54 protein-coding genes are annotated in these 56,614 nt (G+C 66.7%); 22 read left to right on the forward strand and 32 right to left on the reverse strand.

Annotated features, from left to right (window positions below):
- Positions 1-229 precede the first annotated feature (229 nt).
- A complete protein-coding gene (locus RLN94_RS05820; protein ID WP_350126294.1) occupies positions 230-619 on the forward strand; it encodes a hypothetical protein in 390 nt (129 codons plus the stop codon).
- A 6-nt stretch (positions 620-625) separates the two neighbouring features.
- On the opposite strand, the gene RLN94_RS05825 is transcribed toward RLN94_RS05820, so the two are convergent.
- The 10 genes from RLN94_RS05825 to RLN94_RS05870 form a co-directional block, all read right to left on the reverse strand.
- On the reverse strand, positions 626-1,405 hold the full coding sequence (locus tag RLN94_RS05825; RefSeq protein ID WP_350126297.1) for an enoyl-CoA hydratase-related protein: 780 nt from the start codon (positions 1,403-1,405) through the stop codon (positions 626-628).
- Between the two features lie 75 nt (positions 1,406-1,480).
- On the reverse strand, positions 1,481-1,933 hold the full coding sequence (locus RLN94_RS05830) for a cytochrome c-type biogenesis protein (RefSeq protein ID WP_350126300.1): 453 nt from the start codon (positions 1,931-1,933) through the stop codon (positions 1,481-1,483).
- A complete protein-coding gene (locus RLN94_RS05835) occupies positions 1,930-3,897 on the reverse strand; it encodes a heme lyase CcmF/NrfE family subunit (protein WP_350126303.1) in 1,968 nt (655 codons plus the stop codon). Before RLN94_RS05835 ends, RLN94_RS05830 begins: the two co-directional genes overlap by 4 nt.
- Positions 3,898-3,955: 58 nt before the next feature.
- Positions 3,956-4,549: a holin family protein gene (locus RLN94_RS05840; protein WP_350126306.1), complete on the reverse strand. Its 594-nt coding sequence runs from the start codon at positions 4,547-4,549 to the stop codon at positions 3,956-3,958.
- Entirely contained in the window at positions 4,540-5,151 is a 612-nt protein-coding gene (locus tag RLN94_RS05845; protein ID WP_350126309.1) for a holin-associated N-acetylmuramidase, read from the reverse strand. The genes RLN94_RS05840 and RLN94_RS05845 overlap by 10 nt, the downstream gene beginning before the upstream one ends.
- Before the next feature lie 59 nt (positions 5,152-5,210).
- Positions 5,211-5,657 (reverse strand): cytochrome c maturation protein CcmE, encoded by a 447-nt coding sequence (ccmE, locus tag RLN94_RS05850; RefSeq protein ID WP_350126312.1) that lies wholly within the window; start codon positions 5,655-5,657, stop codon positions 5,211-5,213.
- 18 nt (positions 5,658-5,675) lie between these two features.
- Entirely contained in the window at positions 5,676-6,704 is a 1,029-nt protein-coding gene (gene argC, locus RLN94_RS05855) for an N-acetyl-gamma-glutamyl-phosphate reductase (RefSeq protein WP_350126315.1), read from the reverse strand.
- A 96-nt stretch (positions 6,705-6,800) separates the two neighbouring features.
- Complete coding sequence (gene murI / locus RLN94_RS05860) at positions 6,801-7,625, reverse strand: glutamate racemase (RefSeq protein WP_350126318.1); 825 nt, start codon at positions 7,623-7,625, stop codon at positions 6,801-6,803.
- Positions 7,626-7,652: 27 nt separating this feature from the next.
- Positions 7,653-8,516 (reverse strand): lysophospholipid acyltransferase family protein, encoded by an 864-nt coding sequence (locus RLN94_RS05865; RefSeq protein WP_350126321.1) that lies wholly within the window; start codon positions 8,514-8,516, stop codon positions 7,653-7,655.
- An 81-nt stretch (positions 8,517-8,597) separates the two neighbouring features.
- Positions 8,598-12,017 (reverse strand): indolepyruvate ferredoxin oxidoreductase family protein, encoded by a 3,420-nt coding sequence (locus tag RLN94_RS05870; protein WP_350126324.1) that lies wholly within the window; start codon positions 12,015-12,017, stop codon positions 8,598-8,600.
- Between the two features lie 170 nt (positions 12,018-12,187).
- Between RLN94_RS05870 and RLN94_RS05875 the strand changes: the two genes are divergently transcribed.
- Both RLN94_RS05875 and RLN94_RS05880 read left to right on the forward strand, forming a co-directional pair.
- Positions 12,188-13,093, forward strand: a complete 906-nt coding sequence (locus RLN94_RS05875; protein WP_350126327.1) for a LysR family transcriptional regulator — start codon at positions 12,188-12,190, stop codon at positions 13,091-13,093.
- A gap of 205 nt (positions 13,094-13,298) precedes the next feature.
- On the forward strand, positions 13,299-13,766 hold the full coding sequence (locus RLN94_RS05880; protein WP_350126330.1) for a GNAT family N-acetyltransferase: 468 nt from the start codon (positions 13,299-13,301) through the stop codon (positions 13,764-13,766).
- Here the strand turns inward: RLN94_RS05880 and RLN94_RS05885 are convergent.
- Positions 13,759-14,889, reverse strand: coding sequence for a M24 family metallopeptidase (locus RLN94_RS05885; RefSeq protein ID WP_350126333.1), 1,131 nt, complete (start codon positions 14,887-14,889; stop codon positions 13,759-13,761). The genes RLN94_RS05880 and RLN94_RS05885 overlap by 8 nt on opposite strands.
- A complete protein-coding gene (locus tag RLN94_RS05890; protein ID WP_350126336.1) occupies positions 14,886-15,917 on the reverse strand; it encodes a pyridoxal-phosphate dependent enzyme in 1,032 nt (343 codons plus the stop codon). Before RLN94_RS05890 ends, RLN94_RS05885 begins: the two co-directional genes overlap by 4 nt.
- Positions 15,918-16,162: 245 nt before the next feature.
- On the opposite strand from RLN94_RS05890, the gene RLN94_RS05895 reads away from it, so the two are divergent.
- The 7 genes from RLN94_RS05895 (at position 16,163) to grxD (ending at position 21,839) form a co-directional block, all read left to right on the forward strand.
- The gene (locus RLN94_RS05895; protein WP_350126339.1) at positions 16,163-16,726 is read left to right on the forward strand and encodes a hypothetical protein; all 564 of its coding nucleotides are present in this window, start codon (positions 16,163-16,165) and stop codon (positions 16,724-16,726) included.
- A gap of 204 nt (positions 16,727-16,930) precedes the next feature.
- The gene (locus tag RLN94_RS05900; protein WP_350126342.1) at positions 16,931-17,632 is read left to right on the forward strand and encodes a hypothetical protein; all 702 of its coding nucleotides are present in this window, start codon (positions 16,931-16,933) and stop codon (positions 17,630-17,632) included.
- Between the two features lie 139 nt (positions 17,633-17,771).
- Entirely contained in the window at positions 17,772-19,937 is a 2,166-nt protein-coding gene (purL, locus tag RLN94_RS05905; protein ID WP_350158674.1) for a phosphoribosylformylglycinamidine synthase subunit PurL, read from the forward strand.
- Positions 19,938-19,941: 4 nt separating this feature from the next.
- Positions 19,942-20,838 (forward strand): hypothetical protein, encoded by an 897-nt coding sequence (locus RLN94_RS05910; RefSeq protein ID WP_350126349.1) that lies wholly within the window; start codon positions 19,942-19,944, stop codon positions 20,836-20,838.
- Between the two features lie 73 nt (positions 20,839-20,911).
- Entirely contained in the window at positions 20,912-21,154 is a 243-nt protein-coding gene (locus RLN94_RS05915) for a BolA/IbaG family iron-sulfur metabolism protein (protein WP_350126352.1), read from the forward strand.
- A 42-nt stretch (positions 21,155-21,196) separates the two neighbouring features.
- Positions 21,197-21,523 carry a hypothetical protein gene (locus RLN94_RS05920; protein ID WP_350126355.1) on the forward strand — a complete coding sequence of 109 codons (327 nt, stop codon included), beginning with the start codon at positions 21,197-21,199 and terminating at the stop codon, positions 21,521-21,523.
- Positions 21,477-21,839 carry a Grx4 family monothiol glutaredoxin gene (gene grxD, locus RLN94_RS05925; RefSeq protein ID WP_300892545.1) on the forward strand — a complete coding sequence of 121 codons (363 nt, stop codon included), beginning with the start codon at positions 21,477-21,479 and terminating at the stop codon, positions 21,837-21,839. The genes RLN94_RS05920 and grxD overlap by 47 nt, the downstream gene beginning before the upstream one ends.
- A gap of 139 nt (positions 21,840-21,978) precedes the next feature.
- Here grxD and RLN94_RS05930 read toward each other — a convergent pair whose 3' ends face one another.
- The 9 genes from RLN94_RS05930 to RLN94_RS05970 all read right to left on the reverse strand — a co-directional run bounded on the left by RLN94_RS05930 (position 21,979) and on the right by RLN94_RS05970 (position 30,758).
- A complete protein-coding gene (locus RLN94_RS05930) occupies positions 21,979-23,769 on the reverse strand; it encodes a TRAP transporter permease (RefSeq protein WP_350126359.1) in 1,791 nt (596 codons plus the stop codon).
- The gene (locus RLN94_RS05935) at positions 23,766-24,716 is read right to left on the reverse strand and encodes a TAXI family TRAP transporter solute-binding subunit (protein ID WP_350126362.1); all 951 of its coding nucleotides are present in this window, start codon (positions 24,714-24,716) and stop codon (positions 23,766-23,768) included. The genes RLN94_RS05930 and RLN94_RS05935 overlap by 4 nt, the downstream gene beginning before the upstream one ends.
- 141 nt (positions 24,717-24,857) lie before the next feature.
- Positions 24,858-26,189, reverse strand: coding sequence for a type III glutamate--ammonia ligase (gene glnT / locus RLN94_RS05940; protein ID WP_350126365.1), 1,332 nt, complete (start codon positions 26,187-26,189; stop codon positions 24,858-24,860).
- Positions 26,186-26,449, reverse strand: coding sequence for a DUF3303 domain-containing protein (locus RLN94_RS05945; RefSeq protein ID WP_350158672.1), 264 nt, complete (start codon positions 26,447-26,449; stop codon positions 26,186-26,188). Before RLN94_RS05945 ends, glnT begins: the two co-directional genes overlap by 4 nt.
- Entirely contained in the window at positions 26,449-27,792 is a 1,344-nt protein-coding gene (locus RLN94_RS05950; protein ID WP_350126371.1) for an FMN-binding glutamate synthase family protein, read from the reverse strand. Before RLN94_RS05950 ends, RLN94_RS05945 begins: the two co-directional genes overlap by 1 nt.
- Positions 27,793-27,804: 12 nt before the next feature.
- Positions 27,805-28,482, reverse strand: a complete 678-nt coding sequence (locus RLN94_RS05955) for a GXGXG domain-containing protein (protein ID WP_350126374.1) — start codon at positions 28,480-28,482, stop codon at positions 27,805-27,807.
- A gap of 3 nt (positions 28,483-28,485) precedes the next feature.
- A complete protein-coding gene (locus RLN94_RS05960; protein WP_350126377.1) occupies positions 28,486-29,379 on the reverse strand; it encodes a class II glutamine amidotransferase in 894 nt (297 codons plus the stop codon).
- 97 nt (positions 29,380-29,476) lie between these two features.
- Complete coding sequence (locus RLN94_RS05965; RefSeq protein WP_350126380.1) at positions 29,477-30,109, reverse strand: helix-turn-helix domain-containing protein; 633 nt, start codon at positions 30,107-30,109, stop codon at positions 29,477-29,479.
- Between the two features lie 64 nt (positions 30,110-30,173).
- Positions 30,174-30,758 carry an HNH endonuclease gene (locus tag RLN94_RS05970; protein WP_350126383.1) on the reverse strand — a complete coding sequence of 195 codons (585 nt, stop codon included), beginning with the start codon at positions 30,756-30,758 and terminating at the stop codon, positions 30,174-30,176.
- 226 nt (positions 30,759-30,984) lie between these two features.
- On the opposite strand from RLN94_RS05970, the gene RLN94_RS05975 reads away from it, so the two are divergent.
- From RLN94_RS05975 to RLN94_RS05980, 3 genes are all read left to right on the forward strand, one after another.
- Positions 30,985-31,428, forward strand: coding sequence for a VOC family protein (locus RLN94_RS05975; protein ID WP_350126386.1), 444 nt, complete (start codon positions 30,985-30,987; stop codon positions 31,426-31,428).
- Positions 31,429-31,696: 268 nt separating this feature from the next.
- A complete protein-coding gene (locus RLN94_RS22230; protein ID WP_502949407.1) occupies positions 31,697-32,071 on the forward strand; it encodes an immunity protein Imm33 domain-containing protein in 375 nt (124 codons plus the stop codon).
- 245 nt (positions 32,072-32,316) lie between these two features.
- Positions 32,317-34,329, forward strand: a complete 2,013-nt coding sequence (locus RLN94_RS05980; protein WP_350126389.1) for an acyltransferase family protein — start codon at positions 32,317-32,319, stop codon at positions 34,327-34,329.
- A 104-nt stretch (positions 34,330-34,433) separates the two neighbouring features.
- Here the strand turns inward: RLN94_RS05980 and RLN94_RS05985 are convergent, their stop codons facing one another.
- The 3 genes from RLN94_RS05985 to RLN94_RS05995 all read right to left on the reverse strand — a co-directional run bounded on the left by RLN94_RS05985 (position 34,434) and on the right by RLN94_RS05995 (position 38,158).
- Positions 34,434-35,219, reverse strand: a complete 786-nt coding sequence (locus RLN94_RS05985; protein ID WP_350126392.1) for an FAD binding domain-containing protein — start codon at positions 35,217-35,219, stop codon at positions 34,434-34,436.
- 14 nt (positions 35,220-35,233) lie between these two features.
- The gene (locus RLN94_RS05990) at positions 35,234-37,597 is read right to left on the reverse strand and encodes a xanthine dehydrogenase family protein molybdopterin-binding subunit (RefSeq protein ID WP_350126395.1); all 2,364 of its coding nucleotides are present in this window, start codon (positions 37,595-37,597) and stop codon (positions 35,234-35,236) included.
- Between the two features lie 75 nt (positions 37,598-37,672).
- The gene (locus RLN94_RS05995) at positions 37,673-38,158 is read right to left on the reverse strand and encodes a (2Fe-2S)-binding protein (RefSeq protein WP_350126398.1); all 486 of its coding nucleotides are present in this window, start codon (positions 38,156-38,158) and stop codon (positions 37,673-37,675) included.
- A 180-nt stretch (positions 38,159-38,338) separates the two neighbouring features.
- On the opposite strand from RLN94_RS05995, the gene RLN94_RS06000 reads away from it, so the two are divergent.
- Positions 38,339-38,680 carry an ArsR/SmtB family transcription factor gene (locus RLN94_RS06000; RefSeq protein WP_350126401.1) on the forward strand — a complete coding sequence of 114 codons (342 nt, stop codon included), beginning with the start codon at positions 38,339-38,341 and terminating at the stop codon, positions 38,678-38,680.
- Entirely contained in the window at positions 38,677-39,105 is a 429-nt protein-coding gene (locus RLN94_RS06005) for an SRPBCC family protein (RefSeq protein WP_350126404.1), read from the forward strand. Before RLN94_RS06000 ends, RLN94_RS06005 begins: the two co-directional genes overlap by 4 nt.
- Positions 39,106-39,150: 45 nt before the next feature.
- On the opposite strand, the gene RLN94_RS06010 is transcribed toward RLN94_RS06005, so the two are convergent.
- The 6 genes from RLN94_RS06010 to RLN94_RS06035 all read right to left on the reverse strand — a co-directional run bounded on the left by RLN94_RS06010 (position 39,151) and on the right by RLN94_RS06035 (position 46,341).
- Positions 39,151-40,146 carry a molybdopterin-binding protein gene (locus tag RLN94_RS06010; protein ID WP_350126407.1) on the reverse strand — a complete coding sequence of 332 codons (996 nt, stop codon included), beginning with the start codon at positions 40,144-40,146 and terminating at the stop codon, positions 39,151-39,153.
- Positions 40,143-41,108 (reverse strand): XdhC family protein, encoded by a 966-nt coding sequence (locus RLN94_RS06015; RefSeq protein ID WP_350126410.1) that lies wholly within the window; start codon positions 41,106-41,108, stop codon positions 40,143-40,145. Before RLN94_RS06015 ends, RLN94_RS06010 begins: the two co-directional genes overlap by 4 nt.
- Before the next feature lie 425 nt (positions 41,109-41,533).
- Positions 41,534-43,558, reverse strand: coding sequence for an OmpA family protein (locus RLN94_RS06020; protein WP_350126413.1), 2,025 nt, complete (start codon positions 43,556-43,558; stop codon positions 41,534-41,536).
- A 108-nt stretch (positions 43,559-43,666) separates the two neighbouring features.
- Positions 43,667-44,923, reverse strand: coding sequence for a vWA domain-containing protein (locus tag RLN94_RS06025; protein WP_350126416.1), 1,257 nt, complete (start codon positions 44,921-44,923; stop codon positions 43,667-43,669).
- 120 nt (positions 44,924-45,043) lie between these two features.
- Complete coding sequence (locus RLN94_RS06030) at positions 45,044-45,436, reverse strand: ADP-ribosylation/crystallin J1 (RefSeq protein ID WP_350126419.1); 393 nt, start codon at positions 45,434-45,436, stop codon at positions 45,044-45,046.
- Positions 45,433-46,341, reverse strand: a complete 909-nt coding sequence (locus RLN94_RS06035) for an AAA family ATPase (protein WP_350126422.1) — start codon at positions 46,339-46,341, stop codon at positions 45,433-45,435. Before RLN94_RS06035 ends, RLN94_RS06030 begins: the two co-directional genes overlap by 4 nt.
- Before the next feature lie 198 nt (positions 46,342-46,539).
- Between RLN94_RS06035 and RLN94_RS06040 the strand changes: the two genes are divergently transcribed.
- The 4 genes from RLN94_RS06040 to RLN94_RS06055 all read left to right on the forward strand — a co-directional run bounded on the left by RLN94_RS06040 (position 46,540) and on the right by RLN94_RS06055 (position 51,260).
- Positions 46,540-47,697 (forward strand): phosphoadenosine phosphosulfate reductase, encoded by a 1,158-nt coding sequence (locus tag RLN94_RS06040; RefSeq protein ID WP_350126425.1) that lies wholly within the window; start codon positions 46,540-46,542, stop codon positions 47,695-47,697.
- 44 nt (positions 47,698-47,741) lie between these two features.
- Positions 47,742-48,785 (forward strand): dihydroorotase, encoded by a 1,044-nt coding sequence (gene pyrC / locus RLN94_RS06045; RefSeq protein WP_350168678.1) that lies wholly within the window; start codon positions 47,742-47,744, stop codon positions 48,783-48,785.
- 73 nt (positions 48,786-48,858) lie between these two features.
- Positions 48,859-49,533: an orotate phosphoribosyltransferase gene (locus RLN94_RS06050; protein WP_350126431.1), complete on the forward strand. Its 675-nt coding sequence runs from the start codon at positions 48,859-48,861 to the stop codon at positions 49,531-49,533.
- Between the two features lie 233 nt (positions 49,534-49,766).
- Positions 49,767-51,260 carry a replicative DNA helicase gene (locus RLN94_RS06055; RefSeq protein ID WP_350126434.1) on the forward strand — a complete coding sequence of 498 codons (1,494 nt, stop codon included), beginning with the start codon at positions 49,767-49,769 and terminating at the stop codon, positions 51,258-51,260.
- A gap of 33 nt (positions 51,261-51,293) precedes the next feature.
- Here RLN94_RS06055 and RLN94_RS06060 read toward each other — a convergent pair whose 3' ends face one another.
- Both RLN94_RS06060 and RLN94_RS06065 read right to left on the reverse strand, forming a co-directional pair.
- Complete coding sequence (locus RLN94_RS06060) at positions 51,294-52,916, reverse strand: saccharopine dehydrogenase family protein (protein ID WP_350126437.1); 1,623 nt, start codon at positions 52,914-52,916, stop codon at positions 51,294-51,296.
- A complete protein-coding gene (locus tag RLN94_RS06065; protein WP_350126440.1) occupies positions 52,913-53,386 on the reverse strand; it encodes a thiol-disulfide oxidoreductase DCC family protein in 474 nt (157 codons plus the stop codon). The genes RLN94_RS06060 and RLN94_RS06065 overlap by 4 nt, the downstream gene beginning before the upstream one ends.
- Positions 53,387-53,536: 150 nt before the next feature.
- Here RLN94_RS06065 and alr point away from each other — a divergent pair, with 150 nt between their 5' ends.
- Genes alr through RLN94_RS06080 form a run of 3 tightly spaced genes read left to right on the forward strand, consistent with a single transcriptional unit; the run spans position 53,537 to position 56,105 of the window.
- On the forward strand, positions 53,537-54,580 hold the full coding sequence (gene alr / locus RLN94_RS06070; protein WP_350126443.1) for an alanine racemase: 1,044 nt from the start codon (positions 53,537-53,539) through the stop codon (positions 54,578-54,580).
- Between the two features lie 41 nt (positions 54,581-54,621).
- Positions 54,622-55,362: an MlaE family ABC transporter permease gene (locus RLN94_RS06075; protein WP_502949408.1), complete on the forward strand. Its 741-nt coding sequence runs from the start codon at positions 54,622-54,624 to the stop codon at positions 55,360-55,362.
- On the forward strand, positions 55,359-56,105 hold the full coding sequence (locus tag RLN94_RS06080; protein WP_350126449.1) for an ABC transporter ATP-binding protein: 747 nt from the start codon (positions 55,359-55,361) through the stop codon (positions 56,103-56,105). The genes RLN94_RS06075 and RLN94_RS06080 overlap by 4 nt, the downstream gene beginning before the upstream one ends.
- Positions 56,106-56,614: the final 509 nt, after the last annotated feature.

Genomic DNA, 56,614 nt, shown 5'->3' on the forward strand with positions numbered 1-56,614 from the left:
CCTCGATATACTGCTGAAACCGCGCACGAAGCGCCTTCGGCAAAGGTGCTGACATGATCCGATCCTCCCAGGGAGAGGGAAGCACAATCAGCGTCTTCTGGGAATCCCCGGCGATTCAGGTTTTCATAGAAACGCTCTAAAATCCCCGGCATGTAACCGGCGCGGATTCACCAACTGTTTTCCCTCGTTCTGCCATACCCGCCGGGTAATCCAACGGGCGGCAGACATCATGACCTATCGAGCAACGCATATCCCCCCGCACGCCCCGGCGCCCATCCTGCGCCGGCCGGCAGAGGCCACGCCGCGCCCCCGCGCGGCCCAATTCGTGGCGCAGGCCGAACGCGGCACCCTGCCGGGATTCCCCAGAACGTCGCTGGAGCGTGAAAGCTACTGGAGGGAAAGCGAAGGCCCGGTCCGCATCACCGGATTCGACCCGCGCGAGCATGTCCTGTCACTGGAATTCGACGCCGGCGCCCCCATGCCACAGCTCACCGTCGAAACGGACGAAGATCACGCCGTAAGCGCCCTGATGGCAAACGGAAAACCCGTGGCGCTACTGTTCCTCGACGACACCGGCTTCACGCTCGACAACGTCGCCGTCACGCAAACACCCCGCTGACGGGGCTCAGCGCCCCTCGAACTTCGCCGTCCGCTTCTCCTGGAACGCCACCACGCCTTCCTTGAAGTCGCGCGAGTTGCCGCATTCCCCCTGCAGCCGCGCCTCCAGGTCGAGCTGCGCGTCCAGACCGTTCTCCCAGCTCCCCCGGATCGCCTGTTTCAGGTTCCGATAGGCCGCCGTCGGCCCTTTCGCCAGGTGCGCCGCCCGGCCCCGCCAATGCGTATCGAACTCCGCATCCGGCACCGCCTCCCAGATCATGCCCCATTGGTCCGCCTCGCGGGCGCTGATCGGCTCGGCGAACAGCGCTGCCCCCATCGCCTTGGCCGCCCCCATCTGTCGGGGCAGCCAGAACGTGCCCCCGGCATCGGGGATAAGCCCGATCCGTGTGAAGGCCTGCAGGAAATACGCGCTCTCCGTCGCGATCACCACGTCCGCCACCAGCGCAAGGTTCGCCCCCGCCCCCGCCGCCGGTCCGTTCACGGCGGAAATGGTCGGCACCGGGCACTCGCTGATCGCCTTGAGCATCGGCACGTACTCGTCCCGCAGCACACGTTCCAGGTCGAGCGCCGCCGCCGTCCCGCTATCCGACAGATCCTGACCGGAACAGAACGCCTTGCCGTTCCCGGTCAGCACGACCACCCGCGCCTCCTGCCCGGCAAAGCGCACCGCATCGGTAATCTCGGCCCGCATCTGCGTGCTGAGCGCGTTCATCCGGTCCGGCCGGTCCAGCCGCAGCACGGCGATGTCGTCCTCGATCTCGAGCGTGATGGTCTGGTACTGTTTCACGGGGGGTGCGCCTTTCAAAATCTCACGCCAAAGGTCTAGCGCCAAATCACCGCACGGGCCAAGCCCGACGATGCGTCATTCCTTCATGATCTCGCGCAGCCGCGCCTGTTCCTCGTCCGTCAGCCCCGCCTCGGCCTGCGGAGCGGCCTGCGACCGCCGCCGCACGAAGACCACCCCGATCGCCGCCCCCAGCAACAGCATCGCCGGCCCCGCCAGCCATAGCACGAGATTCGACCCGCCGGCCTGCGGCTTCAGCAGAACGTACTCGCCATACCGGTCGACGATATACTCCACGACCTCTTCATCCGTATCCCCCGCCAGCAGCCGCTCCCGCACCAGCACGCGCAAATCCCCGGCCAGTTCCGCGTTGGAATCGTCAATGCTCTCGTTCCGGCACACGACACAGCGCAGACCCTCCGAAATATCCCGAGCCCGCGCCTCCAGCACCGGGTCGTCCAGCATCTCGTCCGGCTGCACCGCGAAAAGCGGCCCCGCCATAAGGCAAAGCAAAAGCACCAGCCGCCTCATTCCGCCGGCACCCCCTGCGCCCGCGTGCGGCGCGCGCCCGCCGCCACGCGATACCGCCGGTCCGACAGCGACAGCGCCCCGCCAATCGCCATCAGGATGGCCCCGCCCCAGATCCAGTTCGCCAGCGGCTTGTAATAGGTCCGCACGGCCCAGCCGCCGCCGGTCTGCGGATCGCCGATCACCACGTAGACATCGCGCAGGAACCCGTTATCCAGCGCCGCCTCGGTCGTCGGCATCCCCGCCACGGGATAGACCCGCTTCTCCGGGTGCATCGTGGCGATCACGTCACCATCCTTCGCCAGCGTGAAATCCCCCATGGTCGAGCGATAGTTCGGCCCCTCGACCTGCCGCACGCCGTCGAGCGTGAGCGTAAAGCCCGCCACCTCGAAGCTGTCGCCCTCCTGCACCACGCGGATATCCTCGACCTCCCACGCGGTCATCGCGGCCACGCCCGCCATCGTCACGCCAAGCCCCGCATGGGCCACCGTCTTGCCCCAGTCGCCCCTCGGCAGCCGCCGCAACCGGCCCAGCCTGTCGCCACCCCGCCCGGTGCGCGACCAGATATCGGTCACCGCCCCGCCGATCAGCCACGCGGCCAGGAACAGCCCGACCGGGCCCACAGCACTCCGCCCGGTCTGCATCGCCCAGGCCAGAACGCCAACAGCCACGGCCAGCACGAAAACCGGCGCCAGCTTTCGCAGCACCCGGCCCACCTGCGCCCGCTTCCATGACAGCATCGCGCCCACCGGCAACAGCAGCCCCAGCGCGATCATGAACGGCGTGAACGCCATGTCGAAGAACGGCGCCCCGACCGACAGCTTCCGGTCAAAGAACATCTCGGCGATCAACGGCCAGATCGTGCCCACGAACACCACGAAGGCCGCAACCCCCAGCAGCAGGTTGTTCACCACCAGCACCGACTCGCGGCTCACCAGCCCGAACACCCCCTTCGACTGCATCACGCCCGCACGCGCCGCGAACAGCGTCAGCCCCAGCATCATGAACACCGCAAGGATCAGCAAAAGGAACACCCCCCGCTCCGGGTCCGACGCAAAGGCATGCACCGAGGTGATCACCCCCGACCGGGTGATGAACGCTCCGATCATCGAGAACCCGAAGGCGATGATCGCCAAAAGGATCGTCCAGCTTTTCAGGCTTTCCCGTTTCTCCACCACCACGGCCGAATGCAGCAGCGCCGCCGCGATCAGCCACGGCATGAAGCTCGCATTCTCCACCGGGTCCCAGAACCAAAACCCGCCCCAGCCCAGCTCGTAATAGGCCCACCAGGAGCCCAGCCCGATGCCGATGGTCAGGAATACCCACGCCGCCAGCGTATAAGGCCGCACCCAGCGGCCCCACGCCGCATCGACCCGCCCCTCGATAAGCGCCGCCACGGCAAAGGAGAAGGTCATCGAAAGCCCGACATAGCCGAGGTAAAGAAACGGCGGATGAAACGCGAGGCCCGGGTCCTGCAACAGCGGGTTGAGGTCGGTCCCGTCGAACGGCGGCACCGCCATGCGCAGGAACGGGTTCGAGGTGAACAGGATGAAGGCAAAGAACGCCGCCCCGATCATCCCCTGCACCGCCAGCACCCGCGCCTTCAGCGTCGGCGGCAGCTCCCGCCCGAACCACGCCGCGAAGAAGCCGAACAGCGTGACGATCAGCACCCACAACAGCATCGAGCCCTCGTGGTTCCCCCACACGCCGGTGATCTTGTACAGCATCGGCTTCAGCGAATGGCTGTTCTGCACCACCAGCTGCAGCGAGAAATCCGAGGTCACGAAGGCCCACATCAGCGCCAGGAACGACCCGGCGGTCAGCAGGAACTGCAACACCGCCGCGGGCTCCGCCGCCGCCATCCAGCCGGCCCAGCCCTTCTGGGCGCCGACAAGCGGAACGAGGGCCTGAAAGCACGCCACGAAGAAGGCGAGGATCAGGGCGAAATGACCAAGCTCGGTAATCATGCGCCCCTTATAGATTTCCGCGCCGCGCGGGCCAATGACAATCGGCGCGCGCGCCGGATCACATTGTCGCGGGGGTCACGTCCCGGCCCCGCCGCCACGCATCCAGCGCCGGGTTCTCCCCGTCGACGACCGTCTCCAGCGCCAGCCCCGCATCATGCCCCGTCGCCGCCGCCCCCGGCGTGCCCGGCTCCAGCCGCCGCAGCGCCGCGATATTGTCCACCACCTGCGGCGTTCGCGCCATGACACCCGCCAGCGAGCGCTGGAAATCCTGCCCCTTGGCCTGGTGCCGCGCGCCGAAATAGAAGCTCACGATCGCCCCCAGCAGCCACCACATCGGCTCGGGCACCAGCGCGATCCCTTGCATCCGCTCGGAAAACCACACCGGGTTGGTCATCGCCGAGACGAACAGCGCCAGCGTGCCAAGCGCCATCGCCGGACGCGGTATCCGGTTCAGCCCGTCGATCACCCGGTCGAACAGCCCCTTCCTCGGATGCTGGAACTCCGCCGCCAGCTGCGCCAGTGCCGCCGACTGGATATCTGCCGCCCGCGCATCCGCCCCGTCGGCATTGACCCGGAACACCTCCGCCGTTTCCGCCACCACGTTGCGCCCGTCCCCGAACAGCAACCGGAACACCTGCCCGATCAGCCCCATGCCGCCACCCTCCGGCCGAACTCGGCCTCCGTCATGTGGTAGCGCGGCGAGATAAACGCCTCCGCCCGCTTGATCCAGCCACCCTTCCCGCCCGAACGCGTTCGCGCATATTTGCGCGACGCCGGCCGCCGGTCAGCCAGCCGGAAGTAATAATTGCGCCGCGCAATCCCGTAAGCATCCGCCAGATGATCCGGCGCCGCGGCATGGGCCGCCTGCGCCGCATCGGCCGTCTGCGGCCCGATCACCCCGTCAACCGCCACGTCATGCCCCATCTGCCGAAGCAGCCGCTGCAGGATCTTCACCGCGTTGCCCCCGGCATTCACGTACATGTCGAACACCGACGCCTGCAGCGACACCGGCAACGACCCGATCCTCGGCCGGCGAAAGTAATGCTCGATGAAGATCGCCTCGGCCTGCCCCCGGCTCAGCGCCCGCACATCCGCCACGCCCACCGCACCATCCCCGGTCAGGTCCAGCCCCAGCCGCCGCATCGTGTGGATCGTCACACCATGCTTCGTCGCACCGCCCGGATCGTCCGGGTCGTTCACGAATCCGCCGCCACGGCCCACGATCTCTTTCGCGATCTCTTCCACGGTCTGCATTGCCAGCCCCTCCGCCACTTGCTCGCGGAAAAGCTGCTCGGGACTGGTTAACGACCGGTTCAGCTACCGTCCGGTTCCTGGTAGACGCCCTGTTCCTTCAGGCTGTCGATCACTTCCTTGGGCATGTAATCCTCGTCATGCTTGGCAAGGATCTCGGTGGCCACGAATACCCCGTTCTCATAGGTGCCGGTGCCGACCATGCCCTCGTTCTCGCCGAACAGGTCCGGCAGCACGCCGGTATAGGTGACAGGCACCGCCGCGCCGCCATCGGTCACGCTGAAACGCACGGTCTCGCCCTCGCCGCGCACAAGGCTGCCTTCCTCCACCAGCCCGCCGATGCGGAACACTTCCGTTGGTCCCGGCGGCTCGGCCACGATCTGGCTGGGCGAGCGGAAGAAATTGATCCCGTCGCGCATGGCATAGCCGATCAGCGCGGTCGACACGATCAACGCCACCGCCGCGATCGCGACAATCTGTATTCTCCGCTTCTTCTTGAGCGATTTCATGGCGCTACCCTCCGAAGCTCACGGAAACAGCGGGGCCAGCATCAGCCCCTCCGTCTCCTCCAGCCCCAGCATCAGGTTGGCGTTCTGAATGGCCTGCCCGCTCGACCCCTTGGTCAGGTTATCGAGCGCCCCCACCACGATGGCCCGGCCCGGAAGCCGGTCGCCCACCACCCCGATATGGCAGAAATTGCTGCCCCTGACATGGTGCGTGCTCGGCGTCTCGCCAAACGGCAGGACTTCGATGAACGGCTCCTCGGCATAGGCCTTCGCCAGCGCCTCATGCACCTGCCCGGCCTCACCCTTCACATAGGCCGTCGCCAGAATCCCCCGGTTCACCGGCACCAGGTGCGGCGTGAACTGGATCCGAACCTCCCGCCCGGCAATCGCCGAGAACTCCTGGTCGAACTCCCCCAGGTGCCGGTGCGTGCCACCCACGGCATAGGCGTTGTACCCCTCCGACAACTCGGCATGCAGAAGGTTCTCCTTCAGGCTCCGGCCCGCCCCCGACACCCCGCATTTCAGGTCGAGAATAATCTCGTCGAGGTCGATCACCTTGCCCGCGATCAGCGGCCGCAGCACGAACTGCCCGGTCGCGGCATTGCACCCCGTCCCGGCCACCAGCCGCGCCTTGGCAATCTTGTCACGGTAGAACTCGGTCAGTCCGTATACCGCCTCTTCCTGCATCTCCACCGCCGCATGGGGGTTGCCGTACCACTTCTCATACGCCTCCGGATCGCGCAGCCGGAAATCCGCCGACAGGTCGACGATCTTCAGGTCCCGCGGCAGGGCACTGATCACCTCCTGGCTGGTCTTGTGCGGCAGCGCGCAAAAGCAAAGGTCGATCCCGGCAAAGTCGATCTCCTCGATCGTCACCAGGTCGGGCAGGTCGAGATGGCGCAGATGCGGAAACACCTGCGCCATGCTCTGGCCGGCCTTGGAATTGGCGGCCAACGCGGCAATCTCCATCGTCGGATGGGTGGCGATCAGCCGGACAAGTTCGGCGCCGGTATATCCGGACGCGCCGAGAATCGCGATGTTCTGGGTCATGGTCAGACCTCGTTCAGGAAAGCTGGAAAGGATGTAAGAGAAAAGCCCGCGCCCCGCAATGCGGCGTCTGGGCCCAGTCCGTGCTCGGTCCGGGGCTCAGGCCATCACCGGCGCGGCCTCGAACGTGATCTTTCGTCGGAGGAACTGCGTCGCCCGGTCCGACACCCGCCGCGCATCGCCCGTGGTCAGGAACCTTGCCGGCAGGTCGTCGCCCCGCATCTCCGGGTGCCGCTCGAGGTAATCGGCAAGGCTCGCCGCAACCAGCTCGGCCTGCGAATACACCTGCACGTTCTCGCCCAGTGCCGCCTGGAACACATCCTCCATCAGCGGGTAATGCGTACACCCCAGCACCGCCGCCTCCGGATGCGGCATCTTCCGCTTCAACGCCTCGACATGGCTCTTCACCAGCGCCTCGGCCAGGATCATGTCGCCCTCTTCGATGGCATCCACCACGCCGCCACAGGCCTGCGTCTCCACGTCCACGCCAATGGCCCGGAACGCCAGCTCCCGCTGAAACGCCCGGCTCGACACCGTCGCCGGCGTCGCGAACAAGGCCACATGCTTCACCGCCACTTCCCGCGGCGGGGAGTTGTCGCCCCAGTTCCGCTCGGTCAGCGCCTCGATCAGCGGCACGAACACGCCCAGAACCCGCTTGCCCTTGGGCACGCCGTCTTCCTGCATCCGGCGCAGCGCGGCGGCCGACGCGGTATTGCAGGCCAGCACCACGAGGTTGCAGCCCATATCCCACAGCGTCTCAACATGCGCCTTGGTCAGGTGATAGACATCATCGGCATCCCGCACCCCGTAAGGCGCATGGGCATTGTCGCCCAGATAGATGAAATTCACGTCAGGCAGCCGCTTGCTGATCGCATCCAGCACGGTCAGGCCGCCCAGCCCGCTGTCGAAAATACCAACCGTCATTCGCCTGCAGCCCTTGCCGGGCGCCCCTCATTCGAACTCGAAGCCCAGATCGTTCGGATTGATCGGCCTCGGGCTAAGCTCATACGTCTTCTGCCGAAGGAACGCCATGAGGGATTTCGAGTCTTTCGCCCGCGCCGCCAGGTCGTCCCGCCCGATCGGGTCGCCCACCACCACCCGCACCGAGGTGTCGACGCGCTTGCTGAATTCCTTGAGCAACAGCCCCATCCGCAAGGTGTAATGCAAGTGGCTGGCAATCTGGAACAACCGGCTCGTGTGCCCGTCGAAGTACACCGGCACCACCGTCGCATTGCTCCGCCCCACCAGCCGCGCGGTAAACGCGCGCCATGACGGGTCGAGCGGCTGGGCAAAGGGCTTGGCCGCGGTCGACACGGTGCCGCCCGGGAAAATCCCGATGGCCCCGCCATTGCCCAGATACTCATGCGCCACCCGCCGCGTCTGCAGGTTCAGCGCCATCGCCTCCTTCGTTTCCTCGAAGTCGATCGGCAGGATGATCCGGTTCAGGTCCTCCGCCTTGCGAAACACCTGGTGCGCCAGAATCCGGAAATCCCTCCGCGTCTGGCTCAGGATACGGCCCATCATCAGACCGTCGAGGATGCCATAGGGATGGTTCGCGATCAGCACCAGCGGCCCCTCGCGCGGAATGTTGGCAAGGCTCCCGCCGATCACGTCCAGCGTCAGCCCATAGCGCTCCACCATGACCTGCCAGAAATCGCGCCCCTCGGCCACTTCCCGTTCATACCCCTCCGCCCGCTTGATCAGCCGGATGCGCCCCGTCAGGTTCTCCATCGTCCGGATCATCGCCCGGCCGCTGCGGGTTTGCGCGGAATATGAATAGCTTATGTCACGGGCAATGTGCCGGTCCTGCCGCATGGTCCCAATCCTGTTCGATTCGCGCGCCTGATCGGCGTTTTAGACGGTTCTGAACAGTCATGGTGAAGCTTTTGTGACAGCTCACTGCGCCGCTTTCGACATCTCCTCGCCGCCCGACCGGATCACCGCCAGAAGCTCCTCGCGCCGCTTCGATGCCTTGGTCTCGTTGGCCTGCTTCACATGCCCGAACCCCCGGATCGACAGCGGCAGTTCCGCCAGCGCGACAATCGCATCATGCGTCTTGGCATCCAGCTTCGGCAGCACCTCGGCCATGTCCGCCTCGTACTGCTTGATCAGGCCGCGCTCCATCCGGCGCTCGGCTGAATAGCCGAAGATATCCAGCGGCGTGCCCCTGAGCGCCTTCAGCTTCGGCAGCACCCGCAGCGGCGTTTCCAGCCACGGCCCGAACTCCCGCTTCTTGGGCTTCCCGTCAGGCCCTTTCCCGCCAAGGATCGGCGGCGCAAGGTGGAAGGTCATCCTGAAGTCGCCCTCGAATTCCTCCTTCGCCTTGTCCCGGCTCTTCAGCAGCAGCCGCGCCACCTCGTATTCGTCCTTGTACGAAAGCAGCTTGTGATAGCCCTCGGCCACCGCCTCCTTCACTTGCGGGTCGGAAATCTCGTCGACCAGCTTCCGGTACCGCTTCGCCAGCCCCTTGCCCTGATAGGCGACAAGGTGATCCTCCCGGTACGCGATCCGCTCTTCCAGCGATTTCGGCATCTCGACCACGTTCGGCGCGATCATCTTCCCGGCCTCTTCCGGGAAGGCCGCGGCCCAGCGACCGATCTCGAAGGCCCGCAGGTTGGCATCCACCGCCGCCCCGTTCAGCCGGATCGCCTCCTCGATCGCCTCGAGGCTCACCGGGATCGTCCCCCGCTGCCACGTGGCGCCGAACACCATCATGTTGGAATAGATCGAATCGCCCATAGTGGCCTGCGCAAGCTCGGTCGTATCAATGAGTTGCACGTCGTCCTTCAACTTTGCCTTCAACGACATTTCCAGCCGGTCCGACGGAATCTGGAACTCGGTATTCCGCGTGAACTCGCCGGTGATGATCTCGTGACTATTGACCACGCCCCCGGTGCGCCCGCCCTTGGTCAGGCCCAGCGTCTTCGCCCCGGCACTAACCACGAGGTCACCGCCGATCAGCGCATCCGCCTCGCCCGTCGCGACCCGGATCGCGCTGATATCGCTCGGCTTTTCGGCAATCCGGCAATGGATATGCACCGCGCCGCCCTTCTGGGCAAGGCCCGCCATCTCCATCATGCCCGCGCCCTTGCCGTCGATCTGCGCGGCCTGCGCCAGCACGGCGCCGATGGTCACCGCGCCCGTGCCGCCAACGCCGGTGATCACCACGTTATGCGTCCGCTTGATCTGCGGCAGCTCGGGCATCGGCAGATCGGGCAGGGTCAACTCCGTCGCCGCCTCCTTCCGGATCTTCGCCCCTTCCAGCGTCACGAAGGACGGGCAGAACCCTTTCAGACAACTGAAATCCTTGTTGCAGGCCGATTGGTCAATCGCCCGCTTCCGGCCCAGCTCCGTCTCCTTCGGCACCACGGCCACACAGTTCGACTTCACCCCGCAATCGCCGCAGCCTTCACAGATATCGGTGTTGATGAACACCCGCTTGTCCGGATCGGGGAAGTTCCCCCGCTTCCGCCGCCGGCGCTTCTCGGCCGCACAGGTCTGGATGTAAATGATGGCCGATACACCCTTGATATCCTTGAACTTCTCCTGCACCTGCGGAAGCTCCTCCCGCTCGTGCCAGGTCAGGCCTTTCGGGAACGGCGCCCGGTCCGGCTCTTCCTTCTCGTCATAGACGACGGCCACATGCTCGACCCCCATCGCCTGCAGTTCTTTTGCAATCCGGTCGGGCCCAAGCCCGCCCTCGTTGGTCTGCCCGCCGGTCATCGCCACGGCGTCGTTGTAAAGGATCTTGTAGGTGATGTTCGTCCCGGCAGCCAACGCCGCCCGGATGGCCAGCAGCCCCGAATGGTTATACGTCCCGTCACCAAGGTTCTGGAACACGTGCCCGGTCTTCGAGAACTTCTCCTCCCCGATCCAGTTGGCGCCCTCGGCCCCCATATGGGTGTAGCCGCTGGTCTCGCGATCCATCCACAGCGCCATGATGTGACAGCCGATCCCGGCATAGGCCCGGCTCCCCTCCGGCAGCTTGGTCGAGGTATTATGCGGGCACCCGGCACAGAAATACGGCAGGCGCGACGCGATATCCTCGGCATTGTCCGCCCGGCGCGATTCCGCGATCTCGGCCAGCCCCGCCTTCACCCGGTCGGTGCCGCGCCCCTCCTCGATCAGGATGTCGCCGATCTTCTCGGCAATCATGATCGGGTCCAGCGCCATGCGCGTCGGGAACAGCTCCTCGGTGTGCATCCCCCCGGCACCGCCCTTGTACCAGCCATAGACACGGCGGCCCCGCCGGTCGTCGAAGATCGCCTCCTTGATCTGGATTTCGATCAGCTTGCGCTTCTCTTCCACAACCACGATCAGCTCCAGCCCCTCGGCCCAGTCGTGGAAGCCCTTCATGTCCATCGGGAAGGTCTGGCCCACCTTGTAAGTGGTGATCCCCAGCCGCTCCGCCTCGCGCTCGTCCACCCCCAAAAGGTCCAGCGCATGCACAAGGTCGAGCCAGTTCTTGCCCGCCGCGACGAACCCGATTTTCGCCCCCGGCTTGCCCCACATGCGCTTGTCGATCTTGTTCGCATGCGCAAAGGCCTCCGCGGCATACCGCTTGTGGTCGATCATCCGCGCTTCCTGCGGGATCCAGTGATCGCCCAGCCGGATGTTCAGCCCGTCTTCCGGCATGTCGAACTCGGGCAGGACGAATTGCTGCCGGTCCGGCCGCGCATCGACCACGCTCGTGACCTCGACCGTGTCCTTCATCGTCTTCAGCCCGCACCAGACGCCGGCAAACCGTGACATGGCGAACCCGTAGAGCCCGAAATCGAGAATTTCCTGCACCCCCGCCGGCGACAGTACCGGCATGTAGGCATCCACCAGCGCCCAGTCCGACTGGTGACACACGGTCGAGCTTTCGCCGGTATGGTCATCCCCCATCGCCATCAGCACGCCGCCATGCTTCGAGGTGCCGGCCATGTTCGCGTGCCGCATCACGTCGCCCGACCGGTCGACCCCCGGCCCCTTGCCGTACCACAGGCCGAAGACACCGTCATACTTGCCCTCGCCCCGCATCTCGGCCTGCTGCGTGCCCCACAGCGCGGTTGCCGCCAGGTCCTCGTTCAGCCCCGGCTGAAAGGTCACCTGCGATTCCGCCAGGATCTTCTCCGCCTTCTTCATCTGAAGATCGACCGCCCCCAGCGGAGAGCCACGATAGCCCGTGACATAGCCCGCGGTGTTCAGCCCCGCCGCCTTGTCCCGCGCCGCCTGCATCAGCATCAGGCGCACCAGCGCCTGCGTGCCGTTCAGCAGGACCGGCGATTTCGTCAGGTCGTAGCGGTCATTCAAACTGATCTTCTGCTTGCTCATGGCGGGCCTCCCGTATGGGTTGATCCTGGTGTCCAAATATAGGGCAATAATAGGTCACAATTAGTGACCTATCAAACAATATTTAGGAAATGTTCGCCCGCTGGTATCTATACTGATCCCGGTTTTCTGCTATTTCGTCTGCGGGGAATTGGGCTAACGAAAGTATTACGATGGATTGGGACAAGCTCAGAATCTTTCATGCGGTGGCCGACGCGGGCAGCCTCACCCACGCCGGTGACCAGCTTCACCTGTCGCAATCCGCCATCTCCCGGCAGATCCGCGCGCTCGAGGATTCGCTCAACGCCACCCTCTTCCACCGCCATGCCCGCGGCCTGATTCTCACCGAGCAGGGCGAGCTTCTGTTCGACGCCACCAAGGCGATGATGCGCCGCCTCGACACCGCCACCGCCCGCATCCGCGACAGCGAGGAGGAGGTGTTCGGCGAACTGCGCGTCACCACCACCATCGGCTTCGGCACGCTCTGGCTCGCCCCCCGCCTGCCCAAGCTGTTCGAGAAATACCCCGAGCTCAACATCGACCTCATGCTCGAGGAACAGGTGCTCGACCTGCCCATGCGCGAGGCCGATGTCGCCATCCGCATGAAGGAGCCCAGCCAGGCCGACCTGATCCGCAAGCGGCTGATGCGTATCCACATGTGCCTCTACGCCTCGCAGGACTACCTCACCCAACACGGCACCCCCGAGCGGCCCGGCGACCTGTCCGGCCACCGCCTGATCTGCCAGAACCCCCGCTCGGCCCAGGTCGGCGCCGGCGCCACGCTGGTGCAGGAGCTGATGACGAACGACATCCCGTCGCTTCTGACCGTGAACAACTACTACGGCGTCCTGCAGGCGGTATTGCACAATCTCGGAATCGGCGTCTTGCCCGACTATCTGAGTCGGGATTTCCCCCAGCTCGTCCGTGTCCTGCCCGAGATTCACTCGGTCGAAGTCCCCGTTTTCCTCGCCTACCCGTCCGAGCTTAGACAATCTAAGCGGATAGCTGCCTTCCGCGATTTCGTGCAAGAGGAGATCATCCTCTACAGAAAAGAACTTCAAGAACAGGTAGATAGCTGAATTTTTCACCGGTTTTTGTGTGAGTTATGCATGCAACACATACCGGCCATGATGCACTCGCAGCATCATTTTCCTTGATCGGCGCCGCTGCAACTCTTAATTGCCAATCGTGACGGTGCAGCGCATCGCGCGCACCATCATACCTCCCTGTTGGACTATGGCCGAGCTTAGTGCTCGGCCTTTTTTTTCGCGGAATGCCCTGTATATGGGCATCATGCCCATCTCGCTGTCACCCCCCTCTCCCGCCGACCTGCCAGAGCTCTCCGCCCTCTGCCTCCGGTCCAAGGCGCACTGGGGCTACGACGCGGTTTTCATGGCCGCCTGCCGCGAGGAACTGACGCTCACCGGGCAGGATATCGAAACATCCGCGCTCACCGTCGCCTGGCGCGACGGGGCGCTGGCGGGCGTGGCGCAGGTCAAACCGGAGGCGAACGGCGCCGAGATCTGGAAACTCTTCGTCGACCCGCCCCACATGGGCACCGGCGTCGGCCGGCAGCTCTTCGACTGGTGCGTGGCCGAGGCCCGCAAGCTCGAGGCCGCCGAACTCCGGATCGAGGCCGACCCCGAAGCCGTTCCCTTCTACCAGCGCATGGGCGCGAAAATCGCCGGCAGCGCGCCCTCCGGCTCGATCCCCGGCCGCCGCCTGCCGCTCCTGCGCTACACGCTCAGATAACCGGCAACTCCGCCCCCGCCAGCGGCGACAGCACCCGCGGGGCACCATCCGTGATCAAGATATTCTCCTCGTGCACCATGATCCGCCCCGGCACGATCTCCACCCCCGGCTCCAGCGTGATCACCATGCCGGGCTGCAACACCGTCCGGTCCTTCGCCGTCAGCGACAGCCCCTCCGTCAACTGCATCCCCAGCCCGTGCCCCAGCCGCCCGGCGCCCTCTCCGCCGCCCGTGACGGCCGCCATCGCCTGCCAGACCTCGTCGGCCCGAACACCGGCCCGCGCCACCTCCAGCCCCGCCTGCACCGCCTCGATCAGCCGCCCATGCGCCGCCCTCTGCCCCTCCGAGGCCCGGCCGATGGCGAAATTCCGGTCATAGTCACAGAAATACCCGTCCCGCACCGCCCCGGTATCCAGCATCAGGACATCCCCCTCCGCCAGCGGCACCTCCGTCGCGGGCGAGATCACGTCCGCATACCCGTCAGGGCCCGCCCCGCCCGCAAGATACGGCACCCAATCCGCCCCCTCCTCCAGCAGCAACCGCTGAAAATCCCGGAACACCTGCGCCAGCGTCACGCCCGGCGCGGCAATCTCCCCCACCCGCGCAAAGGCCCGCGCCGCCACGTCACAGCTTTCGGCAATCCTCCCGATTTCCGCCGCCGACTTCACTGCCCGAAGCTCTGCCACGATCCCCCGGTCATCGCCAAAGGCCAGCCCCGATGCCGCCTGAACCCGCGTGAAATCCGCCAGCGGCATCCGCAGATGCGTCTCGATATGCGACGGCACCCCGACCGGCCCGCCAACCTCGCGCAGCGTCCCGGCCAACAGGCTCACCCCGTCATCCTCCGGATCCGGCGCCGCCCAAGTCCGGATATCCTCGACCCATGTGCTGGCCATCAGCGCCGCCCCGATCGACGGGATCACCGCGATCGGCTTGCCCTCCACCGGAACCACCAGGAACCAAGGCCGGCTCGGCGATTCCCAGAACCGCGTCAGAAACCCTGTGAAGTAGCGAACCTCCGGCTCGGTCGTCAGCAACAGCGCGCCCAGCCCCTCCTCGGCCATCCTCGCCTGCGCCCGGGCCACCCGGCCCTTGTACTCGGCGACGGGAAAGCCCCAGCTCACTCGGCCTCCTCGCTGATGACGGTCAGCACACGTGCCCCCGCACCCGGGTTCATCTCCTTCACCGCGGCAATCCCCGCCGCGCCCGAGGTGGTCGTCGCCATCCCCTGCGCCTCCAGCTCGGCCAGAACCGCTTCGGCCTCGGCATCGCTCACCGTCACGAAGGCATCCGCATCCCGCGCCAGCCCCTTCAGCGCAATCAGCGACGGCGCCTTGCAATCCAGCCGCCCCATGTTCGACACCGGCCCCTCCGTCACCACCGGGAGGCCCGCCCGGATGCTTTCCATCAACGCCGGCGCGGCGGCGGGCTCGACCACGATGATCCGCGGCGCCCCGCCCCAGCACGACCGGAAATAGGCGGCCAAGGCCCCGGCCAGCCCGCCAACCCCGGCCTGCAAGTAGATATGCGTGGGCGTTTCCGGGCACTGCTCCGCCGCCTCCGCGGCCAGCGCCAGATACCCCTCCATCAGCCGGTGCGGAATATCCACGTAGCCCGGCCACGAACTGTCCGACAGCAGCGTCCAGCCGTTCTCTGCCGCCGCCCGCTCCGCCGCGGCCATGCTGGCCTCGTACTCCGCCCCCTCGCGCACCACCTCGGCGCCCTTGTCCCGCAGGCGCTGCGCGAATCCCTCGGGCACCGTCTCGGCCAGGTAGACCACCGCCTTCGCCCCGAACACCCGCGCCCCGGCGGCCACCGACATGCCGTGATTGCCGGCGCTCGCCGTCACATAGGTCCGCCCCTGCAGCGCCCGGCCCATGTCCTCCGCGCCCGTCGCCTCCGCCTCATGCGCGATCACATAGGCCGCCCCCAGCGCCTTGAAGCTGCCAAGCCCCATCCGCCCGCGCTCGTCCTTGGCCCAGACCGACGCTCCGAACCCATCCAGCACGGTCAGCGGCGTCATCCCCGCCGCCGGGCACCGCGCCAGCAACGCCCCCGGCCGCTCTGCCGCCACGCTCGGCCACGGCACCCCTGGCAGGGCATCGTCGCTCAATCCGCCCTGCATCCGCCACGCGTTTTCCAGTATGTCCATCGCCGGCCTCCTGCCCGCAGCACACCGCGCAGGCGCTCCCGGGTCAAGGGCGCGCTGCCCGGTCGCGGCGAAAAATCCGGTCACCGGAACGTGACCACCGCCGCTGCGAAACCCCGGCCTTCCCCCAAGTCAAGCAAGGAACATGACCCCGCCACCTTTGGTTGGGCGGGTACGAAGGCCGGCAGGTCCGGCCAACCGACCGCCGCAGCAACGGCTGCACAAGGCAACTGACAGGAGATTTACAAATGACCTTCCACAAACTGGCCCTCGCCACGATCCTCACCAGCGCGACCGCGCTCGGCGCCCACGCGCAGAACAGCGCGCTCGGCGACAACGCGATCGAGGAAAAAGGCCACGAGATGGAAAACGCCGCCCGGGCCGACGAGGCACCCGGGATCGACGAAACCACCGATTACGACGCGGAAAGCTACGGCATCCGCGGCGACGAGGTGGTCTCCGTGGGCCCAGAACAGGACGCGACCGAGCAGGGCGTGAACGATAACCTCGCTCCCAACGAATCCGAGACCACGTCCCTCACCGAGCCCGAGAACATTCTCAACGCGGCTAAGCAGGGCACCCCGGTCTATTCCGTGACGGGCGAAACCATCGGCGCCGTCGCCGCAACCCGTGACGACGCCGAAGAAGGCGCCATCGTCATCGTCGATGTCAGCGAGCAGGCCGGCCTGCCGGTCCCGGCGCTAGCCTTCCCGATCGCCACGCTGCAGGTCGTCAAGGAAGGCGGCGCGCTCGAATATCATTCGCGCCTCGCCCATCTCGAAGAGCATATCGAACAGGTTCAGGGCGGCTGAATCCAGCCCTGCCCCAACTGCGGCCCGTATTTCACGGGCCGCAGTTTATTTATACCTATCGGACAGATACCGTGCGAACTTCATCCCCCAAACGCGACGAAAACGAACAGGTGATGGAACTTTCGCAGGCCCCTCACGTTCCCCCCCTGTCTCCCCGGCCGTCGCGGCGGCATCGGGATTTCATCGTTAGGAAAGGTGACCACCATGAAACTCAAGACCCTCGCACTGACGACGGCCCTGGCCACGACACTCTCGCTTCCGGCCTACGCACAGGTCGGCGGCGACGCTGATGCGGGCGCCGGCGCGGATGCCGGTGTCGGCGGCGTCGGCGCAGACGCCGGTGCCGCTGCTGGCGCCGATGCTGGCGCCGATGCCGGCGCAGACGTCGGAACCGACGGTGCGGCCGCCGATGCAGATGCCGATGCCGGCGCCGCGGCCGGCGCGGACACCGACACCGCCGATGCGGACGCCGACGCCGGCACCGATGCCGACGCCAGCGCGGATGCCAGCGCCGAGTCCGATGCCTCCGACAGCGACAGCGACAGTGATACCGCCGACAGCAGTTCGACCGCCGACAGCGAGGACGACAGCAGCACCAGCGCATCGGCCACCGCCGACACCGAGTCGAGCGGCGAGCTGAACGCGACCGTCACCACCGGCGCCATCGTGATGTCGACCGATGGCGAGATCATCGGCGAAGTCACCGGCACGCGCGTCGACGACAAGGATGGCAGCACGCAGGCCATCATCGAGCTGTCCGATTCCCTCGGCGCCCCCGTCGAGAAGGTCGCGGTCGAGGCACAGGATCTCACCGACCGCGCCGATGGCGAGCTGACCTACGGCATGTCCGTGGCGCAGCTGCAAAGCCGCATCGCCGCACAGGTCGAAGCGACCAGCACCAACTAAGCGGGTTTTTCGAACCGGGCCGCCCACAAAGGCGGCCCGGTTTCCCTCTGCCGGCCCAGGCCCGCACTGCCCCTTTTCCCCCGCGCCCGTATGCCCTAAAGAGACGCCAAGGCGGACCACCCGAGGGGATTGACGAGCAATGGAAGAGCCGGCCATCACGCCCGAGCTGATCGAGGCCCACGGCCTCAAACCCGACGAATACGACCGGATCCTTCAGATCATCGGCCGCGAACCCAGCTTTACCGAGCTGGGGATTTTCTCGGCCATGTGGAACGAGCACTGTTCCTACAAATCCTCCAAGAAATGGCTGCGCACCCTGCCCACCGACGGGCCCCAGGTCATCTGCGGCCCGGGCGAGAATGCCGGCATCGTCGATATCGGCGACGGTCAGGCCGTGGTCTTCAAGATGGAAAGCCACAACCACCCCTCCTATATCGAACCCTACCAGGGCGCCGCGACCGGCGTGGGCGGCATCCTCCGCGACGTCTTCACCATGGGCGCCCGCCCCATCGCCTCGATGAACTCCCTCTCCTTCGGCGAACCGGCCCACCCCAAGACGCGCCAGCTCGTGCACGGCGTGGTCGAGGGCATCGGCGGCTACGGCAACTGCTTCGGCGTGCCCTGCGCGGGGGGCGAGGTGCGCTTCGACCCCGCCTATAACGGCAACTGCCTCGTCAACGCCTTCGCCGCGGGGCTCGCCGATACCGACAAGATCTTCTACTCCGCCGCCTCCGGCGTCGGCATGCCCGTCGTCTATCTCGGTGCCAAGACCGGCCGCGACGGGGTCGGAGGCGCCACCATGGCCAGCGCCGAATTCGACGAGTCGATCGAGGAAAAGCGCCCCACCGTCCAGGTCGGCGACCCCTTCACCGAAAAACGCCTGATGGAGGCGACGCTCGAGCTGATGGCCACCGGCGCCGTCATCTCGATCCAGGACATGGGCGCCGCGGGCCTCACCTGCTCGGCCGTGGAAATGGGCGACAAGGGCGGCCTCGGCATCCGCCTCAACCTCGACCAGGTGCCCCAGCGCGAAGCGAACATGACCGCCTACGAGATGATGCTCTCGGAAAGCCAGGAACGCATGCTCATGGTCCTGCGCCCCGAGAAGGAGGCCGAGGCCCGCGCCGTCTTCGACAAGTGGGATCTCGACTTCGCCATCGTCGGCGAAACCATCGCCGAAGACCGCTTCCTCATCCTCCACGGCAACGACGTGAAGGCCGACCTGCCGCTCGCCACCCTCTCCGGCTCGGCTCCCGAATACGACCGACCCTGGAACGAGCCCGTGCCGGCCGCCCCGCTCGACAACACCGCCATCCCCTCCGTCGACCCCGTCGACGGCCTCCGCGCGCTCATCTCCTCGCCCAACTACTGCTCGCGCCAATGGGTCTACGAGCAATATGACACCATGGTCATGGCCGACAGCGCCCGCACGCCGGGCCTCGGCGCGGGGCTCATCCGCGTCCACGGCACCGAGAAGCTCTTGGCCTTCACCTCCGACGTGACCCCGCGCTACGTCAAGGCCGACCCGGTCGAGGGCGGCAAACAGGCGGTGGCCGAGGCCTATCGCAACCTCACCGCCGTCGGCGCCACGCCGCTCGCCTCCACCGACAACCTCAATTTCGGCAATCCCGAAAAGCCCGAGATCATGGGCCAGTTCGTCGGCGCCATCCGCGGCATCGGCGAGGCCTGCTCGGCCCTCGACATGCCGATCGTCTCGGGCAATGTCTCGCTCTACAACGAAACCGACGGCGCGGCGATCCTGCCCACCCCCACCATTGGCGCCGTGGGCCTGATCCGCACCCCCGACGACGCCATCACCGGCACCGCCCGCGACGGCCATGTCGCCATCCTCGTTGGCGAAACCCAAGGGCATCTCGGCCAATCCGCCATTCTCGCCGAGGTCTTCAACCGCATTGAGGGCGCCGCCCCGCCGGTCGACCTCGCCGCCGAGAAGCGCAACGGCGATTTCATCCGCGCCAATGCCCGGCTCATCCGCGCCTGCACCGACCTCTCCGATGGCGGCCTTGCCCTCGCCGCCTTCGAGATGGCCGAGGCCTCCGGCGTCGGCATCCAGCTCGACAGCGCCGACATGGGCCAACTCTTCGGCGAGGATCAGGGCCGTTACCTCATCGCCTGCAGCTTCGACGCGGCCGAGGCCCTGATGGCCGCCGCGGGCCAAGCCGGCGTGCCGATCCAGACCGTCGGCCGCTTCACCGGCAGCGATGTCACGATGGGCGGCACGTCCGCCCCGCTCGCCGACCTCTCCGAGCTCTACCGGTCGAGCTTCGGCAGCCATTTCGGATAGGCCGGTGACAGCCGCGCCCGCCCGCCGACGGCTCGTCTTCCTCGTCGGCGCGCATAAAACCGCGTCCAGCCACCTGCAGCAAAGCCTGCTCGACGCCGCGCCGGCGCTCTCCGCCCGCGGCGTCGCCATCCTGCCGCCCAAACTCATCCGCGCCGACCTCACCCCGGTCTCGGCACTGGTGCGCGACGGCATCTCCCCCGAGATCGGCCAGGGCGCGGGCGCGGCCTTCCTGTCGCTCCACGGCGGCCCCGCCCCCACGATCGTGCTGATGGACGAGAACATCCTCGGCAGCACCGACCGCAAGATGCTGATGCGCAAGACCCGCCTCTACCCCTGGGCGCATCACCGGCTCGGCCGCATCCTCGCCCTCTTCCCCGGCCACGAGATCGAGATCGGCCTCGCCATCCGCAGCCCGGCCAGCTTCCTGCCCTCCTGCTGGAGCGAAAGCCTCCACCACGGGCCCTTCGAACCCTTCCGCCGCTTCACCAAGGCCGTCGACCCGCTCGCCCTGCGCTGGTCCGCGCTGGCGGACCGCCTGCACGACGCCGCCCCCCACGCCCGCATCATCGCCTGGCGCTACGAGGATTATCCGCAGGTCTTCCCGCAGGTAACCACCCGCCTCCTCGGCCCCAACGCCGCCGCCACGGTCACCCCCGTCGACCGCATCATGCGCCCCGGCCTCTCGGCCGAGGCCGCCCAGTGGCTCGGTCAGCAACAGGCCCCCGACAAGGACACCGTCCTCGCCGCGCGCAAACGCTTCCCCAAGCAGAAGAACACCCCCGGCCTCGACCCCTGGACCGCCGCCGACCACGCCGCCATGGCCTCCGCCTATGCCGACGACACCGCCACCCTCGCCGCCTGCCCCCATGTCGACCTAGTCACCCCGCCGGCCCGCCCGTGACCGCGTCCGACGCTTGAACCCCACCCCGAACCGTCATAAGTCTGAGCCAGACACAGCAAGGGGGAAACCACGCATGGCCATGCAAGCCCAGGAAATCGAGGATCTGATCCGCCAGACCTTTCCGGACGCCCAGATCACGATCACCGACCTTGCGGGAGACGGCAACCACTATGCCGCCGAGGTCATCGACGCCTCCTTCAAGGACATGAACCGCGTCCAGCAACAGCGCGCCGTCTACGCCGCCCTCAAGGGCAAGATGGACGGCCCCGATGGCGACCTGCACGCGCTGGCGCTGACCACCAAGGCCCCGGCCTGACCCTCACGTATCGCCGCGGCCGCTCTTGACCTGAGGCGCGCAATGGCCATCTGTGACACGGAAAGCATTCGCGACTGTATCGCCACGGGATCGCTGCCCGACATCGACCCGCACCCCGTCGTCATCCTCGTCCTTGCGCCCTTCATCCTCATTTTCGGTTGGGCCGCATGGGTGGAATTCCGGCGCTGGTGGCGTTACGGTCCCTCGCAAAACCGGCGCAGCGCCTTCCCCTTCGACGAGGACGCGCCAAGCTACGAAGCCCCAGAGGAGGCAGAGGCCGAAAGCCCCCCTCCCGACCACGACCAGGAACAGGAACGCCACAATGACCGACGCCAAGACCCAGATCGACGAAATCGTCAAAGCCAATGACGTGGTGCTCTACATGAAAGGCACCAAGACCATGCCGCAATGCGGCTTCTCCAGCCGCGTGGCGGGCGTGCTCAACTACATGGGCGTCGAATACACCGACGTGAACGTTCTCGCCGACGACGCGATCCGCCAGGGCATCAAGGATTACTCCGACTGGCCGACCATCCCGCAGCTCTACGTCAAGGGCGAATTCGTCGGCGGCTGCGACATCATCACCGAGATGACGCTGTCGGGCGAGCTCGACCAGCTCTTCGAGAAATCCGGCGTCTCCTACGACAAGGACGCCGCCGAGAAGATCCGCGAAGCCAACGCGTGAATTGACTGTCGGAGTGGGGGCGCTGCCCCACTCCCCCGGGATATTTCCGGCCAGAAGAAACACGTGCTCCACGCCCCGGGCCTGACCCGGGGCCTCGCGCCCCGCTCGTAGGCCGGGCTTCAGCCCGGCACCCGTCCCGTCACAACGGCCACAACACCAACGCCGCGCCCCCGGCCATCGCCGCCCCTCGCAGGGCAAGGCTCTTCCGCCGCACCAATGCGAAACTGATCGCCGCCAGTCCCGCCCCGATCTTCACCGCCGCCACCACCGCCATCACCGGCGTCTCGACCATCTGCGTCACCTGCGGCGCGGCCACCATCCCCAGCGGGATCAGGTAGAGCCCCACCCCCAGCGTCATCGCCGTCAGCGCCACGCGAAGCCAGTTCTCCCCGATCATCCCCGCCGCGATGAACACCGCGCCGCACACGGGCGGCGTGATCGTCGACAGAAGCGCGTACCAGAACACGAAAAGATGCGCCTGCAGCGGGTCCATCCCCAGCTCGATCAGCGCGGGCCCGGCGACGGACACGCAGATCACGTAAGCCGCCGTCGTCGGCACCTCCATCCCCAGGATCAGGCAGGCGAACGCCGTCAGCAGCAGCGACGGCCAGAGCATCCCCCCCGAGGCCGACAGGATCAGCGAGGTGATCTTGACCCCCAGCCCCGTCACCCCCAGCACCCCGATCACCAGCGAGGCGCAGAAGATGATCGACCCGATCAGCGCCACCTGCCGCCCGGCGGTCAGCAGCGCCGTCTCGAACCGCGCCGCGAACCGCCCCAGGTCGAGCCGCAGATCGCCCCCGGTCAGAAGCAGCGCCACCCCCGCAAAAATCGACAGGCAGGCCGCGTATTGCGGCGTCACGCCCAGCCCGAACATGCCCCACAGCAGAATGAAGAACGGCACCAGGAAAAACGCCGAGGTCACCGCCACGTCCCGCCCCGCCGGCCGGTCCTCGGCCCGCAGGCCGCGCAGGTCGAACCGCCGCGCATAGCCGTCGATCCCGATCCACACCGCCCAGAAATACAGTAGCGCCGGCAGCGCCGCCGCCGCCATGATGCCGGTATAGGGCACCCCCGTCAGCTCGACCATCACGAAGGCCCCGGCCCCCATCAGCGGCGGCATGATCTGCCCGCCAGACGAGGCCACCGCCTCCACCGCCCCGGCAATCCGCTTGGGATACCCCAGCCGCTCCATCGCCGGCAGGGTGATCGCCCCCGTCGAGGCCACGTTGGCCGAGGCCGAGCCCGAGATCGACCCGAACAGCGCCGAGGACAGCACCGACACCTTCGCCGCCCCGCCCTTCAGCCGCCCGGCCGCGGCCGAGGCCACGTTCATGAACCCCTGCCCCGCCTCGCCCGCGTTCAGCACCGCGCCGAAGATCACGAACACCGCCACCACGTTCACCGACACCGCCGTCAGCGTGCCCCACAGCGCGCCTTCCGAAATCGTCAGCGTGCCGAGGAAACTCTCCAGCGGCGTGCCCGAATGGCCGAACCGCCCGGGAATATACTGGCCATACAGCCCGTAAAGCAGCGCCACCGCCGCCACCAGCGGCAGCGGCCAGCCGATCGACCGCCGCGCCGCCTCCAGCACCACCATCACCAGCACCACTGCCAGCGCCACCTGGAAATCCCCCTCGAGGAACCCGTACTGATCCCCCAGCATCTCGCGGTTGAAGACGATCCACAGTGCCGCCCCCATCCCCAGCGCCGCCAGCACCACGCCCGACCACAGCGACACCCCCTGCCGCCCCCAGATCAGCACCCAGGGCAGCACGAAGACAAGGTGCATCGGCCGGCTCACCAGGTTCGGCACCAGCCCGGAGAACACCAGCCCGAGGTGAAAAACGACAGAGGCCAGCGCGAAGCTGGCCCAGATCACCCGCGCCAGGCCTGCCGGCGCGGGGCTGTCGGTCGAGGTCAGGCTCACTTCTGGTCGTCAGTGAGCGTAAAGCCCGCTTCCTCGTAATAGCGCACGGCGCCGGGGTGGATCTGGCCGGTGATGTTCTCCATCAGCGCCTCGTCGACGCCGCCCCACCATTTCGCCGCCTCGGTCATGGCGGATTTCTGCTCCCAGTAGGTCTTGGTGAGCTGATAGGCGGTCTCGTCATCCATCTTGGTCGTGGTAAACGCCACAACCGGCAGCGAGGTCGTCACGATATCCTCGTCCTGCCCCGCATAGGTGCCCGCCGGGATGACCAGCTTGGTGCGCTTGGTCTCGGCGATCTGCTCGTCGGTCAGCGACAGCACATGCACCCCGGTCGAGGCCGCGGCCTCCACCACGTTCGGCGCGGGCCACGAGCCGGCTGTCACGAACCCGTCGATCTGCCCGTTCTGCATCGCCGGCACGGCGTTCGACAGTTCCACGTCGGCCACGGTCACCTCGTCCTGCACCCCGAACAGGTCGAGATACTTCTCGCCCTCGGTGGCGCCGAAGCTGCCCTTGCCCAGCAGGATCGTCTTGCCCTTCAGGTCGTCGAAGGTCTTGGCCCCGCTCTCCTCGGTCATGACGAAATGCATGGTCAGCGACGGGATCGGGAACAGCGCCCGGATATCGTCGAAGGCCGGGTCGCCCTTGCCCTCGAACATCGCCTTGCCGCCCTGCGCCAGGCTCACCAGAACCGGCGGCGTGGTGAAGACGTAATCGCCCCCGCGGCCCCGCACCTCCATCACGTTCTGGACAGAGCCCTGGCTTTCCTCGACGGTCACGCTGATCTCGCCGTCACTGGCCTCCTGCATCGCCTCGGCGATCTGCACGGCCATCTGGTAGTAGGACGACGACGACTTGGCCGACTTGTAGGTGACGCGGGTCTCGGCGGCGGCCGGAACGGCCATGGCGGCGGCAAGTGCCAGCGCCGTGAATGCACGGAACTTCATGGAAATATCCTCCCTTAACAGATGGCGGCATTAAGGCCATTCCGCCCGGTGGGGTCAATGGGGGCGGCACCGCAATTCCGCAAAGAAATCGGCGCCTGCCGGGGATCCGACAGGCGCCGACAGGCAATCGAGCGCGACCGCTCAGATATCCAGCGTATGTTCCTTCTCCCACGCGGTGAAATGCGCGCAGAACCGGTTCCACTCGTCGGTCTTGAGCTTGATGAACGCCTCCGAGAATTCCTCGCCCAGCATCGACTTGAGTTCCTTGTCGCGGTTGAAGGTCCGGATCGCGTCCAGCATGTTCAGCGGCAGCTTGGGCGCGCCGCGCACCTTGTGGCCCTCGGCATACATGTCGATATCGTGCCGCTTGCCCGGGTCCGCCTTGCTGCGGATGCCCGACATGCCCGCGGCGATCACCACCGCCTGCAGCAGGTAGGGGTTGGCCGCCCCATCCGCCAGCCGCAGCTCGAACCGCCCCGGCCCCGGCACCCGCACCATGTGCGTGCGGTTGTTGCCCGTCCAGGTCACCGTGTTCGGCGCCCATGTCGCGCCCGAGGTCGTGCGCGGCGCGTTGATCCGCTTGTAGCTGTTCACCGTCGGGTTGGTGATCGCCGCCATCCCCGAGGCGTGCTTCATGATCCCGCCCAGGAAATGCGCGCCCTGCTCGGAAAGCCCCAGCTCCCCGGTCGGCCCCTCGCTCTTGTCGGTGGCGAACATGTTGGTCTTGGCCTTCTTGCCCGGCGCATCCCAGACCGAGATATGCACATGCGCCCCGTTCCCGGTGAGGCCCTCCACCGGCTTCGGCATGAAGGTCGCCCGGAACCCGTGCTTCTCGGCCACCGACTTGGTCATGAACTTGAAGAAGGAATGCCGGTCCGCCGTCACCAGCGCGTCGTCGAAATCCCAGTTCATCTCGAACTGGCCATTCGCATCCTCGTGGTCGTTCTGGTACGGGCCCCAGCCCAGCTCGAGCATGTAATCGCAGATCTCGCGCACCACGTCATAGCGCCGCATCACCGCCTGCTGGTCATAGCAGGGCTTCTCGGCCGTATCGAACTCGTCCGACAGCGATTTCCCGTCGGGCGTCAGCAGGAAATACTCCGCCTCGACGCCGGTCTTGACGTGCAGGCCCTCCTCCGCCGCCTCGGCAATCAGCCGGCGCAGCACGTTGCGCGGCGCCTGCGCCACGTCCTGCCCTTCCATCACCGGGTTGGCGGCGACCCAGGCCACCTCGGGCTTCCACGGAAGCTGGATCACCGAACTCGGGTCCGGCACCGCCAGCATGTCCGGATGCGCCGGCGTCATGTCGAGCCAGGTGGCAAAGCCGGCGAACCCGGCGCCGTCCTCCTCCATATCCCCGATCGCCTGCGCCGGCACCAGCTTGGCCCGCTGCCCGCCGAACAGGTCGGTAAAGGAAATCATGAAGTATTTTACGCCCTTGTCCTTGGCAAAGGCGGCCAGACTCTTGGTCATAGATGAATGCTCCCGGTTGGTTTTTCTTTCAATTCGACGATCTCGAAATCCACGAGATCGTTCCAGTGCCCCACCCATTTGTCAAAGGTTTCGGGCACATCGGCCTCCATCAGCTGGAAACAGGTATCGTCCTGCCTCGAAAGCCAACTGTCGAGATAGGCCAGGCCATCCGGCAACATCCGGCCCTTTTCCGCGAACCGTGCATAGACAGCCGCGGAAGAGCCGGATCTGAACCGCTCGATGACCATGTATCGTGGCATCAGAACCCCTGGCCCGGCATCCCCGGATACCACGCCGTGCCCGCCAGCGGCACCTTGGCCATCGCCGCCGCTTCCATCGTCAGCGCCGCCAGGTCCTCCGGCTCGAGGTTATGCACGTGGTTCTTCCCACAGGCCCGTGCCAGCGTCTGAACTTCAAGCGTCATCACCTTGAGATAATTACGCAATTTCCGCCCCGCTTCCACCGGGTCCAGCCGCTTCGACAACTCCGGATCCTGCGTCGAGATGCCGGCCGGGTCGCGCCCCTCGTGCCAGTCGTCATAGGCGCCCGCGGTGCTGCCCAGCTTCTGGTATTCCTCTTCCCATTTCGGGTCGTTGTCGCCGATGGCGATCATCGCCGCCGTGCCGATGCTTACCGCATCCGCCCCCAGCGCCAGCGCCTTCGCCGCATCCGCGCCTGAGCGAATGCCGCCCGACACGATCAGCTGCACCTCCCGATGCATCCCCAGATCCTGCAGCGCCTGCACCGCCTCACGGATACAGGCCAGCGTCGGAATGCCCACATGCTCGATGAACACGTCCTGCGTCGCGGCCGTGCCGCCCTGCATCCCGTCGATCACCACCACGTCCGCCCCGGCCTTCACCGCCAGCGTCGTGTCGAAATAGGGCCTCGCCGCGCCCACCTTCACGTAGATCGGCTTCTCCCACGCGGTGATCTCGCGCAGCTCGAGGATCTTGATCTCCAGGTCATCCGGCCCCGTCCAGTCCGGATGCCGGCAGGCCGAGCGCTGGTCGATCCCCTTGGGCAGCGTCCGCATCTCGGCCACCCGGTCGGAAATCTTCTGCCCCAGCAACATGCCGCCACCGCCCGGCTTGGCCCCCTGGCCCACCACGACCTCGATCGCATCGGCCTTGCGCAAATCATCCGGGTTCATCCCATAACGCGACGGAAGATACTGATACACAAGCGTTTTCGACTCGCCCCGCTCTTCCCGCGTCATGCCCCCGTCACCGGTGGTGGTCGAAGTGCCGGCGGCACTCGCCCCGCGCCCCAGCGCCTCTTTCGCCTGCGCCGACAGCGCGCCGAACGACATCCCCGCAATGGTGATCGGGATCTTCAGCTCGATCGGCTTCTTCGCGAACCGCGTGCCCAGCACCACATTCGTGTCGCACCGCTCGCGATACCCTTCCAGCGGGTACCGGCTCATCGACGCGCCCAGGAAAACGAGGTCGTCGAAATGCGGCACCCGGCGCTTGGCGCCCCCGCCGCGAATGTCATAGATGCCCGTGGCCGCCGCCCGCCGGATCTCGGCATTCACGTCCGGCGTGAAATTGGCGGAAAACCGCGGCGGAGTCCGCGGGGCGTGTGCATTGTCCTTGGCCATGTCCTGCGCTCCTCAATAGGCGTTGTCGATGTCGAAGTTGTAAAGCTGCCGAGCCGATCCATAGCGGCGGAACTCTTCCGGCTTGGCGTCCGACCCGGCCCGCTCCAGTAGCTCGGCCAGCTTTTCCAGGTGCTCCGGCCGCATCTCCTTCTCGATGCAATCCGCGCCGAGGCTCTTCACGCGGCCCCGCACGAACAGCTTCGCCTCGTAGATCGAGTCGCCCAAGGCATCGCCCGCATCGCCGCACACCACGAGGTGCCCCGCCTGCCCCATGAAGGCCGACATGTGCCCCACGTTGCCATGCACCACGATATCGATCCCCTTCATGGAAATCCCGCAGCGGCTCGACGCATTGCCCTTGATCACCAACAGCCCGCCATGGCCCGTCGCCCCGGCGTACTGGCTCGCATCGCCCTCGACGACCACCGTGCCGCTCATCATGTTCTCGGCCACGCCGGGGCCTACCGACCCCGTCACATGCACCGTCGCCTGCTGGTTCATACCTGCACAGTAATACCCGGTCGAGCCCTTCACCTGCACCTCGATCGGCGCGTCCAGCCCCACGGCAATCGCATGGCTGCCGCGCGGGTTCACCACCTCCCAGGCGGTCTCGTTGGTCTGCGCGCTCTGCGCCTGCAACGCCTCGTTCAGGCCGCGCAGGCCGTCGGCGGCAAGGTCATAGGTCTGCATGTCTCAGTGCCTCCAGAAATAGACAGTGGCGGGCTCCGGCTCCCATACCCGGGCATCCTCGATCCCCGGCAGGTTCACCAGCGCGCGGTATTCGCTGCCGAACGCCACGTATTGATCGGTCTCGGCCATCACGGCCGGCTTGCAGGCGATCGGGTCGCGCACCACGCCGAACCCGTCCTTGGTGCCCACCACGAAGGTGTAGAACCCGTCCAGATCGTCGAGCCCCGCCTCCAGCGCCTCGCCAAGGCTGGCGCCCTCCCGCATCTTCCACGTCAGGTAGGCCGCGGCCACCTCGGTGTCGTTCTGCGTCTCCACCTCCACACCCTCGTGCTTCAGCTTCCGCCGCAGCGAGTTGTGGTTCGACAGCGACCCATTATGCACAAGGCACTGGTCCGCCCCGGTCGAAAACGGGTGCGCGCCCAGCGTCGTCACCGCCGATTCCGTCGCCATCCGCGTGTGCCCGATGCCATGCGTGCCGGTCAGCTTGGGAATGTCGAAGCGCTTCGCCACATCCCCCGGAAGCCCGACTTCCTTGTAGATTTCAATGACTTCCCCGGCACTCATCACGCGGATATTCGGATGATCCGCCTTCAGCGCCGCCCGCGCCTCGGCCATCTTCTCCTCGGGCAGGTCCAGCACCGCATGCGTGTCGATCACGCGACAGGTCACATCCGCCCCGATCGCCTCGCCCAACGCCTTGTCCAGCCCCGCGAACCCCGACGGGTCGGCGGCCTGCACGGTCAGCTTGGCAAAGCCGTCGCGATCCGTGCCGTAAACCGCGATCCCCGCGCTGTCGGGCCCCCGGTCCGACATGGTGATCAGCATATCCGTCAGCATCTCGCCCAGCTTCGGCTCGAGCGACTTGTCCTTCAGAAACAGTCCGACGATTCCACACATTGGCGTCTCCATAACCGGTGTTGGAGACAGGCTAGCGCAAAACGCCCGCCAGTTCAATATCTGGAATTAATATTTCCTCACAGGAATAAACGGAAAGTCACCCGCCACCCTGCGGATAGGAAATCACCGACAGGTACCGTATCGGCAACCGGATCAGCTCATGCGGCCCGTGCGGCGCATCCGCATCGAAGAACAGGCTGTCCCCGGGCCGCAGGTGAAAGCTCTGGTCGCCATGGCGATAGCCCACCTCCCCCTCGAGGATGTACAGAAGCTCGATCCCCTCGTGCTGGAAGGTCTCGAACGTGTCCGATTCCTCGCTCAGCGTGATCAGGTAGGGCTCCACCACGACGCCGCTGTTATTGGCCCCGATATGCCCCAGCAGGTTGTACTGATGCCCCGCCCGCGTGCCGGCCCGCTCGATCTCCAGCGCCTCGCCCGCCTTCACATGCACCGCCTCCCGCCGTTCCTCGAACCGGCGGAAGAACGACGTCACCGGCACCGACAGCGCCGCCGACAACGCCTGCAACGTGGTCAGCGAGGGCGAGGTCACCCCGTTCTCGATCTTCGACAACATCCCCACCGAAAGCCCCGTCACCTCCGCCAGGTCGGCCACGGTCATCCCCCGCGCATGGCGGAACTCGCGCACCTCGCGCCCGATCGCCGTCTCGAGGTTTTTCTCGCGGCTTTCCCGAAGCTTGTGCGGATCCTGGCTGAGTTTCGACGCCCCCATGCGCGCGTGGCCTCCCGGTTACGGAAAACCAAGGATGCGCAAAGCCCCGACCGATTGCAAGCGCTCAGGCTTCCAGCTCGGCATCCCAGTAGAGGAAGTCGATCCAGCTGTCATGCAGGTGGTTTGGCGGAAACTTGCGCCCCATGTTCCGCAGCTCCTCCGCCCCCGGCGCCCGCGGCGGCTTCTTCAGCGTCATGCCCACCTGCCGCAGGCTCTTGGCGCCCTTCTTCAGGTTGCATCTCGAACAGGCGGCAACCACGTTTTCCCAGCTCGTGATTCCACCCCTCGCCCGCGGCACCACGTGGTCAAAGGTCAGCTCCCCCTTGGCGCCGCAATACTGGCACTGGAATTCGTCCCTCAGAAAAAGATTGAAGCGCGTGAATGCCACGCGCTTCTGGGGTTTGACGTAGTCCTTGAGGACGATCACGCTCGGAATGCGTATCTCGGTACTCGGGCTTCGGACCGTGTGCTCGTATTCGGCAACGATATCAACACGATCGAGGTACACCGCCTTCACCGCATCCTGCCAGGGCCAAAGCGACAGCGGATAGTAGGACAGCGGCCGGTAATCGGCGTTCAGCACCAGCGCCGGATGCTGTTTCAGCGCTGACGGCTCCCTGACAAACTCGGTTCTGAAATCCCCATCCATGACAGCCACTCGCTCCCGCCCGGTCCACCTCTTGTTTTTGGCTCCGGGGCGGCGCAGCCCGCCCCGTCGTGATGTTCACTATATATCGTGTTTCGGACCTGACAAGCCCCACGAATTGCGGAACATTTTGGGGTTTGAGTAGGCTGATTCCGTAACCCTATTGTGACAGTTATCCACACCCCTGCCCGGGGTTTGTGCAACGCGCGCCGCGCCCTACATTACCCGCATGACCTATCCCGACGACCTGCCCCCGGCCCCGCCCCCCGGCGCGATCCTCGAATCCGCGCTCTACGCCGACAATCTCGACGCCGCCGCCGCCTTCTACGGCGAGGTGATGGGCCTGCCCGAGGTGGTCCGCGTCGAGGGCCGCCACATCTTCTACCGCGTGGGCGCCGGCATCCTGCTGATCTTCAACCCCGACGCCACGGTCGAGGGCTCCTCCAACCCCGACCTCCCCGTCCCGCCCCACGGCGCCCGGGGCCCCGGCCACCTCTGCTTCTCCGCCAGCCTCGCGGAAATCGACCAGTGGCGCCACCGCCTTCAGGCCGCCGGCCACCCGATCGAGGCCGACTTCCCCTGGCCCAACGGCGCCCGCTCCATCTACTTCCGCGACCCGGCCGGCAACTCGATAGAGATCGCCGAACCCGGCCTGTGGTTCGACGAAGAATAGAGCTGCGCGGAATCAAGGGCGAAGCCCGCCGAGCATCGGCCGGCCGTCCCGACGGCACGGCGATCTGGCAAATGGCGTGCCACGCGCAAATGATAGATGTACTTGGCGGACATAAATTGCCCATCACCAACGTTGGATCGCCGCGCCACGGCCCGCCGATGCGCGGCTCCTCAATGTCAGGAAAATATTCCCACGCCGGCCTGAAGCCATAAGAACTTCTCCGTCCCCAAGTTGCCGTTGTACTCGTTCAAAAGTACATTCCTGGAGAATGAGAGGGCACACTGTGAAACTGGACCTGCGCAGGAGACAGAAACAGATTTGCAGGAACGTCAGTGCCGACGTCTGCGAAGTGCATGATGGCGAGATCGTCGGAATATCTCAAACTGCACTGGACGGATTGCAACCACTGAATGGATTAAGACATCCCCCGACATCAGGCGTGTCCGGTTGGTATCTATGGGGCGGCACCGAACTGTCGGACGCAGAGGATTTTTTCGCACCGCTTCACATAGGTCACTTGGAAACGCGGTGTAAGCTATGCATGCCTTATCTGTTGTTGCCGCCCGGTTGGCGCTTCCTGACCGATGGCAACTACAGCGACGTCTGGTTCGATGACAGTTTGCTATCTGTTGGGCCCCCGTAGAGACAAAAACCTGTCTAAACTCCGCGCCGCTCCCCCGCCCGGCCCCCGAGCCGGGGCCTCGCCCCAAAACCCGATCCGCGAAAACCAGGCCCGCCAGCTGGCCACCTGGCTCGTCCGCCATGCACACCGACGGGCCGCTGGGCAACAGCGCCGCCCGAATGCACCAAACGGCCTTGGCAATATCCCCGGACCATGGGTAAGGGAAGAAACTGGACAAAAAGCATAGTCGACCCGGGACCCCGTGAATGCACTACAGGCGTGAAATCGATGGTCTGCGGGCCGTGGCTGTCCTGCCCGTCATCCTGTTTCACGCCGGTATCTCGCTCTTCCGCGGTGGCTTCGTCGGCGTCGACGTCTTCTTCGTCATCAGCGGCTACCTGATCACCACCATCATCGTGTCGGAACGCCGGCAGGGGTCGTTCAGCTTCCTGCGCTTCTACGAACGGCGCGCCCGCCGCATCCTGCCGGCGCTGTTTCTCGTGCTGGCCTGCAGCCTGCCCGTCGCGTGGCTCTGGATGCACCCGCACGATTTCGCGGATTACGGCCGCAGCCTTGCCGCGACGGCCCTCTTCCTATCCAACGTGCATTTCTGGGAACACACCGATTACTTCGCCCGCGACGCCGAGATCCAGCCCCTCCTGCATACCTGGAGCCTCGCCGTCGAAGAGCAGTACTACCTCGTTTTCCCCCTCATCCTTCTGCTGCTCGGCCGGTTTCGACGCGGGGCCTACTTGCTGGTCATCGCCCTGATGGCACTGGCCTCCCTGGGGCTCAGCGAATGGGGCGCGCGGCACGAGCCGGATGCCAATTTCTTCTTCACCCTCTCGCGGTTCTGGGAACTGCTGGCCGGCTCGCTCTGTGCCATCCTGCTTCTGGACAGGCCCCCGTGGAAAAGCCAGACACTTTCCCTGCTTGGCCTGGGCCTCATCCTTTTCGCCATTTTCGCCTATGACGACACCGTTCCTTTTCCGGGCGTCTGGGCGCTGGCCCCGGTCGGCGGAACCGCCCTTGTCATACTCTTCGCGGGAAACGGCACGCTTGTCGCGCGGCTCCTGTCGCTGCCCGCCTTTGTCGCCCTCGGGCTCATCAGCTACAGCGCCTATCTCTGGCACCAGCCGGTTTTTGCCTTCGCCCGCATCCGCAGCCTTCTCGAACCCGACCCCGCCCTCATGCTTGGCCTTGCGGCCCTGTGCATTGCCCTTGCCGCCCTGACCTGGCGGTTCGTCGAACAACCCTTCCGCCACCGCCGCAACCCGGCCATCCGGGGGCCCGTCCGGCTGCTGGGCGTCAGCGCCGCCGGCAACGCAGCCCTCGTTGCCCTGGGTCTCGTGGTCTTCCACAAGGGCGCCGCCCTGCAGCCCTGGCCCATCGATTCGCGCATCATTCAGGCCGAGTTCGACACCAACGACCGCCTCGAACAGTGCCTGCCGTCCTCCGTCGCCTTCGACTGGCAGGCGCTTGCCGCCGACTGCTCCGATATCAAGGGCACGGACAGGCTGAACGTCGCCCTGATCGGCGATTCCCACGCCGATCACTTCGCCCGCGCCCTGCGCGAACTTCCGGACCGGCAGTTCAATTTCTACCAGTTCACCGCCAATTCCTGCCCGCCCTTCGCGGGCATCCGGACCGAGAAACGAAACTGCGACCCCTATTACACCCGGCTGCAGCAGGCCCTCGAGCAGACCGGCGTGGATATCGTCATCATCGCCTCGCGCTGGTCGTCCTACGTGACCGCACAGCGCTTCGACAATGGCGAGGGAGGGGTGGAACATGGGGTGTCCGACCCCATCGTGGTGGACAACCTGCGCCGCGGAAGCGCCGCCTACCGGGATGCGGTCGCGGCGCTCTTCCAGCGCGGCATCAAGACGTATCTGGAGGCCGGCTACGAGGTGGTGCTGGTCCATCCCGTCCCCGAAGCCGGGTGGAACGTCCCGAGAATGGCCTACAAGATCGCCGCGTTCGAAGGGCGCCCTCTGGAAAGCATGGAGCTCTCCACGAGCCATCAAAGGTTTCTCGACAGACACCACGTCGCGATCGACACCTTCGACACGCTGACCGCGCAGAACCTTGCCCATGTCCGCCCCTCCGCGATCCTCTGCGACACGATGATCCCGGACCGCTGCGCAAACGTCGCGTTGGGCCGCATCCTCTACCACGACGACGACCACCTCTCCACGCAAGGCGCCCGCCTGATCGCGCCCGCCATCGCGGCCGCCGTCGACACCCTCGCGCACCGCCGGCCCCGCTCAGGCTCCTGAGCCGCCGCTCCCCCGCCCCGGCCCCCGAGCCGGGGCCTCGCGCCCCAAGAAAAAAGGGCCGAAGCTTTCACCCCGGCCCCTTTCAAATCAATCCCAAAACAGACTCAACCGGCCTTCTCGACCGCCCGCTTGGTCATCACCTTCGCGATATGCGCCCGGTAATCGCCCGAGCCATGCACATCCGCGATCATGTCCGAGCCATCCAGCGACAGCCCCTCCACGGCCCCGGCCGAGAAATCCGACCCCAGCGCCGCCTCGGCCTCCGACCAGCGGAACACGCCCCCGTTCGAGGCGCCCGTCACGGCCACCCTGACGCCATCGGCGTATTTGGCCACGAACACGCCCGCCAGCGCAAAGCGCGACGCGGGCTGCTCGAACTTCATGTAGGCGGCCTTTTCCGGCACCGGGAACTTGATCTCGGTGATGATCTCGCCCTCCTCCAGCGCCGTCTCGAACATGCCGGTGAAGTAATCATCCGCCGCGATCTCGCGTTTGTCGGTCACGATCACCGCGCCCGAGCCCAACGCCCCCGCCGGATAGCACGCCGACGGGTCGTTGTTGGCCAGCGATCCGCCGATCGTCCCGCGGTTGCGCACCGCCGGGTCGCCCACGTTCGAGGCCAGCGCCGCCAGCGCCGGGTAATGCCCCTGCGCCGCCACATCCGCATGGATCGTGGCCGCGCCGATACAGACCCGGCCCTCGTCATCCACACAGATCCCCTTGATCTCGTCGATACCGGTCAGGCTCACCAGCTTCGAGGGCATCGCCAGCCGCTGTTTGAGCGACGGGATCAGCGTCTGCCCCCCGCTCAGCGCCACCGCGTCCTCATCCGTCATCGCCTTGACCGCATCGGCCAGCGTCTTCGGGCGTTCAAAATCGAATGCATACATGGGTTCAGTCCTCCTTACCCTTGCATCGCCTGCCAGACCCGCGAAGGCGAGACCGGCATATCGATATGGGTGACATTGTGCCCGCCCGATTGCAGGGCGTCGATCACGGCGTTGACCACCGAGGGCGGAGAGCCGATGGCCCCCGCCTCGCCACAGCCCTTCACGCCCAGCGGATTGTGGGTACAGGGCGTCTGGCAGGAATGGTCGACGGCATAGAACGGCACGTCATCGGCACGCGGCATGGCGTAATCCATGTAGGAGCCGGTCAGCAACTGCCCGCTCTCGTCATAGACACACTGCTCCAGCAACGCCTGGCCGATGCCCTGGCCGATCCCGCCATGCACCTGCCCGTCGACGATCATCGGGTTGATGATATTGCCGAAATCATCCGCCGCCGCGAACCGCTCCACCGTGACCTTGCCGGTCTCGGGGTCCACCTCCACCTCGCAGGCATAGGCGCCCGAGGGGTAGGTGAAGTTCGCCGGGTCATAGAACGCCGTCTCCTCCAGCCCCGGCTCGATCTCCTCCAGCGGGTAGTTATGCGGCACGTAGGCCGCCAGCGTCACGTCGCCCCACGCCACCGACTTGTCGGTGCCGGCCACGCTGAACTGACCGTCCTTGAACTCGATATCGGCCTCGCTGGCCTCCATCAGGTGCGCCGCGATCTTCTTGGCCTTGTTGATGATCTTCTCCGTCGCCCGCACCATGGCCGACCCACAGACCGCCAGAGACCGAGACCCATAGGTCCCCATCCCGAACGGGATCTTCGAGGTATCGCCATGCACGATGTCGATCATGCCGGGATCGATCCCCAGCATCTCGGCCACCACTTGCGGAAAGGCCGTCTCGTGCCCCTGCCCGTGGCTATGCGCGCCGACCATCACGCTGATCGACCCGGTAGCGTTCACCCTGACGGTCGCGGCATCATACAAACCGGCCCTTGCACCAAGCGCACCCACCAGCGCCGACGGCGCAATCCCGCAGGCCTCGATGTAGCAGTTCACACCCAAGCCACGCAGCTTGCCGTTCTTCTCGCTCTCGGCCCGCCGCGCCGGGAACCCCTTCACGTCGGCGATCTCTTCCAGCTTGTCCATCGTCGCCACGTAATCGCCGGTGTCATACTCGACGGCCACAGGCGTCGCATACGGAAACTCCGTGATGAAGTTCTGCCGCCTGAGCGCGATCGGGTCCACCTTCAACTCCCGCGCCGCCTTGTCGATGACGCGCTCGATCTGATAGGTCGCCTCCGGCCGCCCGGCCCCGCGATAGGCATCGACCGGCACCGTATTGGTAAAGACCGCCTTCACGTTCACGTAGATATTCGGCGTCTTGTAATTCCCCGCCATCAGCGTTCCGTGCAGATAGGTCGGCACGCACGGCGCGAAGGTCGACAGGTACGCCCCCATGTTGGCATAGGTTTCGGTCCGGATGGCGGTGAAATTGTTGTCGGCATCCAGCGCCAGCTCGATCTTTGTCACGTGATCCCGGCCCTGCGCATCCGAGATGAACGCCTCCGACCGGCTCGATGTCCACTTCACGGGCCGGTTCATCGCCTTCGCGGCAAAGGTCACGAACGCCTCCTCCGCATAGTGATAGATCTTCGAGCCGAACCCCCCGCCCACATCGGGCGCGATCACCGTCAGCTTGTGCTCGGGGATGCCCAGCACGAAGGCCCCCATCAGAAGGCGGATCACGTGCGGGTTCTGGCTGGTGGTATAGAGCGTGTAGTCGTCGCCCGCCCGGTTATAGGCGCCCACCGCCACCCGCGGCTCCATCGGGTTCGCGACCAGCCGCTGGTTCACCAGCTCCAGCGTGGTGACATGCGCGGCGCTTTCGAACGCCGCATCGGTCGCCGCCTTGTTATCCTCCACGAACCCCCAGTCGTAACACAGGTTCGAGGTCAGATCGTCATGCACCTTCGGCGCGCCGTCCTCCAGCGCCGCCTTCATGTCCATCACCGCCGGCAGGTCCTCGATATCCACCTCGATCGCCTCGGCCGCATCCCTTGCCTGCTCGCGCGTCTCGGCCACCACGGCGGCGATCGGGTCGCCCACGTGCCGCACCTTGCCCTGCGCCAGCACCGGGTGCGCCGGCTCCTGCATCGGCTCACCGTGCTTGTCGGTCACCTGCCAGCCGCAGGGAATGCCGCCCACGCCCTCGAAATCCTTGCCGGTGAAGATGCGCAGCACGCCGGGCATCCCTTCCGCCGCCGACGTATCGAGCCCGGTGATCTTGCCATGCGCCACGTCCGAGCGCAGGAAATGCACATAGGCCTGCCCGGCCACGTTGATATCGTCGGTATACTTCCCGGTCCCCGACAGGAACCGTACGTCCTCGCGCCGCTTGGTCGCGTCGCCTATGCCGCCATCCTTGGGCATGATCTGTCCTCCCTGAATAACTGAAACCCGTCCACCCTCGTCACGAGGCGCGCCGCAAGGCGCGACGAGCCCGCCCTACTCGGCGGCGATCTTCGACGTATCCTGGCCGGCCGCGGCCATGATCGCCTTGACGATGTTGTGATACCCGGTGCACCGGCAGATATTCCCCTGCAGGTACGAGCGGATCTCCGCCTCGCTCGGGTTCGGATTGTCCCGCAGCAGCGCCGCCGCCGTCATCACCATCCCCGGCGTGCAGAAGCCGCATTGCAGGCCGTGATGGTCCTGGAACGCCTGCTGGATCTTGTCCAGCGTGCCGTCCGGTGCGGCCATCCCCTCGATCGTCTTGACCTCCGCACCCTCGCACTCGGCGGCGAAGATGGTGCAGGCCTTCACGTCCTTCCCATCCACATGCACCACGCAGGCGCCGCACTGGCTGGTATCACAACCCACATGCGTGCCGGTCAGGTGCAGGCTCTCCCTCAGGAATTCGACAAGCAGCGTGCGGCCTTCAATCTCTCCGGTCGCTGGCTTGCCGTTCACGGTCATGCTGACCTGTGGCATCTGGCTCCTCCCAAAAACGTTTATGCAATCGACAGGTCGGAGTTAAACACGCGGCCCGTCACTTGAGAAGAACGTTTTTTGGGCACCCGCGCCCGGCTGCCGAAAGCGCGGGCAACGAGCGGCCGTGCAATCATTCACCCATAGGGTTGACTGAAACCGGCTCACGGGTTATTCACCCATATGGTTGAACAAGAATCGCCCCAACGACTGACCGAGATCTTCAAGGCCGCCGGCGACCCCACCCGCCGGGCCATCCTGACGCTTCTGGCCCAGGAAGGCCCGCTCCGGGTCACCGACATCGCCGGGCATTTCGACATGAGCCTCAATTCCGTCTCCAAGCACATCAAGGTGCTTGAGGCGGCCGGGCTTGCCACGCGCCGCACCGAATGGCGCGAGCACCTGATCGAGATCCGCACCGAAGAGCTCGCCCATGTCGACCGCTGGTTCCGCGACCTCCGTTCGATCTGGGCCCTCCGGCTGGAGGCGCTCGACAAACTGCTCACTCAGGAGACCGACCCATGACTGCCACCGACACCGACCTCACCCTCACCGTCGAACGCGTGATCGACGCATCCCCCGAAAAGCTCTTCGACGCCTGGCTCGACCCCGAGACGATGAAACGCTTCATCTGCCCGGGCGAGACCACCGTGCCCTCCGCCTTCTCCGACGCCCACGAGGGCGGCCGCTTCGAGGTGATGATGCGCGTCAACGGCAAGGACCTGCCCCATACCGGCACCTACAAGGAAATCGACCGACCCAACCGCCTCGTCTTCACCTGGGAAAGCCACGCCTCGCGCGACGACAGCGAGGTCACGCTCACCTTCACCCCCGGCACCGGGGGCACGCATGTGACGCTCACCCAGGTCCGCTTCCACAGCGAGGACCAGCGCGAAGGCCACCGCAAGGGCTGGTCTTCCATCCTCGAAAAACTGGCGGCCCTCGCCTGATCCCGGCGCCGGGCGGTCCGCCGCCCGGTCCGAACGACAGCCCGCCTACCCGGCCGGCTTGCGCTGCCGCGGCTGCGGCCGGGTCGGGATCTCCTTCAGCAATCCGCCCACCCCCATCGCCGCGATATCCGCGCTCGTCACCTCGATCCCGCAGGCCACCCGCGACAGCACCCAGTCCGCCCCGTGCAGCACCGGCGACCGCGCACTGTTCGGCAGCCCGATCACCGGCTTGCCCTTCAGATCGCCAAGAAACAACAGGTTCCCCGGATCGACCGGCATCCCGAACCGCTCCACCCTTCCCCCGGCCAGCCGCAGCGCGGCGGGCGCGGTATCCTCCACGTCCGACGTGGCCGACCCGGTCAGCACCAGCACGATCCCGCCCTTCGCCGCCGCCAACGCCTCCGCCAGCGCCGCCTCGTCATGCGCCACGCTCACCGTCTCGGCCAGAACCATCCCCAGCCCCGACAACCGCGCCTCGATCGCCTCGACACCCTTCTCGCCCGGTCCGCCCGGAATATCCGTCAAGATCAGCGTCGCATCCCCGAACGCCGGCTCCGCCAGCCGGATCGCCCCGCGCGCCGCCTCCGCCGCCTCCGCCACGGCACTCTCCGCTACGGCGTAGGAGATGATCTTCACCGTCGCCACCATGCCGCCCGCGTGGATCTGCCGATAGGGCGGCACCGTCGCCACCGTGATCATCGGGTCCACCGCATTGGCCGCGTTGATCCGTTCCGCCTCCAGCAACACCACCCCCGGCCCGTCGGCCACGAGGTTCACCCGGCCCGTGAAAGGCGCACTCAGATGCAGCCCCTTCGCCCCGTGATGGATCGCCCCCGCCAGCATCTCCGCCGCGTCATTCTCCGACAGGTCCCCCGCATCGGGCCGCGCCACCGTCACCTCGGCAATCCCGGCCTCCGCCAGCTTGCCCAGATCCGCCGCCCCCAGCACATGCCCCTTCTTCAGCCGCCCCCCGGGCAGCTTCAGCGAATGGGCCAGCATCGCGCCCGCCGCCTCCGCCACGGGCACCGTCCCGAACTTCATCCGCCCTGCCTCAGCACCTGCGTCATCTGCGCCAGGATCGCCACGGCAATCTCCGACGGCCCCGCCGCCCCGATATCCAAACCGATCGGCCCATGTATCCGCCCGATCTGCTCGTCGCTCAGCCCCCGCTCCTTCATCCGTTCAACCCGCTTGGCATGGGTCCGGCTCGACCCCAGCGCCCCGATATAGAACACGTCCGACCTCAGCGCCTCCTCCAGTGCCGGATCATCCAGCTTAGGATCGTGGGTCAACAGCACAAGCGCCGTCCGCTGGTCGAGCCCAAAGGCCCGCACCCCCTCGTCCGGCCACTCGTGCAGCACCGTCTCGCCCGGAAACCGCTCGGCACTGGCAAAACTCTCCCGCGGGTCGATCAGCAGCGGGTCATACCCGGCAATCCGCGCCATCGGCACCAGCGCCTGCGCGATATGCACGGCGCCGACGATGATCAGCCGCAGCGGCGGGTTGTGAATCGCCACGAAGGTCTCGCCATCCGCCTCGAAGCCCGACCGGTCCATCCGGAACCGCTCCTCGTAGCCGTCCTTCACCAGCATCCGCTCGGCCTTAATGCCGGTCACGTAGGCCACCGGCACCCGCCCGTCGCGCGCGATGGTCAGGTCTTCCAGCACCTGCTCGGGCATGACGCTGCCGATGGGCTCCACCAGCACCCGGATCGTCCCGCCACAGGCCAGGCCCACGGCAAACGCATCGCCATCGCTCACCCCGTATTCCAGCATCACCGGACGGCCTTCCTCGATGGCGTCGATCGCCTCCGCCACCACCGCCCCCTCGACGCAACCGCCCGAGACCGACCCCTCGATCTCCCCCGCCCCGGAAATAGCCAACTGGCTGCCCACCCGGCGCGGGGCGCTGCCCCAAGTCTCGACCACGGTCGCAAGCGCCGCGCCCTTGCCCTCTCTGTGCCAGGCCAGCGCGGTTTCGGGAATGGTGTCGAAGCGGTCCATGAGAGCCTCCTTCCAGCGGGGCCAATATGGAGTCCGTGCCAAGCGGGCACAATGGAAAACGGCCACCGATCTTTGGTACGGGCCGCTGACAGGATGTACTGTAGAACAGGGTTCGCATGCCGCACCCACAACGCCCCGCGCGGAACAAAGGGCGAAGCCCGCCGCGCATCGCTGGGCCGTCCCGACGGCACGGCGATTATGCAAGTGGAGTGCCACGCTCGTGGGTTGGATGTGCTTGGCAGGCATAAAGTGCCCCTCACCAATGTTGGCTCGCCGTACCACGGCCCAGCGATGCGCGGCTCCTCACCGTCTCGCCGCCATGCCCCCCGCGGGCAACACACCACACAAAAAAGCCGCGGCCGGAAAACCGACCGCGACTCCAGACACTTCGGGGGGCGTGACAAGGCCCCGAAGGCCGGCTTTGCTTACCCGCCGTTCAGAAGCGGGGTGATGTTGCGCACGGCGGCGCGGCGGTTCTCGCGAATATCGCCCGACTGCTGAACCTTCAGGTCCGATTCACCGTAGCCCTGCACGATCATGTTCGCCGGGGGCACGTTGAAGTATTCGGTCAGCGCCAGCGCCACCGATTCCGCCCGGCGGTCCGACAGCGCGAGGTTATACGCGGCCCGGCCCACCGTGTCGGTGTGCCCTTCCACCAGGAACAGCTGCTGCGGGTTCTCCTCGATCGCCTGCCGCATGGCATCGCCGAGCGCCTGCAACTCCTCGGCTTCCTCCGGCTTGATCACCGCCGAATTGGTCTCGAAGTTGATCGACTCGAGCGAGATCACCGGCACCTGGTTGCGCACCACGTTGATGTTGCGCACCTGGTTCAGCGAATAGGCCCGGTCCGTCACCCCGCTCTGCGCGGACAGCGCCGTGCGCAGCTCCTCGGCCTGGCCGGGGTTGTAGTTGTAGGACTGCGCCTGGTTCTGCTGCAGCCGCGTGACATCGACCTCGCTGTAATCGCGCGTGTCGTCGATCAGCACGATCTCCTGCCCGTCGGGCCGGATCAGCACGCGCTGCAGGATCGCACCGTTGCTCGAGCGGACGGTCACGACACGACTACCGTCCTCGTGGTCGATGATGGTCCGGGTCGACCCGTCGCTGTAGGTCTCGGTCTCCACCGTGCTGCCCGGACGGCGCAGAAGCGCGTTGTCGTCGCGGATCACGCGGTACTGGCCGCCATCCTCGACAACGATCCGGTCACCGGTGTTCGACACCACCTGGCCGCCGCCCTCGAAGGACTGGCCGACCATGTAGGCGCCAAGCACACCCACGGCGGCCGCGCCCAAGACCTGGGCCAGGTCGTCATCGTCGTCATCCGCCAGTTGCTTGGCCCGCTTGGCCGCCTGAAGGTTGGCGTTGGCCCGCTCCTGGTCCGAGAGGTCCGTATCGAACTCCTCGTTGGACGAGCGTGCCTGCTCCTCGGTCACGGTCTCCTGCGTGCGGTCCAGAAGCTCTCCCACACCGCTCAGCGCCGCGGCGCCGGTATCGGCGGCGGTCTGCGCGGCCTGCTCGGCCTGCTCTTCCGCGCTCAGCTGTTCGACATCGTCACGCTCGGCCTTCTCCATCGCCTCCTCGACGACCTCTTCGTCGACCTCGGCATTGGCATTGGCTTCGGCATTGGCATCGGCTTCCGCGTCGGCATCGGCATTGCCGCCAAGCGCGTTCTGAAGCTCGTCCACGACGGTGTCGTCTTCGCCGCCCTGGTTCTCGGCCTCGGCGCTGGCATCCGCATCGGCGGCTGCATCGGCATCGGCATTGGCGTTCGCGTCGGAGGTTGCATCAGAATCCGCGTTTGCATCAGCATCGGCACTTGCGTTGGCCTCAGCGTCAGCATCGGCATCCGCATCGCCGCCAAGGGCGTTCTTGAGCTCATCGACGGCGTTGTTTGCCTCGCCGCTCTGCTCCTCGGCATTCTCCTGCGCCCGCTCGGCGGTGTCCTGCGCGCTCTCCTGCGCCTGCTCGGCACTGTCCGAGGCCTGCTCGGCCGCCTGGTCAGCGCTGTCCTGCGCCTGCTCGGTCGCCTCCTCGGCGTCGGCCGCGTTTTCAAGCTGCTGCTCCAGGTTTTCGGCCTGCTCGGCGGAATTGTTCTGCTCCGCCTGCGCCTGCGCCTGCACGTTCTGTTCAGCCTGCTGGTTCTGCTCGGCCTGCTCCGCGGCCTGCTCGTTCTGCTCGGCCTGCTGATTCTGCTCGGCCTGCTGTTCGGCCTCTTCGTTCTGCTCGGCCTGCTGGGCCTCCTCGTCCTCTTTCTTCTCGTTCTGGTTCAGCCCCAGCGCCTCGCCAAGCTCGTTGGCCGCGTTGTCGGTATTGGCATTGCCCTCCGCTTCGCCTTGAAGCTGGATGCCGGTGGTGCTGTTCTCCGCGCTCTGCGCGATCGCGCCATGCGGCACCGTCATCCCGATCACAACTACGAGAGCCGTCGTCGATTTGAGCCAGTTGCGTTTCATGTCTGCTCCTCCAGTCTTTGTCGCAGCACCACGGAAGCCCCGTGTCTGCAGGGGAAAGTCGCGTATGGGAGGTAAAACGCGCAGACCGGCAAAAAGGTTTCTGTGCCCCTAGCGCAGCGCGGAGATCAGGCGCGATTTCTCGCCCACGTCGTCGGGGCGCGAGATCACCCGCGCCAGCTCCTCCAGCGTGGCCACCGAATGCCCCGCCCGGAAACTGTCCACATGCGGCAGCATCGCCGCGATCCCGCGCGCCTTCGGCGCAAATTCATCCCACCGCAGCAGCGGGTTCAGCCAGATCAACCGCCGCGCCGACAAATGCAGCCGCTCGATCTCGCGCTCCAGCATGTCGGGATCATCCCGGTCCAGCCCGTCCGTGATCATAAGCACCACCGCCCCCTGCCCCGTCACCCGGCGCGACCAGTCGCGGTTGAACGCATGCAAACACGCCCCGATCCGCGTACCGCCCTCCCAGTCCTGCGCCTGTTTCCCCGCCGCCGCCAGCGCCGCATCCACGTCGCGGGTGGCCAGATGCCGGCTGATATTGGTCAGCTGCGTGCCGAAGGTGAACGCGTGCACCTTCGCCCAGCCCGCCCCCTTGTGATTGGCCACCGCGTGCAGGAAATGCAGCACCATCCGGCTGTACTGGCTCATCGACCCGGAAATATCGCACAACACCACCAGGTTGGGCCACCGGGGCCGCGGCTTCTTCAGATGAATCCGCCGCATCTCGCCCCCCCGCCGCATCGCCGCCCGCAAGGTCTTGCGATGGTCGATCCGTGTGCCCGTATGGCTCGCCATCCCCCGGCGCGAGGCGAAAGGCTTCACCGGCAGGGTCAGCCGCGCCAGCATCCGCTTGGCCTGCGCGATCTCCTCGGTGCTCATCTGCTCGAAATCGAGCGTCCTGAGCCGCTCCTCGGTGGACATGGTGAGCGAGGCATCGACCTCGACCTGCGTCTCGCCCTCCTCCTCGTCCTCCCGCTCCGGCGCCTCCCGCTCCACCCCGTCCAGCAACGCCTCCGCCGCCCGCTTCTGCGCGGCCTCCGCCACCTGTTCCTCCTGCACCCCGCGCAGGGCAGGCAGCATCATCGCCATCATGTGCTCCATGTAACGCGGATCGCGCCAGTAAAGCCGGAAGATCTGCGCATAAACCGCCCGATGCTCGGGGCGCGAGGTGAAACAGGCCCGCAGCGTGTAAAAGAAATCGTCCCGCGAGGTGAACCCCGCCGCCTCCACCGCCCTTATCGCATCGATCACCCTTCCCGGCCCGGCCGGCAGGCCCGCCTTGCGCAAGGCCCGCGCGAAATGCGTGATGTTGTGGGACAGCCGTGGCGTCTCCGGCAGGTCGAGCGGGGCTATTTCAGGCATGGATTTCGTGGGGGCGCTGCCCCTTTCCCTGGGCTCCGCCCGTTCGTAGGCGAAACGCGCCCCCGGCGCGTTTCCGGGAAGCCTGCTCACCCCCCGGGATATTTCCGGCCAGAAGAAGCATCAGGTCATATCCACCAGTTGCAGCGCCTCGTCGACAGCGAGCGGTTGCCTGTTCCGGAAAGCCGCGACCACCTCGATCTGCCCGATGATATGCGCGTTGAACGCCTCCAGCTCCTCCGCAGGCACCCAAAGCTCTTCATGGTCGCGCCCTCCGGCCTGTTGAACCGGGTATTTCGCCTCCATCTCCTCCGAGACCTCGAAGCGCGTCACGAAACCCACGTCATCCGGCGGCGGCCGGACCGAGTTCCAGTCGCGCGCGATCTTCTCAGCGTATTCCAGGGTCGTGACCGGGTAGAAGATCGGTTGTTCCGGCAGGCGCGGCGGCCAGGCCCGCCAATCGGTGTCGCGCACCAGCTGCAATTCCTTCAAACCGGTCGGGCGCCAGAGGATCATACCGGCTCCAGCCCCGCCTTGGCCTCGTCGAGAATGCGTTTCGCCTCCGAGCCCTGAAGCCGCTGGATATCGTCCTGGTACTTCAGGATCGCCCCCACCGTGTCGGCAATCACTTCGGGCGACAGGTCGATCACATCCAGCGCCAGCAGGCACTTGGCCCAGTCGATCGTTTCCGCCACGCCCGGCTTCTTGAACAGATCCTCCGTCCGCAGCCGCTGCACGAAAGCCACCACCTCGCGGCTCAACTGCTCGGCCGCCTCCGGCGCGCGGGCCTGCAATATCTCGATCTCGCGGTCGAACGTCGGATAGTCCACCCAGTGATAAAGACACCGCCGCTTCAGCGCATCATGCACCTCCCGCGTCCGGTTCGAGGTCAGGATCACGATCGGCGGCTCGGGCGCCGCGATCGCCCCCAGCTCCGGGATCGTCACCTGGAAATCGCTCAGCGCCTCCAGCAGGAACGCCTCGAACGGCTCGTCCGTCCGGTCCAGCTCGTCGATCAGCAGCACCGGCGCGCCGCCCTCCTGCGGCCGCATCGCCTGCAACAGCGGCCGCTCGATCAGGAACTCCTCGGTAAACAGCTCATCCGTCAGCCGCGCGCGATCCACGCCACCGGCGGCCTCCGCCGCGCGGATGGCGATCATCTGCTCGGCGAAGTTCCACTCGTAGACGGCCGAGGACGCATCCAGCCCCTCGTAACACTGCAACCGGATCAGCCGCCGCCCCAGCCCCGCCGCAATCGCCTTGGCGATCTCGGTCTTGCCGACCCCGGCCTCGCCCTCCAGAAACAGCGGCCGCCCCAGCGTCAGCGACAGAAACACCACCGTCCCCAGCGCCCGGCCGCAGACATAACCCTGCCCGGCCAGCATGGCCTGAACCTCGTCGATCGATGAAATGGCCGCCATGAAACCCTCCGCACTGGCCTGAATACCTGCATCCCCGCCCCCGGTCCGTCAAGAGAGAGCACCGCCGCAGGATAGCCGCATATGCCCCACGAAACCCCTTGGATTTACCAAATTTTCGCCCAACTTCCCGCCTAGGTCACGGGGCAGAAAAGCCGTGACAAGCGGGTGCACGCGAAACGTGTCGAAGGACGAAGCAGGATGCAGGACAGGACAAACCCGACCGAAACCGATCTCAGCGGCCTGGCATGGGTCGACTGGTCCGAGCGGATGCACGGCATCGCCGGCGACGACGGCTTCGCCGAGCGGCTGGGCCCCCGCCACACCGCCGTCTTCATCGAGCAGAAGCCGGTCCTGCTGGTCAGCTTCGAAAGCTACGACGCCATCCGCGACCGCTCCGACGCCGCCCACCCGATCGGCTGGGAAATGACCCGGGCACTGGGCTGGTCGCAGCTCACCCTCGTCTCCGACGGCGACACCTGGTTCCGCGACCGGCAGGTGATCGGCTTCTTCGACCGGCTGATCGACGACGGCTTCTTCGAGGAGTTCGAACAGGTCCTGTTCTACGGCGCGGGCCCCGCCGGCTATGCCGCTGCCGCCTATTCCGTCGCCGCCCCCGGCGCCAAGGTGCTGGCCCTGCAACCGCAGGCCACGCTCGATCCCCGCGTCACCGACTGGGACGACCGCTTCCGCCACATGCGCCGCACCGATTTCACCTCGCGCTTCGGCTACGCGCCCGACATGCTCGACGCCGCCGACGAGGCCTTCATCGTCTACGACCAGGAGAACGAGCTCGACGCCATGCATGCCGCGCTCTTCACCCGGCCCAACGTCACCAAGATCCGCGTCCGCTTTCACGACCTCAACATCGAGACCTCGCTGCTGCGGATGAAGGTGCTCTACCGGATGCTGGCCCAGATGAGCGCCGACAAGCTGACGCTCACCAACACCGCCAAGCTGCTGCGCGCCCGGCACAAGGACGCGCCCTATCAGTTCACCCTGCTCCGCCACCTGCAGGCGCAGGAGCGGCACCGCCTCGTCATCCACCTCTGCAACGACGTGCTGCGCCGCCGCAACGCGCGCCCCTTCCGCAAGGCCATCAACCACGCCGAGGCGCAGCTCGGGATCCGCCGGAACCCGCCCGCCGAAAGCCACGCCGGGACCAAGCCGGAGGCCGTTGCCGACACCGATATCGACAAGGCGGAAGAAACCGGCATCGACACCGTGGCAGAGGCCATCACCGACAGCGTGGCAGAGACCGGGATCGAAACGCCGGCCAATACCGAGACCGGCACCGAACCTGACACCGACACCGACAGCGACTCCGACACCGGCCCCAACACCGCCGCCACCGGCTGAACCCCCTCTGGCCCTGTCCCGCGCGACGGTGTAAAGCCTCGGCCATGACCGACACGCTCACCCTCGCCCGCCCCGACGACTGGCACCTGCACCTGCGCGACGGCGCGATGCTCTCCGCCGTCTGCCCCGAAAGCGCCCGCCATTTCGCCCGCGCCATCATCATGCCCAACCTCGTGCCGCCCGTCGTCACCGGCGCCCAGGCCGCCGCCTACCGCGAGCGCATCCTCGCCGCCCGGCCCGAGGGCAGCGGCTTCACCCCGCTCATGACCCTCTACCTCACCGAGGAGACCGACCCCTCGGACGTGGTGCAGGCCCATGCCGACGGCATCGTCACGGCGGTCAAGCTCTACCCGGCGGGCGCCACCACCAACTCCGCCTCGGGCGTGCGCGATTTCGACCGCATCCGCCCCGTGTTCGAGGCCATGGCCGAGGCCGGCATCCCCCTCTGCGTGCATGGCGAGGTGACCGACCCCGAGATCGACATCTTCGACCGCGAGGCCGTCTTCATCGACCGCGTGCTCGACCCGATCCGCCGCGCCACGCCCGGCCTCAAGGTGGTGATGGAACACATCACCACCTCCAACGGCGTCGACTATGTGCGCGCCAACGACACCGATCTCGGCGCCACCATCACCACCCACCACCTGATCATCAACCGCAACCACCTCCTCGTGGGCGGCATCCGGCCACATTACTACTGCCTGCCCGTCGCCAAGCGCGAGGAACACCGCCTCGCCCTCCGCGCCGCCGCCACCTCCGGCGATCCGCGCTTCTTCCTCGGCACCGACAGCGCCCCGCATGTAGACGCGGCCAAGGAAACCGGCTGCGGCTGCGCCGGCTGCTTCACGGCAACGAACACCATGCCCCTGCTCGCCCACGTGTTCGACGAGGAGGGCGCGCTCGACCGTCTCGAAGCTTTCGCCTCCCGCAACGGCCCCGGCTTCTATGGCCTGCCGGTGAACGACGCCACGCTCACCCTCGCCAAATCCGACAGCCCCACCGCCTTCCCGTCAAAGATCGACACCGGCGACGGGCCCGTCACCGTCTTCGACCCGGGCTTCGACGTCTACTGGCAGGTCACCGGCTGACCGCGCCGCCGCTTGATCTCCGCCCGCCCCGGCGCTAACCCACCACAACCCCGACCCCCAAGCGAGACAGGCCATGATCCCCAGCAGCTTCCCCCCGAAAGACGAAATCGCCCGCCTGACGGCCCGGATGCTGCTCGAGATCGAGGCCGTCCACTTCAACGCCGACGAGCCCTTCACCCTCGCCTCCGGCCTCCCCTCGCCCACCTATATCGACTGCCGCAAGCTCATCTCCTTCCCGCGCATCCGGTCGACCCTGATGGATTTCCTCACCGTCACCGTGATGCGCGAGGCGGGTTTCGAGGCCTTCGACAACATCGCCGGGGGCGAGACGGCGGGCATCCCCTTCGCCGCCCTCGTCGCCGAACGCATGGCCCTGCCGATGACCTACGTGCGCAAGAAGCCCAAGGGCTACGGCCGCAACGCGCGAATCGAGGGCGCCATGACCGAAGGCCAGCGCGTCCTCCTCGTCGAAGACCTCACCACCGACGGCGGATCGAAGCTTTCCTTCGTCGACGCCATCCGCGACACCGGCGCCACCTGCGCCCACACGGCCGTCATCTTCTACTACGGCATCTTCCCCGAAACCGTGAAAACCTTGGGCGATCACGGGGTTAACCTGCATTACCTCTGCACCTGGTGGGACGTGCTCGCCGAGGCCCGCGCCCAGGGCAGCTTTTCCAAGGACACGCTCGACGGCGTCGAACGCTTCCTCAACGATCCCCGCGGATGGCAGGAGGCGCGAAAATAATCGCCTTGACCCGCGCCGGGACTCACCCAAGCGCTTGGCCCCCAAAGGCAATTTCCGCCCCGGCGTGGCCGAATGGCCACGCCCGTCCACCCCAATATCTTGACAGACGGCCCCACTCCACCACAAGATGAGGTGGGAAATCGTTATCCACACGCTTTTCCACAAAAACATACAAGTTGCGCGGTCGCAGGTAACGTTTGTATGACACAGCCCACAGGTAAATGGGGGACATGATGAGCAATGTCGCAAGCTTCAACGCCACCGGCGCTGAAGCCACGGGAACCGAGTCGCTACCGAACTCGATCGAGGCCGAGCAACAGCTTCTGGGCGCGATCCTGACCAATAACGACGTCTACGACCGGGTCGCCAACATCATCGGGCCGCAGCATTTCCACGAGCCCGTGCACGCCCGCATCTACGAGGTCGCGGCCGCCCGCATCGCCAAGGGCAACCTCGCCTCGCCCGTGACCCTCAAGACCTTCCTCGAGGACGATGAAGGCCTCGCCGAACTGGGCGGGCCCGCCTATCTCGTCCGCCTCGCCGGCGCCGCCATCTCCTCCTTCGCGGCCCGCGACTACGCCCAGATGATCTACGACATGGCGATCCGGCGCGAGTTGATCGAGCTCGGCCACGACATCGCCGGCCGCGCCGCCAAGGCCGACGTCCAGGTCGAACCCCGCGACCAGATCGTCGAGGCCGAACAGAAACTCTACGCCCTCTCCGAACAGGGCCAGGCCGAGCGCGGCTTCCAGAGCTTCCTCAGCGCCGTCAAGGATGCCGTCAGCGTCGCCAACGCCGCCTATCAGCGCGAGGGCGGCCTCGCCGGCATCTCCACCGGCCTCATCGACATGGACCGCAAGCTCGGCGGCCTGCACAAGTCCGACCTGCTGATCCTCGCCGGCCGCCCCTCGATGGGGAAAACCTCGCTCGCCACCAACATCGCCTTCAACATCGCCAAGGCCTTCAAGCGCGGCACCCGCCCCGACGGCTCCGAAGGCGCGGTCGAAGGCGGCGTCGTGGGCTTCTACTCGCTCGAGATGAGCGCCGAACAGCTCGCCGCCCGCGTCCTCTCCGAGGCTTCCGAGATCCCCTCCGAGCAGATCCGCAAGGGCGACATGACCGAGGGCGAGTTCCGCAAGTTCGTCGATGCCGCCAAGACGCTGGAAACCTGCCCGCTCTACATCGACGACACGCCGGCCCTGCCCATCTCCCAGCTCGCCGCCCGCGCCCGCCGCCTCAAGCGCACCCACGGGCTCGACGTGTTGATCATCGACTACCTCCAGCTCGTCCGCCCCTCCTCGGCCAAGGACAGCCGCGTCAACGAGGTCTCCGAGATCACCCAGGGTTTGAAGGCCATCGCCAAGGAGCTCGACATCCCCGTCATCGCCCTCTCGCAGCTCTCCCGCCAGGTCGAAAGCCGCGACGACAAGCGCCCCCAGCTCTCCGACCTCCGCGAATCCGGCTCGATCGAACAGGACGCCGACGTGGTGATGTTCGTCTTCCGCGAGGAATACTACGTCGAACGCGAAAAACCCTCCGAGGACCGGCTCGAGGAAATGGCCGCCTGGCAGGAACGCATGGAACGCCTCCACGGCAAGGCCGAGGTCATCATCGGCAAACAGCGCCACGGCCCCATCGGCACGGTCGAGCTCTCCTTCGAGGGCCAGTTCACCCGCTTCGGCAACCTCGTGAAACCCTGGCAGCAGGGCGGCGAGCAGGAGTTCTGAGACAGCGCCATAGTGCGGGGCGGCCCCGGGCTCTCACGCCCTGCCGCCCGGCGGTTCCGCCGGATCGTCCGCCGCGGCAGCCACAAGAAACCCCCGGTAATGCACCAGCGGCGCCTGCGTCAGCGGCGCCAGCAGCGCCACGTCAAAATGGAACCGGCCCTCCGCCGCGAATTCGCGCGCCACGGACCCCGGCAGCAGCCAGTTCGGCAGCCTGACTGGCCCGATGCGCCCCCCGGTCACCGGATAGTGCAACGCGCCGTCTCGCACCTCCAGTCCGATCCGGAAGGTGAACGGCCCGAACCGCTCGCAAAGCCCGCTTTCGTCCCGCGATAGATGCGAGCGGAACGCGCTCCGGCCGAACCGTCGAACCCATGTCTCGCCTCGCGGCGTGACCGTCTTGGTCACCTCGACCGGCACATCCGCCGCCTCCGGCGGAAACCGGAAGATCGCACATAGCAGCCGGGGCCAGAGGCCCTTGCCCCGACGCACCTCGCATCTCCCCTCCCATCGCGACACGCCGAGCGTCAGATGGGTCGCCCGGATCTCCTCCGGCAGCGCCGCGAACTCGGCCCCCAGCACACTCGCGAACAGGAAAGAGACCGGGGCCACATCGCGCTCCGTCACCACGCGAAGGTCCGCCATCGCGGCCTCCGCCTCCGCCAGGCTGATCACCTCGAGCGCCGGGCCCGCCCCCACCGGCAATGCAGCCCGGCGCAACAGGGCGCGGGCCGCCACCGCCGGGATGAACGGCCCATCGCCATCCTCGGCCAGAAGGCGCCAGCTCCGGATCTCGTGCCGCGTGGTCACCGACACCGACATCCCGCCCCGGCCGCTGCCGAACGGCGCCAGCCCATCGGCCGCCAGTTTGAACAGGCGCACGACGAAGGGCGTCACCGGAACCGGCACCACCCGGCGCAGCCCCGCGAACAGCGCAAGCCCGTACCGCATCACGCCAAGCTCCAGCCCCGCCCGGAACCGCACCGTCGCCGCGCCGAAATGCGCCGGAAACAGCCGCTGGTCCGGCACCCCGATCTGCCAGCCCTGCCGCACCAGCCCGCCCGGAAGCCTGTATTCCGCCGGCCCCGACCAGCCATGGGCCCATTCCCACCTGTTGCCCCGCCAGACCGGCATCGGCCGCCCCGCCTGCGACAGGATCGACCGCATCACCGAAAGCCCCCGCGGCGCGCGGTTGCCCGGCAGGATCGCCGTGTCGATCACCACGGGGCGCTCGCCCCCCGCCAGCGCCCGAACGGCGGCAGAGGACAGCGCCGGCACCGAAGACAGACCGGACAGCACGCATACCCCGGCCGCCCTCGCGTCCGCGTCCAGCGCCCCCATACCGGCACAGAATTCGGCATCGTCCGACAGATCGAGGTAATGCACCCCCGCCGCCACCGCCGCCCGGGCCAGCCGATAGGGCGCCTCTCCATAGGCGTGAAACGGCCCCGCGGCGTCAATGACGACATCATGCCCCTCCAGCGCATACCGCCCCTCCGCCCGGTCGAACCGAACCGCCCGACATTCCAGCTCCCGCGCCGAGGCCCGGGCCTTGTCCAGCCGCCGTCCGGCGACACACACGTCATGCCCGTCCGCCACAAGCAAGCGCGCCAGCCGCGCGCCGAACACGCCGTATCCGCCGACCAGCAGGATCTTCACCGCAGCAGACGCTTCTGAAACTCGGGATCGGGCAGCCCGCACATGTCCCCCCGCCCGAACAGCGCGTACCGGTTCCGGGCCAGCCGCCGATAGCCCCAGTCGCGCAGCGGCCGCGGCAGGATCAGCAGGACCGTGGCCAACCGCCCCCAGCCCCCGAACCGCCTTGCGGCATGAATGACCGCCTCGAAATCCCGATACGCCACGCCCCCGTCGATGAACAGCCACGTGGTCGGATCGATAGGCTCGAGCCCGTAATGCCGCAACAGCGCCGCCCCCAGCGGCGACTGGATCGGGCAGATCCGCACCGACCGGCTCCGGTCCAGCCGGTGGATCATCCGCGCGCCCCAGCTACAGACCGCACATTCCGCATCCATCACGGCCAGCGGCGCCCCGTCGTCGAACTCGGGAACCTCCGGGTCATCTCGAAAGGAGAACGGTTTCGGCCCCTTCCGGTCCCGCCGCGCATCCATCTCCAGCCTCCCCGCTCCGGAAACCCACCATCTCGCAGAGATGCGGGAAAACGCGCCCGTTTGCAACGATACCCGCCACAACCCGCTGCGCGGCTGACAGCCCGAACCTTTCCGCTTGACCCCTCCGCCCAGACTGTCAAAACCCCTGCCATGGGTACCGGAAAGCTGACAATCGATCTCGGTGCGATCCGCACAAACTGGCGCAACCTCGCGGCAATGAACTCGGGTGAAACCGCCGCCGTGGTCAAGGCCGACGGCTACGGCCTCGGCGCGGGCAAGGTGGCCCGCGCCCTGCAGAAGGAAGGCGCCCGCACCTTCTTCGTCGCCATGGCCGAGGAAGGCGCGGCGCTCCGCCAGGAACTGGGTCCCGACCCGGTCATCAACGTCTTCTCCGGCCACATGCCGGGCGATGCCGACATGATCCACGACACCCATCTCGTGCCGATGATCAACTCCATCGACCAGCTCATCCGCCATGTCGAGGCGCTGCCGAACCACCCGTTCGGCATCCAGCTCGATTCGGGCATGAACCGTCTGGGGATGGAGCCCGCCGAATGGGGCGCCGTGGCCCAGGTGGCGCTGGAACAGCGCCCCACCCTGCTGATGAGCCACCTCGCCTGCGCCGACGAACCCGACCACCCGATGAACGCCCAGCAGCTCAAGACCTTCTTCGAGCTCACGGACGGGCTCGGCGTGCCCCGCTCGCTCGCCAATACCGGCGGCGTGCTCCTCGGCCCCGACTACCATTTCGAGATGACCCGCCCCGGCATCGGCACCTATGGCGGCCTGCCCTATATCGACGCCACGCCCGTGGTCACGCTCGACCTCCCCGTGATCCAGTGCCGCACGCTGGAACCCGGCGAAACCGTGGGCTACGCCAACAGCTTCACCGCCACCCGCGAAACCCGCATCGCCACCGTCTCGGCGGGCTATGCCGACGGCATCCTGCGTGCGCTGGGGCCCAAGACCCACCTCTATGCCGGCGACACGCCCTGCCCGATCGCCGGCCGCATCTCGATGGATCTGATCGGCGTCGACATCACCGACCTGCCCTCCGGCTCCGACCCGGCCACGCTCGAGCTCCTGGGCCGGCACCAGTCGATCGACACGCTCGCCGACAATGCCGACACCATCGCCTACGAGATCCTCACCGCGCTCGGCCCGCGCTATTCCCTGCGCTATATCGGCGGATGAGCTGGTTCACCGCCTTCCTGGCCGCCATCGGCCGCGCGGTGATGGGGGGGCTGGCATTCATCGGGCGGCTGGCGATCTATGGCGGCCAGACGCTCTCCCATGTCGTCCGCCCGCCGATCTACCTGAAGGAAATCCTGCAAAGCCTTCTGAACATCGGCTATTTCAGCCTACCCGTCGTCGGCCTCATCGCCATCTTCACCGGCGGCGCGCTGGCGCTCCAGATCTACTCCGGCGGCTCCCGCTTCAATGCCGAGGCGGTCGTCCCCCAGATCGTCGCCATCGGCATGGTCCGCGAACTGGGCCCCGTCCTCGTGGGCCTGATGGTCGCCGCCCGCGTCACCTCCTCCATCGCCGCCGAGATCGCCACCATGAAGGTGACCGAGCAGATCGACGCGCTCGTCACCCTCTCCACCCACCCGATGAAATACCTCACCGTGCCGCGGGTGCTCGCAGGCCTCATCATGGTGCCGCTGCTGGTGGGCGTGGGCGACATCATCGGCATCCTCGGCGGCTATGTGGTGGGGGTCAGAAGCCTCGGCTTCAACGCCTCCGCCTACCTCCAGAACACCTTCGACTTCATCGAGGCGCGCGACGTGGTCTCCTCCCTCGTCAAGGGCGCGGCCTTCGGCTTCATCGCCACATTGCTCGGCTGCTACTACGGCATGAACACCGGCCGCGGCGCCCAAGGCGTCGGCCGCGCCACCAAGTCCGCCGTGGAAGCCGCCGCCGTCCTGATCCTCGCCGCCAACTTCCTCCTCACCAGCCTGTTCTTCTCGCTATGATCGAGCTTCGCGACATCCACAAATCCTTCGGGTCCAACCACGTCCTGCGCGGCGTGAACCTGACCATCCCCTCGGGCACCTCCATGGTGATCATCGGCGGCTCCGGCACCGGCAAGTCCATCGCGCTCAAATGCATCCTCGGCCTCGTCCGCCCCGACAGCGGCCTCATCACGCTCGACGGCAAGGACGTCACGAAAGGCGACCGCGACGCCTTCCTTGCCCGCTTCGGGATGCTCTTCCAGGGCGGCGCGCTCTTCGACTCGCTCCCCGTCTGGCAGAACGTCGCCTTCCGCCTCCTGCGCGGCTCGCTCAAGCGGCCGAAACACGAGGCCCGCGAGATCGCCATCGAGAAACTCCGCCGCGTCGGCCTCAAGCCCGAACAGGCCGACCTCTTCCCGGCCGAGCTCTCGGGCGGCATGCAGAAACGCGTCGGCCTCGCCCGCGCCATCGCCGCCGAGCCGGAAATCATCTTCTTCGACGAACCCACCACCGGGCTCGACCCGATCATGGCCGGCGTTATCAACGACCTCATCCGCGAGATCGTCACCGAGATGGGCGCCACAGCCATGACCATCACCCACGACATGACCTCCGTCCGCGCCATCGCCGACAACGTCGCCATGCTCCACGACGGCGTGATCCAGTGGACGGGGCCGGTCTCCGAGATGGACCGCTCGGGCGACCCCTACCTCGCCCAGTTCATTACCGGCAGTCCGGACGGGCCAATCGAGGCGGTAAGGTAATCCCGTCCCGGCCCCGAGCCAGACCTCGCGCCGTAGGGTGGGTGCCAACCCACCTAAAACCATCTCACCCCACCTCCGCCCCGGCGGGCGCGTGCCACCCAGTACCCACACACTCCCCGTCCCGGCCCCCGAGCCGGGACCCCGCACCACAAGAGGCCCCGGGTCAAGCCCGGGGCGGGAACACTCCACCTGCAAGGTGCGCGCAACTACGACACCGCCGCCACACCGGGCGAGCGCCGGCCCGTGGGGAGGCGCCGCAACGCTGGTGACTGCCACTTTATCCCGCCGAATACATCCCACCTAACGACGTCACACCACACCCGCCAAAGCGCCTGCCCGCCGGGACGGGCCGGCGCTCGCCCGGCGGCCTTCGGCCTCGATTCCGGGCGCGTGCCACCCCGCAACGTCGGTTCGCCCGGCCCGGCCCCCGAGCCGGGACCGCGACCCCCGAGAGGCCCCGGGTCCAGCCCGGGGCGGGAGCACGCCACCTGTGGGGCCTGTGCTGCCCG

It is taken from the genome of Roseovarius sp. (assembly GCF_040223625.1).
Taxonomy (GTDB): Bacteria; Pseudomonadota; Alphaproteobacteria; order Rhodobacterales; family Rhodobacteraceae; genus Roseovarius.

Excerpts from the sequence above, each read along its gene's own strand:
- RLN94_RS05820 (WP_350126294.1), top strand. The coding sequence starts at position 230 with ATGACCTATCGAGCAACGCATATCCCCCCGCACGCCCCGGCGCCCATC.
- RLN94_RS05830 (WP_350126300.1), bottom strand. The coding sequence starts at position 1,933 with ATGAGGCGGCTGGTGCTTTTGCTTTGCCTTATGGCGGGGCCGCTTTTC.
- RLN94_RS05835 (WP_350126303.1), bottom strand. The coding sequence starts at position 3,897 with ATGATTACCGAGCTTGGTCATTTCGCCCTGATCCTCGCCTTCTTCGTG.
- RLN94_RS05840 (WP_350126306.1), bottom strand. The coding sequence starts at position 4,549 with ATGGGGCTGATCGGGCAGGTGTTCCGGTTGCTGTTCGGGGACGGGCGC.
- RLN94_RS05845 (WP_350126309.1), bottom strand. The coding sequence starts at position 5,151 with ATGCAGACCGTGGAAGAGATCGCGAAAGAGATCGTGGGCCGTGGCGGC.
- ccmE (WP_350126312.1), bottom strand. The coding sequence starts at position 5,657 with ATGAAATCGCTCAAGAAGAAGCGGAGAATACAGATTGTCGCGATCGCG.
- argC (WP_350126315.1), bottom strand. The coding sequence starts at position 6,704 with ATGACCCAGAACATCGCGATTCTCGGCGCGTCCGGATATACCGGCGCC.
- murI (WP_350126318.1), bottom strand. The coding sequence starts at position 7,625 with ATGACGGTTGGTATTTTCGACAGCGGGCTGGGCGGCCTGACCGTGCTG.
- RLN94_RS05865 (WP_350126321.1), bottom strand. The coding sequence starts at position 8,516 with ATGCGGCAGGACCGGCACATTGCCCGTGACATAAGCTATTCATATTCC.
- RLN94_RS05870 (WP_350126324.1), bottom strand. The coding sequence starts at position 12,017 with ATGAGCAAGCAGAAGATCAGTTTGAATGACCGCTACGACCTGACGAAA.
- RLN94_RS05875 (WP_350126327.1), top strand. The coding sequence starts at position 12,188 with ATGGATTGGGACAAGCTCAGAATCTTTCATGCGGTGGCCGACGCGGGC.
- RLN94_RS05880 (WP_350126330.1), top strand. The coding sequence starts at position 13,299 with ATGGGCATCATGCCCATCTCGCTGTCACCCCCCTCTCCCGCCGACCTG.
- RLN94_RS05890 (WP_350126336.1), bottom strand. The coding sequence starts at position 15,917 with ATGGACATACTGGAAAACGCGTGGCGGATGCAGGGCGGATTGAGCGAC.
- RLN94_RS05895 (WP_350126339.1), top strand. The coding sequence starts at position 16,163 with ATGACCTTCCACAAACTGGCCCTCGCCACGATCCTCACCAGCGCGACC.
- RLN94_RS05900 (WP_350126342.1), top strand. The coding sequence starts at position 16,931 with ATGAAACTCAAGACCCTCGCACTGACGACGGCCCTGGCCACGACACTC.
- purL (WP_350158674.1), top strand. The coding sequence starts at position 17,772 with ATGGAAGAGCCGGCCATCACGCCCGAGCTGATCGAGGCCCACGGCCTC.
- RLN94_RS05915 (WP_350126352.1), top strand. The coding sequence starts at position 20,912 with ATGGCCATGCAAGCCCAGGAAATCGAGGATCTGATCCGCCAGACCTTT.
- RLN94_RS05920 (WP_350126355.1), top strand. The coding sequence starts at position 21,197 with ATGGCCATCTGTGACACGGAAAGCATTCGCGACTGTATCGCCACGGGA.
- grxD (WP_300892545.1), top strand. The coding sequence starts at position 21,477 with ATGACCGACGCCAAGACCCAGATCGACGAAATCGTCAAAGCCAATGAC.
- RLN94_RS05935 (WP_350126362.1), bottom strand. The coding sequence starts at position 24,716 with ATGAAGTTCCGTGCATTCACGGCGCTGGCACTTGCCGCCGCCATGGCC.
- glnT (WP_350126365.1), bottom strand. The coding sequence starts at position 26,189 with ATGACCAAGAGTCTGGCCGCCTTTGCCAAGGACAAGGGCGTAAAATAC.
- RLN94_RS05945 (WP_350158672.1), bottom strand. The coding sequence starts at position 26,449 with ATGCCACGATACATGGTCATCGAGCGGTTCAGATCCGGCTCTTCCGCG.
- RLN94_RS05950 (WP_350126371.1), bottom strand. The coding sequence starts at position 27,792 with ATGGCCAAGGACAATGCACACGCCCCGCGGACTCCGCCGCGGTTTTCC.
- RLN94_RS05955 (WP_350126374.1), bottom strand. The coding sequence starts at position 28,482 with ATGCAGACCTATGACCTTGCCGCCGACGGCCTGCGCGGCCTGAACGAG.
- RLN94_RS05960 (WP_350126377.1), bottom strand. The coding sequence starts at position 29,379 with ATGTGTGGAATCGTCGGACTGTTTCTGAAGGACAAGTCGCTCGAGCCG.
- RLN94_RS05965 (WP_350126380.1), bottom strand. The coding sequence starts at position 30,109 with ATGGGGGCGTCGAAACTCAGCCAGGATCCGCACAAGCTTCGGGAAAGC.
- RLN94_RS05970 (WP_350126383.1), bottom strand. The coding sequence starts at position 30,758 with ATGGATGGGGATTTCAGAACCGAGTTTGTCAGGGAGCCGTCAGCGCTG.
- RLN94_RS05975 (WP_350126386.1), top strand. The coding sequence starts at position 30,985 with ATGACCTATCCCGACGACCTGCCCCCGGCCCCGCCCCCCGGCGCGATC.
- RLN94_RS22230 (WP_502949407.1), top strand. The coding sequence starts at position 31,697 with ATGAGAGGGCACACTGTGAAACTGGACCTGCGCAGGAGACAGAAACAG.
- RLN94_RS05980 (WP_350126389.1), top strand. The coding sequence starts at position 32,317 with ATGCACTACAGGCGTGAAATCGATGGTCTGCGGGCCGTGGCTGTCCTG.
- RLN94_RS05985 (WP_350126392.1), bottom strand. The coding sequence starts at position 35,219 with ATGTATGCATTCGATTTTGAACGCCCGAAGACGCTGGCCGATGCGGTC.
- RLN94_RS05990 (WP_350126395.1), bottom strand. The coding sequence starts at position 37,597 with ATGCCCAAGGATGGCGGCATAGGCGACGCGACCAAGCGGCGCGAGGAC.
- RLN94_RS05995 (WP_350126398.1), bottom strand. The coding sequence starts at position 38,158 with ATGCCACAGGTCAGCATGACCGTGAACGGCAAGCCAGCGACCGGAGAG.
- RLN94_RS06000 (WP_350126401.1), top strand. The coding sequence starts at position 38,339 with ATGGTTGAACAAGAATCGCCCCAACGACTGACCGAGATCTTCAAGGCC.
- RLN94_RS06005 (WP_350126404.1), top strand. The coding sequence starts at position 38,677 with ATGACTGCCACCGACACCGACCTCACCCTCACCGTCGAACGCGTGATC.
- RLN94_RS06010 (WP_350126407.1), bottom strand. The coding sequence starts at position 40,146 with ATGAAGTTCGGGACGGTGCCCGTGGCGGAGGCGGCGGGCGCGATGCTG.
- RLN94_RS06015 (WP_350126410.1), bottom strand. The coding sequence starts at position 41,108 with ATGGACCGCTTCGACACCATTCCCGAAACCGCGCTGGCCTGGCACAGA.
- RLN94_RS06020 (WP_350126413.1), bottom strand. The coding sequence starts at position 43,558 with ATGAAACGCAACTGGCTCAAATCGACGACGGCTCTCGTAGTTGTGATC.
- RLN94_RS06025 (WP_350126416.1), bottom strand. The coding sequence starts at position 44,923 with ATGCCTGAAATAGCCCCGCTCGACCTGCCGGAGACGCCACGGCTGTCC.
- RLN94_RS06030 (WP_350126419.1), bottom strand. The coding sequence starts at position 45,436 with ATGATCCTCTGGCGCCCGACCGGTTTGAAGGAATTGCAGCTGGTGCGC.
- RLN94_RS06035 (WP_350126422.1), bottom strand. The coding sequence starts at position 46,341 with ATGGCGGCCATTTCATCGATCGACGAGGTTCAGGCCATGCTGGCCGGG.
- RLN94_RS06040 (WP_350126425.1), top strand. The coding sequence starts at position 46,540 with ATGCAGGACAGGACAAACCCGACCGAAACCGATCTCAGCGGCCTGGCA.
- pyrC (WP_350168678.1), top strand. The coding sequence starts at position 47,742 with ATGACCGACACGCTCACCCTCGCCCGCCCCGACGACTGGCACCTGCAC.
- RLN94_RS06050 (WP_350126431.1), top strand. The coding sequence starts at position 48,859 with ATGATCCCCAGCAGCTTCCCCCCGAAAGACGAAATCGCCCGCCTGACG.
- RLN94_RS06055 (WP_350126434.1), top strand. The coding sequence starts at position 49,767 with ATGAGCAATGTCGCAAGCTTCAACGCCACCGGCGCTGAAGCCACGGGA.
- RLN94_RS06065 (WP_350126440.1), bottom strand. The coding sequence starts at position 53,386 with ATGGATGCGCGGCGGGACCGGAAGGGGCCGAAACCGTTCTCCTTTCGA.
- alr (WP_350126443.1), top strand. The coding sequence starts at position 53,537 with ATGGGTACCGGAAAGCTGACAATCGATCTCGGTGCGATCCGCACAAAC.
- RLN94_RS06075 (WP_502949408.1), top strand. The coding sequence starts at position 54,622 with ATGGGGGGGCTGGCATTCATCGGGCGGCTGGCGATCTATGGCGGCCAG.
- RLN94_RS06080 (WP_350126449.1), top strand. The coding sequence starts at position 55,359 with ATGATCGAGCTTCGCGACATCCACAAATCCTTCGGGTCCAACCACGTC.